The 55,353-nt window shown below is 64.9% G+C and carries 53 protein-coding genes and 1 pseudogene (1 of these 54 only partly in view); 29 read left to right on the plus strand and 25 right to left on the minus strand.

Going from position 1 to position 55,353, the window contains the following annotated elements; genetic code table 11:
* Positions 1-58: 58 nt before the first annotated feature.
* Positions 59-457 (plus strand): hypothetical protein, encoded by a 399-nt coding sequence (locus tag HNS34_RS12670; protein ID WP_172320444.1) that lies wholly within the window; start codon positions 59-61, stop codon positions 455-457.
* Positions 458-542: 85 nt separating this feature from the next.
* Here HNS34_RS12670 and HNS34_RS12675 read toward each other — a convergent pair whose 3' ends face one another.
* Positions 543-1,802 (minus strand): UbiH/UbiF/VisC/COQ6 family ubiquinone biosynthesis hydroxylase, encoded by a 1,260-nt coding sequence (locus tag HNS34_RS12675; protein WP_172320445.1) that lies wholly within the window; start codon positions 1,800-1,802, stop codon positions 543-545.
* Between the two features lie 57 nt (positions 1,803-1,859).
* Here HNS34_RS12675 and HNS34_RS12680 point away from each other — a divergent pair, with 57 nt between their 5' ends.
* From HNS34_RS12680 to HNS34_RS12695, 4 genes are all read left to right on the plus strand, one after another.
* A complete protein-coding gene (locus HNS34_RS12680) occupies positions 1,860-3,188 on the plus strand; it encodes an amidase (RefSeq protein WP_172320446.1) in 1,329 nt (442 codons plus the stop codon).
* 118 nt (positions 3,189-3,306) lie between these two features.
* Positions 3,307-4,485: an aminotransferase class I/II-fold pyridoxal phosphate-dependent enzyme gene (locus tag HNS34_RS12685; RefSeq protein WP_172320447.1), complete on the plus strand. Its 1,179-nt coding sequence runs from the start codon at positions 3,307-3,309 to the stop codon at positions 4,483-4,485.
* 18 nt (positions 4,486-4,503) lie between these two features.
* Positions 4,504-7,371 (plus strand): DNA translocase FtsK, encoded by a 2,868-nt coding sequence (locus tag HNS34_RS12690; protein ID WP_172320448.1) that lies wholly within the window; start codon positions 4,504-4,506, stop codon positions 7,369-7,371.
* A 59-nt stretch (positions 7,372-7,430) separates the two neighbouring features.
* Positions 7,431-8,033: a LolA family protein gene (locus HNS34_RS12695; RefSeq protein WP_172320449.1), complete on the plus strand. Its 603-nt coding sequence runs from the start codon at positions 7,431-7,433 to the stop codon at positions 8,031-8,033.
* A 5-nt stretch (positions 8,034-8,038) separates the two neighbouring features.
* Here the strand turns inward: HNS34_RS12695 and HNS34_RS12700 are convergent, their stop codons facing one another.
* Complete coding sequence (locus HNS34_RS12700; protein WP_172320450.1) at positions 8,039-8,617, minus strand: transglycosylase SLT domain-containing protein; 579 nt, start codon at positions 8,615-8,617, stop codon at positions 8,039-8,041.
* 198 nt (positions 8,618-8,815) lie between these two features.
* Here HNS34_RS12700 and hspQ point away from each other — a divergent pair, with 198 nt between their 5' ends.
* A complete protein-coding gene (hspQ, locus tag HNS34_RS12705; RefSeq protein WP_172320451.1) occupies positions 8,816-9,142 on the plus strand; it encodes a heat shock protein HspQ in 327 nt (108 codons plus the stop codon).
* Positions 9,143-9,169: 27 nt separating this feature from the next.
* Here hspQ and HNS34_RS12710 read toward each other — a convergent pair whose 3' ends face one another.
* The 3 genes from HNS34_RS12710 to HNS34_RS12720 all read right to left on the minus strand — a co-directional run bounded on the left by HNS34_RS12710 (position 9,170) and on the right by HNS34_RS12720 (position 11,814).
* On the minus strand, positions 9,170-10,750 hold the full coding sequence (locus HNS34_RS12710; RefSeq protein ID WP_172320452.1) for a gamma-glutamyltransferase family protein: 1,581 nt from the start codon (positions 10,748-10,750) through the stop codon (positions 9,170-9,172).
* 246 nt (positions 10,751-10,996) lie between these two features.
* On the minus strand, positions 10,997-11,473 hold the full coding sequence (locus HNS34_RS12715; protein WP_172320453.1) for an ATP-binding protein: 477 nt from the start codon (positions 11,471-11,473) through the stop codon (positions 10,997-10,999).
* The gene (locus tag HNS34_RS12720) at positions 11,470-11,814 is read right to left on the minus strand and encodes an STAS domain-containing protein (RefSeq protein WP_407925862.1); all 345 of its coding nucleotides are present in this window, start codon (positions 11,812-11,814) and stop codon (positions 11,470-11,472) included. Before HNS34_RS12720 ends, HNS34_RS12715 begins: the two co-directional genes overlap by 4 nt.
* 96 nt (positions 11,815-11,910) lie before the next feature.
* Here HNS34_RS12720 and HNS34_RS12725 point away from each other — a divergent pair.
* From HNS34_RS12725 to HNS34_RS12735, 3 genes and pseudogenes are all read left to right on the plus strand, one after another.
* Positions 11,911-13,088, plus strand: a pseudogene (locus tag HNS34_RS12725) (thiolase family protein).
* Between the two features lie 109 nt (positions 13,089-13,197).
* Entirely contained in the window at positions 13,198-13,653 is a 456-nt protein-coding gene (locus HNS34_RS12730) for a GAF domain-containing protein (protein WP_172320456.1), read from the plus strand.
* 171 nt (positions 13,654-13,824) lie between these two features.
* Positions 13,825-14,733 carry an aminotransferase class IV gene (locus HNS34_RS12735; RefSeq protein ID WP_172320457.1) on the plus strand — a complete coding sequence of 303 codons (909 nt, stop codon included), beginning with the start codon at positions 13,825-13,827 and terminating at the stop codon, positions 14,731-14,733.
* A gap of 24 nt (positions 14,734-14,757) precedes the next feature.
* Here the strand turns inward: HNS34_RS12735 and HNS34_RS12740 are convergent, their stop codons facing one another.
* Complete coding sequence (locus HNS34_RS12740; RefSeq protein ID WP_172320458.1) at positions 14,758-15,738, minus strand: response regulator; 981 nt, start codon at positions 15,736-15,738, stop codon at positions 14,758-14,760.
* 513 nt (positions 15,739-16,251) lie between these two features.
* On the opposite strand from HNS34_RS12740, the gene HNS34_RS12745 reads away from it, so the two are divergent.
* From HNS34_RS12745 to HNS34_RS12785, 9 genes are all read left to right on the plus strand, one after another.
* Complete coding sequence (locus HNS34_RS12745) at positions 16,252-17,223, plus strand: response regulator (protein ID WP_172320459.1); 972 nt, start codon at positions 16,252-16,254, stop codon at positions 17,221-17,223.
* A gap of 19 nt (positions 17,224-17,242) precedes the next feature.
* Positions 17,243-17,590: an Hpt domain-containing protein gene (locus HNS34_RS12750; protein ID WP_172320460.1), complete on the plus strand. Its 348-nt coding sequence runs from the start codon at positions 17,243-17,245 to the stop codon at positions 17,588-17,590.
* 81 nt (positions 17,591-17,671) lie between these two features.
* Positions 17,672-19,612, plus strand: a complete 1,941-nt coding sequence (locus HNS34_RS12755) for a sensor histidine kinase (protein ID WP_172320461.1) — start codon at positions 17,672-17,674, stop codon at positions 19,610-19,612.
* Positions 19,613-19,769: 157 nt separating this feature from the next.
* Positions 19,770-21,530, plus strand: a complete 1,761-nt coding sequence (locus HNS34_RS12760; protein WP_172320462.1) for a sensor histidine kinase — start codon at positions 19,770-19,772, stop codon at positions 21,528-21,530.
* 15 nt (positions 21,531-21,545) lie between these two features.
* Complete coding sequence (locus HNS34_RS12765) at positions 21,546-21,935, plus strand: response regulator (RefSeq protein ID WP_172320463.1); 390 nt, start codon at positions 21,546-21,548, stop codon at positions 21,933-21,935.
* Positions 21,936-22,015: 80 nt separating this feature from the next.
* Positions 22,016-23,434, plus strand: a complete 1,419-nt coding sequence (locus HNS34_RS12770) for a sensor histidine kinase (RefSeq protein ID WP_172320464.1) — start codon at positions 22,016-22,018, stop codon at positions 23,432-23,434.
* Positions 23,435-23,479: 45 nt separating this feature from the next.
* The gene (locus HNS34_RS12775; RefSeq protein WP_172320465.1) at positions 23,480-24,142 is read left to right on the plus strand and encodes a lysophospholipid acyltransferase family protein; all 663 of its coding nucleotides are present in this window, start codon (positions 23,480-23,482) and stop codon (positions 24,140-24,142) included.
* Positions 24,142-25,083, plus strand: coding sequence for a phosphatidate cytidylyltransferase (locus tag HNS34_RS12780; protein ID WP_172320466.1), 942 nt, complete (start codon positions 24,142-24,144; stop codon positions 25,081-25,083). The genes HNS34_RS12775 and HNS34_RS12780 overlap by 1 nt, the downstream gene beginning before the upstream one ends.
* Before the next feature lie 63 nt (positions 25,084-25,146).
* The gene (locus tag HNS34_RS12785; protein WP_172320467.1) at positions 25,147-25,449 is read left to right on the plus strand and encodes a hypothetical protein; all 303 of its coding nucleotides are present in this window, start codon (positions 25,147-25,149) and stop codon (positions 25,447-25,449) included.
* Positions 25,450-25,484: 35 nt separating this feature from the next.
* Here HNS34_RS12785 and HNS34_RS12790 read toward each other — a convergent pair whose 3' ends face one another.
* From HNS34_RS12790 to HNS34_RS12800, 3 genes are all read right to left on the minus strand, one after another.
* On the minus strand, positions 25,485-26,654 hold the full coding sequence (locus tag HNS34_RS12790; protein WP_172320468.1) for a DNA recombination protein RmuC: 1,170 nt from the start codon (positions 26,652-26,654) through the stop codon (positions 25,485-25,487).
* Positions 26,651-28,489, minus strand: a complete 1,839-nt coding sequence (gene mutL / locus HNS34_RS12795; RefSeq protein ID WP_172320469.1) for a DNA mismatch repair endonuclease MutL — start codon at positions 28,487-28,489, stop codon at positions 26,651-26,653. The genes HNS34_RS12790 and mutL overlap by 4 nt, the downstream gene beginning before the upstream one ends.
* Before the next feature lie 147 nt (positions 28,490-28,636).
* Positions 28,637-29,557 carry a LysR substrate-binding domain-containing protein gene (locus tag HNS34_RS12800; RefSeq protein ID WP_172320470.1) on the minus strand — a complete coding sequence of 307 codons (921 nt, stop codon included), beginning with the start codon at positions 29,555-29,557 and terminating at the stop codon, positions 28,637-28,639.
* A 192-nt stretch (positions 29,558-29,749) separates the two neighbouring features.
* Between HNS34_RS12800 and HNS34_RS12805 the strand changes: the two genes are divergently transcribed.
* Positions 29,750-30,190, plus strand: coding sequence for a cupin domain-containing protein (locus tag HNS34_RS12805; RefSeq protein WP_235952722.1), 441 nt, complete (start codon positions 29,750-29,752; stop codon positions 30,188-30,190).
* A gap of 48 nt (positions 30,191-30,238) precedes the next feature.
* Here the strand turns inward: HNS34_RS12805 and HNS34_RS12810 are convergent, their stop codons facing one another.
* From HNS34_RS12810 to HNS34_RS12840, 7 genes are all read right to left on the minus strand, one after another.
* On the minus strand, positions 30,239-31,549 hold the full coding sequence (locus HNS34_RS12810; protein WP_172320471.1) for a M16 family metallopeptidase: 1,311 nt from the start codon (positions 31,547-31,549) through the stop codon (positions 30,239-30,241).
* Between the two features lie 12 nt (positions 31,550-31,561).
* A complete protein-coding gene (locus tag HNS34_RS12815) occupies positions 31,562-32,890 on the minus strand; it encodes a M16 family metallopeptidase (protein WP_172320472.1) in 1,329 nt (442 codons plus the stop codon).
* An 83-nt stretch (positions 32,891-32,973) separates the two neighbouring features.
* Positions 32,974-33,495, minus strand: a complete 522-nt coding sequence (locus HNS34_RS12820) for a DUF3035 domain-containing protein (RefSeq protein ID WP_172320473.1) — start codon at positions 33,493-33,495, stop codon at positions 32,974-32,976.
* Positions 33,496-33,540: 45 nt separating this feature from the next.
* Positions 33,541-34,014 carry a signal peptidase II gene (lspA, locus tag HNS34_RS12825; protein WP_172320474.1) on the minus strand — a complete coding sequence of 158 codons (474 nt, stop codon included), beginning with the start codon at positions 34,012-34,014 and terminating at the stop codon, positions 33,541-33,543.
* Positions 34,015-34,028: 14 nt separating this feature from the next.
* Positions 34,029-35,648, minus strand: coding sequence for a bifunctional phosphoribosylaminoimidazolecarboxamide formyltransferase/IMP cyclohydrolase (purH, locus tag HNS34_RS12830; RefSeq protein WP_407925863.1), 1,620 nt, complete (start codon positions 35,646-35,648; stop codon positions 34,029-34,031).
* Positions 35,635-37,401: a heparinase II/III family protein gene (locus tag HNS34_RS12835; protein WP_172320475.1), complete on the minus strand. Its 1,767-nt coding sequence runs from the start codon at positions 37,399-37,401 to the stop codon at positions 35,635-35,637. Before HNS34_RS12835 ends, purH begins: the two co-directional genes overlap by 14 nt.
* A gap of 51 nt (positions 37,402-37,452) precedes the next feature.
* A complete protein-coding gene (locus tag HNS34_RS12840; protein WP_172320476.1) occupies positions 37,453-38,700 on the minus strand; it encodes an RsmB/NOP family class I SAM-dependent RNA methyltransferase in 1,248 nt (415 codons plus the stop codon).
* Between the two features lie 71 nt (positions 38,701-38,771).
* Here HNS34_RS12840 and HNS34_RS12845 point away from each other — a divergent pair, with 71 nt between their 5' ends.
* Positions 38,772-38,954 carry a DUF1674 domain-containing protein gene (locus tag HNS34_RS12845; RefSeq protein WP_172320477.1) on the plus strand — a complete coding sequence of 61 codons (183 nt, stop codon included), beginning with the start codon at positions 38,772-38,774 and terminating at the stop codon, positions 38,952-38,954.
* A gap of 282 nt (positions 38,955-39,236) precedes the next feature.
* On the opposite strand, the gene ettA is transcribed toward HNS34_RS12845, so the two are convergent.
* The 4 genes from ettA to nthA form a co-directional block, all read right to left on the minus strand.
* Complete coding sequence (ettA, locus tag HNS34_RS12850) at positions 39,237-40,892, minus strand: energy-dependent translational throttle protein EttA (RefSeq protein ID WP_172320478.1); 1,656 nt, start codon at positions 40,890-40,892, stop codon at positions 39,237-39,239.
* A 138-nt stretch (positions 40,893-41,030) separates the two neighbouring features.
* Complete coding sequence (locus tag HNS34_RS12855; protein ID WP_172320479.1) at positions 41,031-41,378, minus strand: nitrile hydratase accessory protein; 348 nt, start codon at positions 41,376-41,378, stop codon at positions 41,031-41,033.
* A complete protein-coding gene (gene nthB / locus HNS34_RS12860) occupies positions 41,362-42,018 on the minus strand; it encodes a nitrile hydratase subunit beta (protein ID WP_172320480.1) in 657 nt (218 codons plus the stop codon). Before nthB ends, HNS34_RS12855 begins: the two co-directional genes overlap by 17 nt.
* Positions 42,019-42,021: 3 nt before the next feature.
* Positions 42,022-42,660 carry a nitrile hydratase subunit alpha gene (nthA, locus tag HNS34_RS12865; protein WP_172320481.1) on the minus strand — a complete coding sequence of 213 codons (639 nt, stop codon included), beginning with the start codon at positions 42,658-42,660 and terminating at the stop codon, positions 42,022-42,024.
* 100 nt (positions 42,661-42,760) lie between these two features.
* Here nthA and HNS34_RS12870 point away from each other — a divergent pair, with 100 nt between their 5' ends.
* Positions 42,761-43,363, plus strand: a complete 603-nt coding sequence (locus HNS34_RS12870) for a nicotinate-nucleotide adenylyltransferase (protein ID WP_172320626.1) — start codon at positions 42,761-42,763, stop codon at positions 43,361-43,363.
* Here the strand turns inward: HNS34_RS12870 and HNS34_RS12875 are convergent.
* Positions 43,360-44,208 carry a DMT family transporter gene (locus tag HNS34_RS12875; protein ID WP_214647485.1) on the minus strand — a complete coding sequence of 283 codons (849 nt, stop codon included), beginning with the start codon at positions 44,206-44,208 and terminating at the stop codon, positions 43,360-43,362. The genes HNS34_RS12870 and HNS34_RS12875 overlap by 4 nt on opposite strands.
* Before the next feature lie 116 nt (positions 44,209-44,324).
* Between HNS34_RS12875 and dacB the strand changes: the two genes are divergently transcribed.
* Together dacB and HNS34_RS12885 are read left to right on the plus strand one after the other, a co-directional pair.
* Positions 44,325-45,788, plus strand: coding sequence for a D-alanyl-D-alanine carboxypeptidase/D-alanyl-D-alanine endopeptidase (gene dacB, locus HNS34_RS12880; protein ID WP_328700526.1), 1,464 nt, complete (start codon positions 44,325-44,327; stop codon positions 45,786-45,788).
* Between the two features lie 97 nt (positions 45,789-45,885).
* Positions 45,886-46,857 (plus strand): DMT family transporter, encoded by a 972-nt coding sequence (locus HNS34_RS12885; protein WP_172320483.1) that lies wholly within the window; start codon positions 45,886-45,888, stop codon positions 46,855-46,857.
* Here the strand turns inward: HNS34_RS12885 and HNS34_RS12890 are convergent.
* Complete coding sequence (locus HNS34_RS12890; protein WP_328700527.1) at positions 46,845-47,264, minus strand: tellurite resistance TerB family protein; 420 nt, start codon at positions 47,262-47,264, stop codon at positions 46,845-46,847. The genes HNS34_RS12885 and HNS34_RS12890 overlap by 13 nt on opposite strands.
* A 122-nt stretch (positions 47,265-47,386) precedes the next feature.
* Here HNS34_RS12890 and HNS34_RS12895 point away from each other — a divergent pair, with 122 nt between their 5' ends.
* The 3 genes from HNS34_RS12895 (at position 47,387) to HNS34_RS12905 (ending at position 51,917) form a co-directional block, all read left to right on the plus strand.
* On the plus strand, positions 47,387-48,967 hold the full coding sequence (locus HNS34_RS12895) for a lysine--tRNA ligase (protein WP_172320484.1): 1,581 nt from the start codon (positions 47,387-47,389) through the stop codon (positions 48,965-48,967).
* A 64-nt stretch (positions 48,968-49,031) separates the two neighbouring features.
* On the plus strand, positions 49,032-49,445 hold the full coding sequence (locus tag HNS34_RS12900; RefSeq protein WP_172320485.1) for a DUF4864 domain-containing protein: 414 nt from the start codon (positions 49,032-49,034) through the stop codon (positions 49,443-49,445).
* A 174-nt stretch (positions 49,446-49,619) separates the two neighbouring features.
* The gene (locus HNS34_RS12905) at positions 49,620-51,917 is read left to right on the plus strand and encodes a glycosyl hydrolase family 28-related protein (RefSeq protein WP_172320486.1); all 2,298 of its coding nucleotides are present in this window, start codon (positions 49,620-49,622) and stop codon (positions 51,915-51,917) included.
* 45 nt (positions 51,918-51,962) lie between these two features.
* Here HNS34_RS12905 and HNS34_RS12910 read toward each other — a convergent pair whose 3' ends face one another.
* The 3 genes from HNS34_RS12910 to HNS34_RS12920 form a co-directional block, all read right to left on the minus strand.
* Entirely contained in the window at positions 51,963-52,448 is a 486-nt protein-coding gene (locus HNS34_RS12910; protein ID WP_172320487.1) for a hypothetical protein, read from the minus strand.
* A gap of 41 nt (positions 52,449-52,489) precedes the next feature.
* Positions 52,490-52,987 (minus strand): HugZ family pyridoxamine 5'-phosphate oxidase, encoded by a 498-nt coding sequence (locus HNS34_RS12915; protein ID WP_172320488.1) that lies wholly within the window; start codon positions 52,985-52,987, stop codon positions 52,490-52,492.
* A 64-nt stretch (positions 52,988-53,051) separates the two neighbouring features.
* Positions 53,052-53,765 carry a hypothetical protein gene (locus HNS34_RS12920; RefSeq protein ID WP_172320489.1) on the minus strand — a complete coding sequence of 238 codons (714 nt, stop codon included), beginning with the start codon at positions 53,763-53,765 and terminating at the stop codon, positions 53,052-53,054.
* Positions 53,766-53,915: 150 nt separating this feature from the next.
* On the opposite strand from HNS34_RS12920, the gene HNS34_RS12925 reads away from it, so the two are divergent.
* From HNS34_RS12925 to HNS34_RS12935, 3 genes are all read left to right on the plus strand, one after another.
* Complete coding sequence (locus tag HNS34_RS12925; RefSeq protein WP_172320393.1) at positions 53,916-54,368, plus strand: hypothetical protein; 453 nt, start codon at positions 53,916-53,918, stop codon at positions 54,366-54,368.
* A 61-nt stretch (positions 54,369-54,429) separates the two neighbouring features.
* Positions 54,430-54,903 carry a tRNA (cytidine(34)-2'-O)-methyltransferase gene (locus HNS34_RS12930; RefSeq protein ID WP_172320490.1) on the plus strand — a complete coding sequence of 158 codons (474 nt, stop codon included), beginning with the start codon at positions 54,430-54,432 and terminating at the stop codon, positions 54,901-54,903.
* Between the two features lie 125 nt (positions 54,904-55,028).
* Positions 55,029-55,353, plus strand: the 5' portion of a protein-coding gene (locus tag HNS34_RS12935; RefSeq protein WP_172320394.1) for a hypothetical protein. 137 nt of this gene lie beyond the right edge of the window; only the first 325 of its 462 coding nucleotides appear in the window; its start codon is at positions 55,029-55,031; its stop codon lies off the right edge, out of view.

Here is a 55,353-nt window from a genome sequence, read left to right on the forward strand (position 1 = left end):
CGGCGCGGCGATCCGGGCGAGCTATCGGGCAGGATTTCAGAACCAGAGGATTGCCCCGATGCTAGCCCGATTGCCGCTGCTGATCATACCGTTGATCTTGTATAATATCGTGATGTTCACCGGCCTTGGCGGCGCGGCGGGGTTTCAGGGCGCGCTGTTCACCTTGCCGATGATGTCGGGCGGAAGCTGGACCATGACCATCGCCGATCTGCTGGTGCTGGTCGCGCTCTTCATCCTGTTCATCGAGATCCTGAAATCGACGCGGACGGGCTCCAGTTCGGTGGTCGACCACATGCTGTCCACCCTGGTCTTCGTGCTTTTCCTGGTGGAGTTCCTGCTGGTCTCGGGTGCGTCCACGTCTGTGTTCTTCACGTTGATGGTGATTACGCTGATTGACGTGATGGCGGGGTTCTCGGTCTCGATCCGGGCCGCGGGGCGCGACATCACCATGAGTTGAGGCGGGGGCAAAAGGCGTGACGCCTTTTACGCGGTTTCGAAACAGCGTGGACGGCTCATGTCGACGCGGCTTTTGCCCCGATGGATCACAACGTCCGCCCCTGCATCAGGCGGGGCACATCGCCCTCCAGCCCCGCCGCCTCGCGGATGAAGCGACGGCGCAGGGCGGGCATCGCGTTGACCGCGCCCATGCCAAGATCGCGGCCAAGCCGGAGCAGCGGATTGTCGTTGGAAAAGAGCCGGTTGAACAGATCCGTGGCCGCCGACAGGCTGGCCGTGTCAAAGCGGCGCCAGCCCTGGTAGCGTTCCAGCACGTCGAAGGCGGCGAAATCCTCGCCCCGCCGCCTGGCATCCACCAGCACCTCCGCCAGCGCCGCGACATCCCGCAGCCCCAGGTTCAGGCCCTGCCCCGCGATGGGGTGCACCCCATGCGCCGCGTCGCCGATGAGGGCGAGGCGCGTATCCACGAACTTCTCGGCGATGGTCAGGTTCAGAGGATAGGAGAACCGCTTTCCGGCCAGCGAAATCTGCCCAAGGAAATCGCCGAAGCGGGGGCGCAGCACGTCCAGATACGCGGCGTCGTCCAGTGCTTCGATCTCGGTGGCGCGGGCGGTGGTTTCACTCCAGACGATGGAAGAGCGGTTGCCGGGCAGGGGCAGGATCGCCAGCGGCCCCGCGGGCATGAAGAACTGATGCGCGATGCCGTGATGCGGTTTCTCATGCGCCAATGAACAGACCAGCGCGGTCTGCCCGTAATCCCACCCCTGCCGCTTGATCCCGGCGCGCTCCGCCACGCCCGAACGTCGGCCATCGGCGCCGACCAGCAGCCGCCCGGTCAGCACTTCGCCGGTCTCCAGCGTCACCGTGGCGGGGCCCTCGGTGCTCTGATGGACAACCCGCGCGCCGGGCATGTGGGTGATCAGCGGCTCGGCCTCCATCCGGGCCAGCAGCGCCTGACGCAGGAACCGGTCCTCAAGCATGTGGCCCATCGGGCCTTCCTCGATCTCGGCATGGTCGAAATGCAGGAAGAAGGGGGCAGGCCCCTCGCCCGCGCGCCCGTCGCTGGCCTTGATCTCCAGCATCGGCTGCGCGTTATCCGACAGCCCCTCCCACAGCCCCAGGGCACGCAGCATCCGAACCGAGGCCAGCGCCAGCGCGTAGGACCGCCCGTCGAACGTATCGGCGTCACGGGCCTCAGAGGGCAGCGCGTCGATCACCACGCTGCTTATCCCTGCGCTGGCCAGGGCGATGGCCAGGCATGGCCCGTTCAGCCCGCCGCCGACAATCAGGATATCCGTCTTTACCGTCATGCCCTGCAATATGGCCGCTTGGCCGGGATTGTCCATTGCAAGAGGGGCGAGTAGCGTGCCCCGCGACAAGATGGCGGATGAGGGCACAGGGACATGCGGGACGATTGGCAGAGCCTCGGGGCGGCAGAGCTTGGCCGGGCGATTGGCGCGGGCGAGGTGGACCCGGTGGAGGTGACGGAAGGCTATCTTGCGGCCATCAAGGGCCATGAGTTCCGCGACCGGATCTACTCCGCCGTGACCGCCGACCGCGCCCGCGTCGAGGCCGAGGCCGCGTCGAAACGCGCCAAACAGGGCGCAAGGCTTGGCCTGCTGGACGGGGTGCCGATCAGCTGGAAGGATCTTTTCGACAGCGCTGGCGTGGCAACGGAATCGGGCACGAAACTGCTGGAGGGTCGGGTGCCGGACGCCGATGCCGAGGTGCTGGCGCGCGCGACGCGGGCGGGGCTGATCTGCCTCGGCAAGACGCATATGAGCGAATTCGCCTTCTCGGGTCTCGGCCTCAACCCCTGCACGCAGACCCCGCCCAATATCCACAACCCCAAACTGGTGCCGGGCGGCTCGTCCTCGGGGGCTGCGGCCTCCATCGCCTGGGGGCTGGCGGCGGCGGCGATCGGCTCGGATACCGGCGGATCGGTGCGCATCCCGGCGGCGTTCAACGATCTGGTGGGGCTCAAGACCACGTCCGGGCGGCTCAGCCTCAAGGGGGTGGTGCCGCTCTGCGACCGCTTCGACACGGTCGGCCCGCTGGCCCGCACGGTCGAGGATTGCGCCGAATTGCTGGCGGTGCTGGAAGACGGCAAAGCCACCGATCTTCGCGGCGCGACCCTGCAAGGCGCGCGGTTCCTTGTGCTCACCACCTATGCCGACGACGCGCGTGAGGAACCGGCGGCGGGCTTCGCCCATGCGCTGGACCGGCTGGCGCAGACGGGCGCGAAGATCACCCGCGGCACTGTCGAGGGTATCGAAGAGGCGATGGACATGTCGCCGATCCTCTTCACCTCCGAGGCCTACGGCATCTGGAAAGACGTGATCGAGGCCGCGCCGGAAAAGATGTTCGGCCGCATCCTGGACCGGTTCCGGCAGGGCGCGCAGTTCTCGGCCCCCGACTATATCGCGGCCTGGCGGCGGCTGGAGGTTCTGCGCGCAAGCTGGCAGGCCCAGGTGGCGGAATATGACGCGGTGCTGCTGCCGACCGCCCCCATCCTGCCGCCCGAGATCGACCGGCTGATGACCGATGACGATTATTACGTCACCGAAAACCTGCTGACCCTGCGCAACACGCGGGTGGGTAACCTGATGGGTCTGGCGGGCCTGTCGCTTCCGACCGGCATCCCGGGCACCGGCATCATGGCGCTTGGCCGTCCGATGGGCGAGGATCACCTGCTGCGTGTCGGCGCGGCGATGGAGGCGGCCTTGGCCTGAAGGACACAGGCCACTGACCGAATTGCCAAATCCGCGCGCGTTTTTCTGGACCCGACAGGACTTGCACGGTAGCTTGCGGTCATAACAGGGCGATAAACGATCCTGACCTGAGGCAGACATGACCTTCCCAGAGCGGTTTTCGGACCTGCCAGAATACGCGTTTCCGCGATTGCGGAGCTTGCTCGATTCCCACACACCGGGGGCCGAGCCGATTGTCATGACCATCGGCGAGCCGCAGCACGCGATCCCCGATTGGGTGCCCGACGTGATCGCGGAAAACACCGCGCTTTTCGGGAAATACCCCCCGAACGAGGGCACACCGGCCTTGCGTGAGGCCGTCGCCGGATGGGTGCAGCGCCGCTATGGCGTCACGATCGACCCCGCCCGGCAGATACTGCCCCTGAACGGCACGCGCGAAGGGCTGTTCAACGCCTGCATCGCGCTGTGTCCCGAAACGAAGAACGGCAAGCAGCCCGTGGTGCTGACCCCGAACCCGTTCTACCAGGTCTATGCCGTGGCGGCGTTGGCAGTGGGGGCCGAGCCGGTCTTTGTCCCCGCGACCGACGCCACCGGCAACCTGCCCGATTACGCCAGCCTGCCCGAGGATGTCTTGAACCGCGTGGCCGTGGCCTATATCTGCTCGCCCGCCAATCCGCAGGGCGCGGTGGCCAGCCCCGATTACTGGGCCGAGCTGATCGGGTTGGCCGAAAAGTATGATTTCCAGATCTTCTCGGACGAATGCTATTCCGAGATCTACCGCGACACGGCCCCGACCGGGGCGCTGGAGATGGCCGCGCGTCTGGGGGCGGACCCCGAACGGGTGGTGCTGTTCAACTCGCTGTCCAAGCGGTCGAACCTGGCGGGCTTGCGGTCGGGCATTGCCGTGGGCGGGCCGAAATCGGTGGCCCGATTGCAGCAGTTGCGCAACTATGCGGGCGCGCCGCTGCCGGGGCCGTTGCAGGCCGTGGCCGCGCGGGCCTGGGGCGATGAGGATCATGTGATCGCCAACCGGGCGCTCTACCAGGAAAAGTATCGCGTGGCCGATGACATCCTAGGATCGGTGCAAGGCTACAGATCGCCCGAGGCGGGGTTCTTCCTGTGGCTGCCGGTCGATGACGCGGAAGCGGCGACACTGAAACTCTGGCGCGAGGTGGGGGTGCGGGTGCTGCCCGGCCACTACCTGGCGCGCGAAGTTAACGGAACCACCCCCGGCGCGGACCGTATCCGCGTCGCGATGGTGGCGGAAAAAAACGAGATGGCGGCGGGGCTGATCAAGCTGCGCGATGCCCTCTATTGATGGTGAGGTGACGGGACAATGGCGTATCAGACCAGACAGAGGGATCCTCTGCTCGACAGCAACATGCGCGCGGCGCTGGAAAAGCGCGGGCGCGAGGGGGCGGGGATCGTCCTGATCCTGTTCGGGCTGGCGCTGTTCCTGATGCTGGTCTCATACGTGCCGGATGACCCGAACTGGTGGGCCGCGACCGATGCGGTGCCGGAAAACCTGCTTGGCCGCTTCGGCGCCTCGATGTCGGCGATCATGATGCTGATCGTCGGGTGGGGGGCCTATTTCCTCGCCTTCGGATTGATTGTCTGGGGCGTGCGTCTGGCGGCCCATATCGGCGTAGACCGATCGGTGTCGCGCATCATTTTCCTGCCCATCCCCGTGGCGATTGCCGCAATCTACGCCGCGACGCATCAGCCGCCGGCGACCTGGGGCCAGAGCTATGGGTTGGGGGGGCTCTTCGGCGACACGATCCTTGGCGCGCTTCTGAACGTGATGCCGCTGGCGGCGGCGGCGGGGCTGAAACTCCTGGCCGCGCTCAGCTTTTTCGGATTGCTGTTCCTGGGTCTCTTCGTGCTCGGCTTCAACAAGGCCGAGGTGAAGAAGGGCCTGCGCTTCATGCTTCTGGGACTGGTCGCCACCATCGGCTGGATCGGGACGCTCTTCGGTCAGGCGGGCCGCGGGGCGGGGCACGCCGCGATGGAGATGCGCGCGCGCCGCCAGATGCGCAGCCGTGCCCGTGCCGAGGCGGAGGCCATGATCGAGGAGGATTTCGCGGTCGAGGAGATCGACGTGGCGCAGGCCGAGGGGCGCCCGCGGGGCAGCCTCCTGGACCGGATGCCGATCCTGCGCCGCGACCGCGCGCCCGAACCCGAGCCGGAACTGGTCGAGCCCGCCCCCGTCGCGCCGCGCCACATTGAAGCCCCGTCCGATGACCGCATCCGCGAGAAGATCGCCGATGTGATCAAGTCCCGCGTACGCCGCCCTGCCGATGCCGAGCCCCCGCAGGAAAAGCCGCGCTCGGCCGTTTCCGCCGCCGTCGAGGCGCGTCGGGCAAATCACCTGTCGGCGCGGGTGGAGACACCCCACACCGCCGGTTTGCGGATGGAGCCGCCCCTGACCGCCGCGCATCAGCGCAAGGTCGAGGAACAGGCCGAACGGGTCATGTCGCATTACGAGGATGTCACCCTTGCGCTGGAACCCGAGGCGCCGGTTGAATCGATCCCCCTGCCGCATTCCGAGCGCACCGCCGCGCATGCGGCCCCCTCGATCCCGGTGGCCGAGCCCAAGCGCGTCGTGCAGCACATCCAGCGCCGCAGCCTGCCGCAATCGCGCAGCGCGCGCGCCGAGGCGCAGCCGACCCTGCCGCTGGAAGACAAACCGCAGCTGGAGTATGAATTCCCGCCGCTGTCGCTGCTCAGCAACCCGGCCGAGATCACCCGCCATCACCTCAGCGACGAGGCGCTGGAGGAAAACGCCCGGATGCTTGAAAACGTGCTGGACGATTACGGCGTCAAGGGCGAGATCGTCAGCGTCCGCCCCGGCCCCGTCGTCACCATGTATGAACTGGAACCGGCCCCCGGCCTCAAGGCCAGCCGGGTGATCGGCCTGGCTGACGATATCGCGCGGTCGATGTCGGCGCTATCGGCGCGTGTTTCGACCGTGCCGGGGCGCTCGGTCATTGGTATCGAACTGCCCAATGCGCAGCGCGAAAAGGTGGTCCTGCGCGAGATCCTGGCAGGCCGCGATTTCGGCGACGGCACGCATAAGCTGCCGCTGGCGCTTGGCAAGGATATCGGCGGCGATCCCATCGTGGCGAATCTGGCCAAGATGCCCCATCTTCTGATCGCTGGCACCACCGGCTCGGGCAAGTCCGTGGCGATCAACACCATGATCCTGAGCCTTCTCTACAAGCTCAGCCCCGAAGATTGCCGGATGATCATGATCGACCCCAAGATGCTGGAACTTTCCGTCTATGACGGCATTCCGCACCTCCTGTCCCCCGTCGTGACCGACCCGAAAAAGGCGGTTGTTGCCCTGAAATGGGTCGTGGGCGAGATGGAGGAGCGCTATCGCAAGATGTCCAAGATGGGCGTGCGTAATATCGACGGCTACAATTCGCGCGTTGCCGATGCCGTGCGCAAGGGCGAGATGTTCAGCCGCACGGTGCAGACCGGTTTCGACGACGAAACCGGCGAACCGGTCTTCGAGACCGAGGAGTTCGCGCCCGAGAAAATGCCCTTCATCGTCGTCATCGTCGATGAGATGGCCGACCTGATGATGGTCGCGGGCAAAGAGATCGAGGCCTGCATCCAGCGCCTGGCGCAGATGGCACGCGCGAGCGGTATCCACCTTGTCATGGCCACGCAGCGCCCCTCGGTCGATGTGATCACCGGCACGATCAAGGCCAACTTCCCGACCCGGATCAGCTTCCACGTCACGTCCAAGATCGACAGCCGGACCATCCTGGGCGAACAGGGGGCCGAGCAGCTTCTGGGCATGGGCGACATGCTGTTCATGGCCGGCGGTTCCAGGATCACCCGCGTCCACGGGCCGTTTGTCAGCGACGAGGAGGTTGAGGAGATCGTCAGCCACCTCAAGAGCTTCGGACCCCCCGATTACGCGGCAAGCGTGCTGGACGGCCCCGATGACGAGCGCGAGGGCGATATCGACGCGGTTCTTGGCCTTGGCGGCAACACCAATTCCGAGGATGCGCTCTATGATCAGGCCGTCGCCATCGTGATCAAGGATCGCAAATGCTCCACCTCCTATATCCAGCGCAAGCTGGCCATCGGCTATAACAAGGCCGCGCGGCTGGTCGAGCAGATGGAGGACCAGGGGCTGATCTCAAGCGCCAACCATGTCGGCAAGCGCGAGGTTCTGGTGCCTGAGCAATAATGCGCCGGATGGCGCTTGCGTGAGGTGCAAACCGGGATTTCCGTGCTTAGATACAGGTCATGAAACAGATCATCCTTGCCGCGGCCCTGTCTGCCGCCACCGCCCTTCCCGCCCTCGCCGAACGCATCCCGCTGTCGGACCTGTCGAGCTATATCAACGGGATCCGCCGTGCCCAAGCCGAGTTCACCCAGATCAGCGACGATGGTGCGATCGCCACCGGAACGCTCTACATGCACCGGCCTGGCCGGATGCGGTTCGAATATGCGGGGGATGAGCAGTTGCTGGTGATCGCAGGCGGCGGGCAGGTGGCAATCTTCGATGGCCGCGCCAACACCGCGCCCGAGCAATACCCGCTGCGCCGGACGCCGCTGAACCTGATCCTGGCGCGGAATGTGGACCTCAGCCGGTCGGGCATGATCATCGCGCATGAAGATGACGGCACCTCGACCCGCGTTGTGGCGCAAGACCCCGACGACCCCGAAATCGGCCAGATCGAGATGGTCTTCACCGATGACCCGATCGAGCTGCGCCAGTGGATCATCACCGACGCCAACGGCTATGAGACAACGGTGATCCTGGGCGACATGCAGGAGGGGATCTCGACCCCCTCGCGTTATTTCAACATCCCCGCCGAGATGCGGGCGCGGGGCCTGAGCGAGTAGGACGCCTACCGCGTGCAGGTTGCCAGTTGCAGCCGGTAGGTCTCGGCCCGATCCTCGACACGGTCGGCAACGCGCAGAAGCCACGGCTTGGCGTTATAGCTGCCGCGCCGGAACCCGGCATGCCCTTCATGATAGGCCAGGTACTGGTTCCGCGCGTCGGTCAGCGGGACGCCGTTCCGCTCTACCGTGAGGTTCATGTACCAGCCGATGAAATCGCTGGCGTCGCGAATATTGGTGCGCCGGGCGCGGCGGTTGCCGGTGTCTTCGCGGTATTCGTCCCAGGTGCCATCCAGCGCCTGGGAATAGCCAAGCGCCGAGCTGAGCCGTCCCATCGGGATCACCCCGATAGCATAGCGGTGCGGCGGGCGGGCGTCGCTTGCAAAGCGGCTCTCCTGTTGCATTGTCGCCATCTGAACGTGGACCGGCACGTCCCATCGCCGTTCCGTGCGCTGCATGGCGCGGTACAGATCGGGGCGTTCGCGGATCAACGCACAGGCGTTGTCCTGGTTGATGGGGGCGGGGGGCGTGCTACCGCCGCAGGCCGAAAGGCCCAGCGCAAGCACGAGGAATATCGCGCGATTCATGGATGTGGTTGCCTGCTCAAGGTTTTTTATTTGGGGCAGGTTAGCCGATTTTTCCGCGCGAGGGAACGGGTCAGGGGGCCGCAAGCGGCAAAACCGGCCTCAACCTGATCACAATCTGTTTCCCATCAAATTATTGCACATACATGGACAATCCGCCCCGGTAGGGGTTAGGACGAGGATCGGAAGGATGAAGGGCCGATGCTGAAGACACGCGCGAAATTCACGCTTGGCCAGGTCGTCAAGCACCGTAAACACCCGTTCCGCGGGGTTATTTTCGATATCGACCCGGAATTTGCCAATTCCGAGGAATGGTATGACGCGATTCCCGAAGGCTCCCGGCCCTCCAAGGCGCAACCCTTCTACCACCTCCTGGCCGAGAACGATCAGAGCTACTATGTGGCCTATGTGTCCGAGCAGAACCTTGAGCTTGACCAGACCGGGGAACCTGTCGATCACCCCGAACTGGCCGAACTGTTCGGCGATTTCGAGAACGGGCGCTATCCGTTGGAGTTTCGGCTGAATTAGGGCGTTTCAGTTCAAACCTGAAACGATCTAATAGCCGAGCGCGCAGCCGTCCTTGCGCGGATCGGACGCCCCCATCAACACACCCGTTTTTGCGTCGATCCTGATCGCCTGCGCGCCGCCGATGGCTGTGGGGGGCGTGACCGGCTTATGGCCCAGATCGGCGAGGGCCTGCACGACCTCGGGCTCGTAGCCACGCTCGATCCGCAGGTCGCCCGCCTCCCAGAAACAGCGCGGGCCGTCGATGGCGGCCTGCGGCTCCATCCCGAAATCGACCATGTTCGAGATGAAGCGCACATGGCCCGTCGATTGATATTGCCCGCCCATCACGCCGAAGGGCATTTCCGATCCATCCGCCTCGCGCAGGAAGGCCGGGATGATCGTGTGCATCGGGCGCTTGCGCGGCCCGGCCTCGTTCGGGTGATCTTTCTCCAGCGAGAAGCCGGTGCCGCGGTTCTGCATCAAGATGCCGAACTGATCGGTGGCCAGGCCCGAGCCGAAGGAGTTGAAGATCGAATAGATCAGAGACACGGCCATCCGGTCGCGATCGACCACGGTGAGATAGACGGTGTCCCTGTGCACCCCTTCCGAGGTGATATGCGGGTTCGCGATCACCTGTTGCGGGTCGATCAGCGCGGCCAATCCCCGCGCCGTCGCCGGGTCCAGCAGATGCGCAAGCCGCGTGACGTGGTCGAAATCGGCGACAAAGCGGTTGCGCGCGTCATAGGCCAGCTTGGTCGCCTCGACCTCGATATGCGCGCGCTCCGCGCCGAAAGGCTCCATCCCCGCAATGTCGAAATGGCTGAGGATATTCGCAATCAGGATCGCCGTCGCGCCTTGCCCGTTGGGGGGCAATTCGGTCAGCTCGACAGCCTTGTAGGTTCCGCTGATCGGCGTGACGTAATCGCAGGCGGTCGCGGCCAGATCGTCCAGCGTATGCGTGCCGCCAAGCGCGGTCATCGAGGCGACGATATCCTCGGCCACCTCGCCCTCGTAGAACCCGGCGCGGCCCTCCCGTGTGATGCGCCGCAGGACATCGGCTTGCGCGGGGGCGCGGAACGCCTGGCCCATCTTTAGCGCGGCACCGTTATTCAGGTAGAAGTCGCGCGCGCGCCCGTGCAGCAGCGCCGGACCCGATTGCCAGTCCGAGGCCACGCGCGGGGCGACCGGCACACCGGCCTCGGCATAATGGATCGCGGGGGCCAGCACCTCGGCCATTTCCATCCGGCCCATGTCGCCATGCAACCGGCAGAAAGCATCGACCGCGCCGGGAATGGTGACGGCGGCGGGGTCGTGGACGGGCATCTTGCTGTGCCCTGCGTCGCGCAGCGCGTCGGCGGACAAGCCGCGAGGGGCCCGGCCCGAGCCGTTCAGCCCGATCAGATCATCGGCGCCCGGCCGTTTCACCAGGGCAAAGCAATCGCCGCCGATCCCGGTCATGTGAGGCTCGCAGATCCCAAGCAGAACGGCCGCCCCGATGGCCGCGTCGATGGCATTTCCACCGCCCTCAAGCAGGGATATTGCGACCTTGGCGGCAAGGGGGTGGGACGTTGCGCAAACCCCGTTCTCGGCATAGACCGCCGACCGCCCGCTGGTATGAAAATCCCGCATCATCCTGTTCCTGTCACATCGCGTTTCGCGGCAGGTTAGGGAATTTGTCGGCAGGGGCAAGGGAGGGGGCGGTCCTCGGCACCGCGCCACTGGGTGGGGGCTTGCAGACACGGTGCCGAGGGAAGCTTTTGCAGCTACAGGGGCGATGGATAGGCCCGCTTCCCGGCGATTGTTTGAACTGAATGGGGCGAAAATGCGGTTCCCGCCATCCGTTGAGAAACGGACAGGGATGGTGTTGACGATTGTTCAGGAATCGAGATCAATCCGGAATCGCACATGGTTCTCTTCCGCGACACGGCGATAGCTCAAACCTTGCGTCAGGTCGTGGATCAGGCCCCATCCGAACCCCCCTTCGGGCAGATCGTCCATGCGCATCGCATCCAGATCGTAGCGCCTGGGACAGGGCAGTTTGCCCCCCGGCATCGCCCGGCCCTTGTCGCGCAAATGGCACCAGATGGCGCGCCCATGCACCGACGCCTCCAACGTCATGTCGCCGCTATCGGCCCCTGCATAGGCATGCTCGACGATATTGTTCATGATCTCGGCCAGGACCAGTTCCAGCCGGATCAAGGCGTCCTCCGGCAGGCCGAGCCGGATCAGGTTGCCGCGCAGGCCCGTCAGGGCGCGGCTGACCTCCGCCGACGTAGCGCCGATGATGGCGCTTTGCGACCAGCCCAGGATCGGCGGCGACAGATCGCCCTGCGTCACAGGCTCAGGCGTCATGCAGCGGGGGCCACACCATGTGCGGTGAGGGCATCGGCCACCGTGTCGTGGATCGGAAAGACCGTGTTCATCCGGGTCAGTTGCATGACCTTTTCCACCGCGGGCGACAGCGCGGCCAGTTCCAGCGCCCGGTCCGGGCCAAGCAGCTTGCGCGCGGCGACGACTGCGCCCAACCCGCTGCTGTCCAGGAAGGTCACCCGCCCCAGATCCAGCACCACCGGCCCGGCCACATCCGCGGTAATGTCGCGGAAGCGGTCCTTGAACTGGATGGCGATGGCGGCGTCGATCCGGTCATTGCCGACACGCAGGACCGAGACCGCCCCTTGCGGTTGTAAACTCATCTCCAACGTCACACTCCTTTCATCTCTTGCGGAAAACCCTAGACGCCAATCCTTTCCAAACGGTATCGAGTGGGCAGACCGAAAACGGAGGGTTTTATGGAAAACGTGGTGATCTGCGGCGCGGCCCGCACGCCGATGGGCGGCTTTCAGGGCTGTTTTTCCGATCAGACCGCCGCCGATCTGGGCGGTGTGGCGATTTCCGCCGCCCTGAAACAGGTGGGTGCCGATGCGGCACAGGTGAACGAGCTTCTGATGGGATGCGTATTGCCGGCGGGTCAGGGCCAGGCCCCGGCGCGGCAGGCGGGGTTCAAGGCCGGTCTTGGCCAGGAGGTGCCCGCCACGACGCTGAACAAGATGTGCGGCTCCGGCATGAAGGCGGCGATGATCGCCTATGACCAGCTGGCGCTCGGCGGGTCCGACATGATCGTCGCGGGCGGTATGGAGAGCATGACGAACGCCCCCTACCTGATGCCGCAAATGCGTGGCGGCGCGCGGATCGGACATGGCCAGGTCATCGACCACATGTTCCTCGACGGGCTCGAGGACGCCTATGACAAAGGCCGCCTGATGGGCAGTTTCGCCGAGGATTGCGCCGAGAAATTCCAGCTCAGCCGCGCGGCGCAGGACGACTACGCGCTGGCCTCGCTGGACCGGGCGCAAACCGCGCAGAAAAGCGGCGCCTTCGCCGATGAAATCGCCGCCGTGACCCTGACCATCCGCAAGGGCGAGGCGGTCGTCGGCGAGGATGAACAACCCGGCAAGGCACGGCCCGAGAAAATCCCACACCTCAAGCCCGCCTTCCGCAAGGATGGCACGGTGACGGCGGCCAATTCTTCCTCGATCTCGGACGGGGCGGCGGCGCTTCTCATGGCGCGCGAGGATGCGGCGACGGCACAGGGCCTGCCGATCCGCGCCCGCATCCTGGGCCATGCCAGCCACGGACAGGAGCCCGGCTGGTTCACCACTGCGCCTGTCCCCGCCGCCGAGAAATTGCTGAAACGGCTCGGCTGGCGTGTCGAGGATGTCGACCTTTGGGAGGTTAACGAGGCCTTCGCGGTCGTGCCGATGGCGTTCATGCAGCATCTTGGAATCGCCCACGACAAGGTCAACGTCAATGGCGGCGCCTGTGCACTTGGCCACCCGATCGGGGCCTCCGGCGCACGGATCATGGTCACGCTCCTCAACGCGCTCGAAAAACGCGACCTCAAACGCGGCATCGCGGCGATCTGCATCGGGGGGGCGAAGGAACGGCCATTGCGATCGAACGGGTCTGACCTCCATCATCTTGGTAGAAATACTTCAGGGGGGTGCGGGGGGACAGGGTCCCCCCGCGGATCGGATTGCGCAGCAATTCGATAACATCTCAACCAGGCGACTACCCAAATGACCATTCACTACCCCACCCTCGCGCGCAGCATCGCCAGCCTTACCGAAGGCGAGACCGATGAGGTCGCCCTCATGGCCACGCTGGCCTGCGAGATCCACCATGCCGACGACCGCTTCGACTGGACCGGGTTCTACCGCGTCACCGGGCCAGGGATGCTCAAGATCGGCCCCTATCAGGGCGGGCATGGCTGCCTCAGCATCCCGTTTTCACGCGGCGTCTGTGGTGCTGCGGCGCGGACGGGGCAGGTGCAATTGATCCCGGATGTCGATGCCTTCCCCGGCCACATCGCCTGCGCCTCCTCGACCCGGTCGGAACTGGTCTTGCCGGTCTGGAACAGGGCGGGTGAGCTGATCGCGGTACTGGATATCGACAGCGATCAACCGGACGCCTTTCGCCAGGAGGATGCCGATCAGCTTGCGGTCATTCTGCACCGGGCCTTTGCCTCGTCTTGACCCGACGCCCGCCATTGCCCGTCGGCTTGGCTTGGCGGGCAATGGCCCAACCTGCGCACAATGCCCGAAAGAAGCATAAGACAAGGCAGCGTCTTTCGATGCAAACCAAACGCAAAGTGCTATAGAAGGGCAGAACGTCGACCGGGGACAGACCAGAAAGGGGCAGACCAGATGGCCGGAAGTCAGGATTTCATCGCCGATCCGCGCAACGACAAGGTGGAGCTTTACCTCAACGGCGACTTCGTGCCGCGCGACAAGGCGATGGTCTCGGTCTTCGACGCGGGCTGGATCCTGGGCGATGGTATCTGGGAGGGCCTGCGCAACCATGGCGGGCGCCTGGCCTTCATGGAGCGACACCTCGACCGCCTTTTCATGGGGGCCACCGCCATCGACCTCGATATCGGCTTGACCCGCGACGAGGTGCGCAAGGCGCTTGAGGATACGCTGGAGCATAACGGCATGACCGGCGAGGATGGCGTGCATGTCCGGCTGATGATCACCCGCGGCCTCAAGAAGACGCCGAACCAGGACCCGCGCCACACCATCGGCGGCCCGACCGTGGTGATCGTGCCCGAATACAAGCCCGCCAGCCCCGAGATCCTCAAGACCGGCCTGACCCTCTTCACCTCGGCCATCCGCTGCTGCCGCGCAGACATGTTCGACATGCGGCTGAACACGCATTCGCGGCTGAACCTGATCATGGCGCTGACCCAGGCGATCAAGGCGGGGGCGGATGAGGCGTTGATGCTGGACGACCGGGGCTTCGTGGCCAGTTGCAATGCCACCAATTTCTTCATCGTGCGCCACGGCAAGGTCATGACCTCGACCGGGGCCAACTGTTTCAACGGCATCACGCGCGCCAACATGATCGAGCTGTGCGAGCAGCTTGGCATTCCGTGCGCGGAACGCGACTTCTCGCTCGCCCAAGTCTATGACGCGGATGAGGTCTTCGTCACCGGATCGTTCGGCGGGCTGACCCCGGTGGCGATGGTCGACGGGCGCAAGATCCGGCAGATCATGGGCCCGGTTTCGACCAGGCTGCGCGAGGCCTATATCGACTATGCGAAAACGGCGGAGTGAGGCGCGAAGAGCCTGAAATCCGCCTCAGGTCGACATCTCGTAGCTGCCGGCCTGCACGTCGGAGCTTTCGCTCATGATCGCGTTCACGACCGTTTCGAATTGCGCCGAGGAGTTGCGATAGGCCCGGATCGCGTCGGCGGCCTGTGACGATGTCCAGAACCGGCGATCCGACAGGGATGCCACCTCAAGTGTCGCGCCATGGGTCGCCATGGAATTCCAGCGCGGCGTCTGCAGGATCGAGGCGATCTCGCCGATCACATTCTGCGTGGACCAGAACCGGCGCCCCTGAACCAGGCTGATGAAACGGCCCTCGCCGAGATAGGAGAACGAGAAGTCGTAATTTCCCAGGGATTTCGAGATCACCTGTGCCGCATCGCCCAGAACATCCCGCATCTCGCGCGATGTCAGCGTGTCGGCCAGCGGGCCGAAGCCCGGAATGCTGAAGCCCAGCACATGCAGGATGTAGTATCCGGCCCGGTTGCGCAGCATGTGATTTTCGATGATGTGCGAATCGGTCAGCCCCCGCACGTTCTCCAGCGCCGTTATCGGAGCGGCATCTTCGGCCTGGATCTCCTCCAGGTTCATGACGCTCAGCTCGCTCGCGATCGGTCGTTTCTTCGACTTCAGGCTGTCGTTGAGCAATTGCGCCGTGCGAATGCGCGCACCCAGTTCCAGCCCGTCCAGCGGCTTGTTCAGGAAATCTGTGGCGCCTGCGTCGAAGCATTTCTGCACCATGGATTTCTGGTGCAGGGCCGTGACCATGATGATGGGCGTGGTGCGGTACGCCTTCATATCGCGCAGCCTGCGGCACAGATCGACACCGTCGATATCGGGCATCTGCACGTCCAGAAGGAAACAGTCGATCTTGCCTTCCGCGTGATAGGCTTCGGTCAGGGCGTCGGGGGCAGAGCTGACACAGGTGACATCGTCATAGCCCGCTTCGCCCAGGACCGCCTCCAGCAGGTCAAGGAAGTGCTGATCGTCATCGACTGCAAGAATCCTCATGGCTCACTCCTCGTTCAGTATTCATTCGCGGTCCGCCTGCCGGAGAGTCGCCCAAACTGCGGCCTTGTCTCGTCGTGGATCGCCCATTTTGCTGGAGTTGAGCTTGCTGCCGGTTTCGAACTTTTTCGGGCTGAGAATGCGTTAACTTCTGGATAAGAATACGTTGAAAATGAGAAGCATTTCTCCGAAAGACCCAAATGGTTAACAAAAGGTTAACAAATCCCGATCCCGACGCTGTTCCATTCACGCATCATCCCGTTTCGGTATTCCAGAATCTTCGCATATCTATCTGTTTCTAAACAATTTGTATGTTATCCCTCCATCATCACCCGTGTTGACGTAACCGCTATTCCGCCCGCAATTGGATTGAACGACCAGCGGCCAATTGTCCCAATTCCGCGTTCTCGGGGACAAAAGCCGCGCTGTTGGGGAATTCGACAAAGTTTCGCCATTTTCCCATTGTTAGTTGACGTTACAGAAACACTCGCTGACAGGCATGACGGAAGAACGGCTATGGAAAATCAACGGGATATGCGAATCCTCTCGGTCGATGACGAGGCCATCTTTCATGATATCCTCGATACCATCTTTACCGTGCAGGGCTACCGGCGCAATCTGCGGGCCCGGTCCGGCGCCGAGGCGCTGACGCTTCTGCGTGACCCCGACCGGCAATTCGATTGCATCTTGCTGGATATCCAGATGCCCGGCATGGACGGGATCGAGCTGTGCGGCCATATCCGCGCCATGCCGAAATACGCGACGACGCCGATCCTGATGCTGACTTCGATGTCCGAACAGGGCTATATCGACCAGGCCTTCGCGGCGGGCGCGTCGGATTACCTGACCAAGCCGATCAACGAGGTGGAACTGAATGCGCGTCTGCGCGCCGCGTTCCACTCGATCAACGAGAACCAGCGCATCGAGGCGCTGACCTGGCAGGTCGAGACGACCTCGGTCGACAAGGTCGGGATGCGGTTCGCCGACCCGATCAACCTGCCCGAGGTCAAGGACATGATGGCCTATCTGGCAATGCAGAATTTCCTGCTGACACTTGGCAACCTGCGCGCGCATTCCTGGTCTGCCATCGGGTTCCAGATCGTCGGCGGGGCGCAATTCTTTGCCGCGACGCAGCCGCGCGATTTCCTGGAGATGCTGCAGGATGTGGCGATCTCGATCCGCGACGGCCTCAAGACCCACAGCTACCGGCTGGCCTATGCCGGCAATGGTGAATTTGTCGCCCTGATCGACAAATCGACACCGGTGGACCCCGATGAGTTGCAGGATCGCCTGATGGACCTGCTGGAACCGTTCGAGGAATTTCACCTGGCCGCGTCAGGGCAGACGGTTCAGATCTGCGTCGGCGAGCCGTGCAGCAACTCCCTGCTGACCCTCGCGGCCGCCACTGCGCCGCTGGACCGTGCCCTGCAATCGGTGCGCCAGAAGGCGGCGCTTGCCGGGTCGGCCCCGATAGCGGCGACCGGATAGGATGGAGGCGCGACGCGCGATGACAGGACAAACCGACACCATGTCCAAGGCCCTGCAGGCGGTGCGCGACCGGTTCCTGTTCGATCTGGATCAGCGGATCTGCGAGTTCGAGGATCTCAAGGCGCAGATCCTCGCAGGGTCGGACCCTGCTACGGCGATTCGCGCAGCCGCGATGTCGGCGCACAAGATCAGGGGCGTCGCGGCCACGCTTGGGCTGTCGCAACTTGGCGATCTTGCCGGCGCGGTCGAGGATCAGTTTACCACCGCCACAGGCACGGCCGCGGAATTCTGGCAACAGGCCGGGCCGACCTATGAACGTTTCCTAGATGAGATGGAGCGGGTCCAACCGGATTATTCCACGTTCTGAGAAGGCGCGGAGACCGACACAGGTGACATGAACAATCGGGGGCGGGGCAGTCCAATGTTCTTACAGAAGAAAATAAGAAAAATGATCCGGGCCTGCGGCTCCGAGGTCGGGCAGTATGTTCTGGTGGCGGCGCTGATCGGCGGCGTGGCAACCATCGCGTCCTTGGTGCTGCTTCAAAGCGATCTGCGAAACGGCCTGGCCGAGCAGCGCCTTGAGGCGGTGGAGCAGGCCGAGGCGATCTCGACCCATGTCGAGGCCACGCTTGAGGCCTACGGCGTGCTGGTGGAAAGTTTCGCGACCATCATCGCCAACGATCCCGACCTGACGCAGGAGGATTTCTCGGAGATCGCCGAGACTATCGGCGGCGGCTATCCCGAGATCATCAACATCGCGGCAGCGCCGGAGCTGGTCGTGCAATATGTGCATCCGCTTGAACCCAACCGCGACGTCATCGGCCTGGACTACATGGAAAACGTCGTTGTCTGGGCCGCGATTCATCGCGCCGTGCAACAGCGTGCTCCGATGTATGAAGGTCCAAGTTCCCTGGTCCAGGGCGGTGACGGTATCATCGTGCGCGCGCCTGTCTTCGTCGATCTTGCGGCCACGGGCAGCACCCGGCTCTGGGGTGTCGTCGGCATCGTGGCGGAACTGGAGGCCTTCCTTGCCGCCAGCGGACTGACGGACGCCGCGGATGCCTGGCAATTGGCGATCCGGCGGGTCGTGTCCTCGGACGATCTGGGCGAGGTGTTCCAAGGCGATCCGCAGATGTTCCGGAACGGTGCGATCATCACCCCCATAAGTCAGAATGGGATGGAGTGGGAACTGGCGCTGGCCCCGGTCAACGGCTGGATGACCACCGCGCCGAACAAGACGCTGATCGTGACGCTGGTGATGTCGCTGACGGCCTTCCTCCTGGCGCTTGCGATGCTGTTCATCCGCATGTTCTTTGACCGCGAGAGGGCGCGCACGCAACTTCTGGTCGCCATAGAATCGATCGACGACGCCTTCATTCTCTATGATGAAGAGGGTAATCTGGTCCTGTCGAACGCCCGCCACGGGAACATGTACACAGACTGCAAGTGTGACGATTCCGAACACGACCACCCGGCCTATGGCGAGTTCGAGCACAAGCTGCCCTGCGGCACCTGGCTCAAAATCTCGCGGCAGCCCACGCCCGAGGGCGGCACCGTCGAGTTGAGCACCGACATCACCGAGCTGAAGACCGCGCAACTGGCCGCTGAAATGGCCAACGAGGCCAAGACCGACTTCCTGCATGTCGTCAGTCACGAGCTCAGGACGCCGCTGACGATCATCCTGGGATACCTGTCCTTCCTGGCCGCGCCCGACAAGATCCCGGCCAATGTCGCCCTCCGCAAGGACCTGATCGAGCGACGGGGCGGTTCCGACGCCGCCGTCGACATGATCGACCGCAGCCTTGCCAACATCGCGCAGATCGCGTCCCGGGCCGAGGCGTCGGGCCAGCACCTGCTGAGCCTGATCAACCAGATCCTGGACCTGTCCAAGATCGAAAGCGGCAAGGTCACGCTGGAACGCAAGGATATCGCGGTTGCCGAGATCCTGCATGAAATCGACGAACAGTTCACCGGACTTGCGGCCAGGAAGGGTCTGGCGCTGGAGGTGGCGGATAGCGACCTGACGGTTCATGCCGACCCGCTCAGGCTGCGCCAGATGCTGATCAATCTTGTCGGCAACGCGGTCAAGTTCACCAAGGACGGGTCGATCCGGGCCTGGGCCGATGTCGAAGGCGGCAATATCTGGTTCCACGTCAAGGATAGCGGGGCCGGCATCGCCGCCGCGCACAAGGATATCATTTTCAACCGGTTCGAACAGCTCGACACCTCATCGACCCGGTCCGAGGGTGGCGTCGGCCTTGGCCTGGCGATCTGCAAGCAGTTGGTCGACCTGCATGGCGGCGCGATCGAGGTCGAGAGCGAGCTTGGCACTGGGACCCATTTCAAATTCTCGATCCCGCTGCGCCAGGAATTGAAGTCGGCCGCCTGACCCAGACTCGCGCAGCCTGGTCTGGGATGAAAAGCCTTAGAAAGTCCTTAATCAAGGCGAATTGAGATCGGATTTCTGGATCAACATTCATCGTAGATGGGGATCATTGGATCCATCCACGTGACGGGTAGAAGAGATGAAATTCAGTAAAGTCAATATGATCGGTGCGAGTGCCCTTTTCCTCAACTCCACTTTCCCGACCTCGGCGGGTGCCGAGGAGGCGGGGCCGGATGTTCTGGTCAATATGTCGGCGCTGGCACCCAGCCTCTGGCTGGCCGTGCCGGCGTTCGGCCTGTGCATGTTCGGCAGTTGGGCCACCGCGCGCCGCCTCCAGAACCGCAAATACCGCCAATCGACCAGGTTGCTGCAAAGGCGGTTCGACAAGGAAATCCGCCTGCTCGATTCCGCGATCGACCAGCATTCCATCGTCAGCATCGCGGATCGGGATGGAAATTTCATAAAGGTCAACAAGAACTTCGAGGATGCGTTCGGCTATTCCAACGACGATCTGGCGGGGCAGAGCATTTCGGTTCTCTACGATATGGCCGAGGATGGCACCGACATGGCGGATGTCACCGGCAATGCCGATCCCCAATGCAGCTTCTCCGAGGTTCATCACGCCGTCAGCAGCGGCAAGGTCTGGTCCGGCGAACAGACCCTGCGCCGCGCCAACGGAGAGCTGATCTATGTGATGAGCACCGTCCTGCCGCATTTCGACGATGACGGGAACCATGTCCAGACCGTCAGCCTGCGTTCCGACATCACGCAGAAACGGACCAGCGAAATTCAGCGCCAGCTGACCCGGATGCTGGATGAACTTCAGGACGAGGTGTTCCTCTACGAGGTCGACACGCTGAATATCTCCTACCTGAACAAGAGCGCCCTGGCCCGCTGTGACTGGACCGTCGAGGACGTTGTCGGCAAGACCATCGCCGACACGTCGAGGGGCTTCTCCATTCCCGCTTTCCGCCAGCATGTCGCCCCCCTGATGGATGGCAGCCGCGATGTCGTGTCGATCGAAACCCGACACGAGAAAGGCCCGGTCGAGGTCAAGACGCGCATCTTCACCGATCCGAGCGGCAAGAAGGTATTCCTGTCGGTGCTGCGCGACACGTCCGAACGCAAGGAATTGCAGGTCGTGAAGATGGATACGATGGCGCGTGTCAGCCATGAACTGCGCACGCCGCTGACCTCGATCAAGGGGGCGCTGCGGCTGATCCAATCCGGTGTCGCCGGCAAACTGACGCCCGAGCTTCAGGGCATGATCGACATCGCGGCGCGCAACAGCGACCGGTTGCTTCTGATGGTCGATGACATTCTCATTCTTGAAAAGATGAACGCCAACAAGGCGAAATTCGAGATGCAGAAAACCAATCTCAAGGCCTTCCTCCAGGATGCCGTGTCGATCAACCAGGGTTTCGGCGACGAGCTTGGGGTGCGCTTCGTCATGGATGACGTGCCCGGGCAGCCGATGATCTCGGGCAATAGCGACCGCCTGATGCAGGTGATGACAAATCTCATGTCCAACGCCGCGAAATATTCCCCCAAAGGGACCGACGTGCGTGTCGGGATCGAGGACAAGGACGATAATTGGCGCGTCTATGTCACCGATTTCGGCCCCGGTGTTCCCGAAAGCGCGCGGGCGACGATCTTCGACAGTTTCACCCAGTTCGCCGCCGCCGATGGCACCACGCGCTCGGGCACCGGGCTGGGACTTCAGATCTGCCGCAAGATCGTGGATCTGCATGACGGCCGGATTTCCTTCCGCAGCGAGCCCGGCAAGCAGACGACATTCTATTTCGACCTGCCCAAACTGAGCACACCACCGGATCTGGTCGTGGTCAGCACCGCCAATCAAGCACGTTCGGCGCAGACCGGACGATCAACCGAAAAATCCGACCTGGTTCGGAAGGCTTAAGGGGAAGACATTATTATGGCTTTGAAAAAGATACTCCACGTCGATGACGATCAGGACATCCGGACAATCACCCAGATGTCGCTGGAAATGGTGGGCGGGTTCGAGCTGCAGCAATGCGCATCCGGCAAGGAGGCGCTGATCGTGGCGCCGCAGTTCCAGCCCGATCTGCTGTTGCTCGACGTGATGATGCCGGAAATGAGCGGCGAGGAGCTTTGGCACAAGCTGATGGAAATGCCCGAGTTCGCCGCCACGCCCGCCATCTTCATGACCGCCAAGGTCGAAAAGAGCTTTCTGACCCATCTGCTGGTCGACGGCGCCCTGGCGATCGTCGAAAAGCCCTTCGATCCGATGGAGTTGAGCCAGCAGATCACCGAGGCCTGGACGGCCCATCGCAACGCGGCCTAGCCGCGTCCACCCCCTTGGGCCGTGCCGTCACGGCACTTGACGGTCTCGCCCCCCGATCACCACGCAAGGCGTCCCGAAAAATGGTAGATTTCAGCTATCATGACATTGCACCCAGATTGGGATCGGTCTTCGCGCCGGCCAGACGGGATGTGCGACCGAACGGCCACCTGCCGACGCCGGTGAACCCGCGCCTGGAAAAGCGGCTGAAGGACTTTGCCCATGGCGGATTGTGCCTGCTGTGGAAACGGCAGAGCATGTATGTCTTCGTGTCGCTGCTGGCGGCGATCTATGTCAGCCCCGCCCTGGCCCTGGTCAGCCTTCTGGTCTGCCAAACCGCGGAGGTGTTCGATTTCTTCGTCTCCCGCGCGGTCGTGAACTGGAGGAACGGAACGCAACAGGAGGCGCTGCGCTTTCGGCACCTGCTGTTGCTGGCCTCGACCCTCAATGCCTCTGCCGTGTCGGCCTTCGCCATCGGTTTCGCGCTGCTGGAAGGGCCGGTGCCGCACCAGATGCCGCTCTTCATCCTGTTTGCCTCGGGGCTGTTCGCCGCCGTCAACAACCACCAGGTGCCGCGTATCCTGCTGGCGCGGCTGATCGTCTATGGCGCGGCGTTCCTGTTCATCCCGATCTTCGACCTGTGGCTGGTCCGCCCGCCGCTGACCTCGCCGCTCTGGCTGCAATTCGCCACCGCGATCTTCGTGCTCTATTTCGTCGTCGAATGCGCGCAGATCTTCCTGCGCCTCTACCGCGAGAACCTGGATCAACTCGACACCCTTCGTCAGGAACGCGACCGGGCGCAGGCCGCCTATGACGTGAAATCCAAGTTCGTCTCGACCGTCAGCCATGAGCTTCGGACGCCGCTGACCTCGATCAGTGGCTCGCTTGAGTTGCTCGGAAACGGCGTCTTCAAGACGCAGCCGGACAAGGCCGAGCAGATGCTGGACATCGCGCGCCGCAATTGCCGCCGTCTGGGGGCGCTGATCAACGATCTGCTGGACCTGCAAAAGCTGGAATCAGACAAGGCCGATTTCCGGATCGCGCGCACCGACATGAACGAGGTCGCGGAACAGGCCGTGCAGGCGATCGAATCGCTGGCCCTGAAAAAGGACATCACGATCACCTGTGATCTGAGCCGGACCGCCCTCTTCGCCGAGGTGGATGAGGCCCGGATGGGTCAGGTGCTGACGAACCTGCTGTCCAACGCGCTGAAGTTCTCGCACTCGCCATCCGAGATCATCGTCACCTCCGCGGTGGTCGACGAATTCGTCTGCATATCGGTTCAGGATCACGGCGTTGGGATACCGGACGGCTCGGAGGAGATCGTGTTCGGCCGCTTCACCCAGGTCGATAGCGGCGATGGCCGCAGCCAGGAGGGGACCGGTTTGGGCCTGAGCATCGCCAAGACCATCGTTGAACAGCATGGCGGGTTCATCAGCTACAAGAGCACGCCGGGCGCAGGCACGACATTCACCATGGGCGTCCCGCTTGCGGATAGCTGACCGCCCGTGCTTCCTTTTGCGTGCGGCCTCTGCCACAATTTTCCAATGACCGCCCGTTCCCTTCCCCGCCGCATGGCGGCCCGCTTTGTCGGCCACGCCCTGGCGCTGACCGCGCGGTTCATCACCGCCGTGCGCGCCGATTGGCGCGGGATCGAGCCGGTGGCCAAGCAGCGCGTCTATTTCGCCAACCATGTCAGCAATGCCGACATGCCGATGATCTGGACCGTCCTGCCTGTCCACATGCGCCGCCAGACCCGGCCCGTCGCGGCGGCGGATTACTGGCTCAAGACCAAGCTGCGCGCGTTTATCGGGCCGGAGGTCTTCAACTGCGTCCTGATCGACCGCCGCCCCGAGGCACGCAGCGAGGATCCGATGGAAAAGATATTGCAGGCGCTCGACGAAGGTTCCTCGCTGATCATCTTCCCCGAGGGCAACCGCAACATGACCGACGATCCCCTGCTGCCGTTCCGCGCCGGTCTCTACAACATGGGGCGCGCCCGGCCGCATGTCGATCTGGTGCCCACCTGGGTCGCCAACCTGAACGAGATCATGCCCAAGGGCGAGGTCATTCCCCTGCCGCTGATCTGCACCGTCACCTTCGGCGAACCGATCCACGTGGCAGAGGGCGAGGACAAGGACGCCTTCCTGAAACGTGCGGCGGAGGCGCTGGTGGCGCTGGCCCCGCAAGAGTCGGGCGGGCGCGCGTGATGGACCGCACGACGCTGGATATCCTGCTGCTCAGCCTCGGTGTCTTTGTCCTGTTGATCGCGCTGACCATGTTGGGCGAGGGGCTGCGCGCACGGGTGCCGCAGGGCCGGACCAACCCGGTCGTCGAGGCTTTCATGATGCGGGTCAACAGCTGGTGGGCGTTGGTCATCACGCTGGCCCTGGCGGTCCTGATCGGGCCCGTCGGTGTCATCCTGCTCTTCGCCTTCGCCAGCTTCGCCGCCTTGCGCGAGTTCCTGACCTATGCCCGCAAGGCGCGTGCCGATCACCTGTCGCTGGCGCTGGCCTGTTTCGTGATCCTGCCGCTGCAATACCTGTTCGTGGCGCTGGACTGGACCGGCCTTCTGACCGTGTTCATCCCGGTCTATGCCTTCCTGCTCCTGCCCATCGTCAGCGCGCTGCGCGGCGATGCCAGCGATTTCCTGGGCCGCGTGGCGCAGACGCAATGGGGGCTGATGATCTGCATCTACTGCCTCAGCCTTGTGCCCGCGCTGCTGACCTTCGACATGCCGGACGGATCTGACCGGTCGATCCTGCTGATCGTGTTCTTCATCATGGTGGTGCAGTTCGGCGACCTGTTCGAATATTACGCAGGCCGTCAGTTCGGCCGCCGCCGCATCGCGCCGGACCTGTCGCCGAAAACCATCGAGGGCGTGATCGCGGGCGTGCTGGCCGCAGCCGTGATCGGCGGGTTCCTGGGATGGATCACCCCCTTCGGCATGATTGGGGCGGCGGCGATGGCGGCGCTGGCCTCGTTCACCGGGCTTCTTGGCAGCCTCGTCTTCGCCGCGATCAAGCGCGACCGGGGCGTCAAGGACTGGTCGCACCTCATCCCCGGCCATGGCGGGTTTCTCGACCAGCTCGACAGCGTCATCTTCGCGGCGCCCGTATTTTACCACGTCACGCTCTTTGTCTGGGGATAGGGTTGAAGCCGAGGCCGCTCTCATGCTTGATGGGTGTCAGCCACAAAACGGGAATCTACAAAAATGAAAGCTTCTGGTTATGCCCTGGCCGCGCTGCTGCCGTTGATCGCTGCCTGCGCGACCCTGCCAAGCGATGAGACCGAGGGGACCGACCCCGGCATCGTCACCGAAGTGCCGGAGGAGGTCCGCGCCCTTGCCGCCCCGAACCAGAGCCTCGCGGTCGTGCGGATCATGCCCGAAGACGGCTGCTACTGGTATCAGCATAGCGGCCCGGTGGAGAATACGTTCCTGCCGCTGCGCACGCGCGAGAACCGGATGATCTGCACCCGTCCCAACGATCCCGTGCTGGCCGCGACAGGGGGCTGAGGCCGTCTGCCGACGCCCTGTCCACGTCCAAGACCCTATGTTCGCGGCAGCGGCACCACTGTTGTGTTTGCCGCATCCGGGGCCAGTTCCTCGAAGTCGAAATTGTCCAGCCGTTCGGCGCGTTTGCCCGCCCGCGCGCTGGCGGTCAGAATGCCGTCCACGTCGTCACCTGCCTGCCGCAGATGCGTTTCAAGCTTGCCTGCGCGTTCGCCGATGATCTCCACGTCGCGGTGGAGCTGCTTCAGCGCCTTGCGGATCTCACCGGCCTGTTCGCGCATCCGCGCATCCTTCAATACCGCGCGCATCGTGTTCAGCGTCGCCATGCAGGTGGTCGGCGAGACGATCCAGACGCGGGCGTCGAAGCCCGCCCGCACGACCTCGGGGAGGCGCGCGTGCAACTCGGCATAGACCGCCTCGGAGGGCAGGAACATCACCGCGCCATCGGCGGTTTCGCCTTCGATGATGTAGCGTTCTGAGATCGCCTTGATATGCACCCGCACGGCGGTGCCAAGATCGCGCAGCGCACGTTTCACCGCCTCGGGCCCCTCGGCCTCGGTCAGGGTTTCATAGGCCTCCAGCGGGAACTTGGCGTCGATCACCAGCGGCCCCGGCGGGTTCGGCAGGTGAATGAGGCAATCGGCGCGTTTGCCGTTCGAAAGTGTGGTTTGGAAACTGTAGGCGTCCGATGGCAGGGCCTTGGAGACGATATCGTTGAGCTGAATCTCTCCGAACATACCCCGGCGTTGCTTGTTCGACAGGATGTCCTGCAATCCCAGAACATCACCAGACAGCTTCTCGATATTGGCCTGCGCCTTGTCGATCTGTTCCAGCTTCTGTTGCAATTCGCCTAAGGAACGCGCGGTGCGGGTCGAGGTGCCGTGCAGCGTGTCGCCCATGCTTTTCTGGACTTCCTCCAGCCGCCGCTCCATCGCCTCCATCATCTGGGACTGGCTGCGCGCCTGCAATTCCGAGACATGAGTGAGCCCACCGGCCAACCGCTCCTGCCCGTTTGACAGCGCCTGCACAGTACCGCCGAGCGCGCCCATCTGATGCGCCAGGGGCTCCACCGCCCGCGCGGCACGGGTCGCGGCGGCCCCGGACCGCAGGACGAGCCAGAAGAGCAGGAGGAGCGCGGTGAGGGCGCCCGCGACAACCCATGTGACGGGGTCGGAGGTGTCGATCTGATAGCCGCCGATCTGGATCATGTGCGCCCAAAAAGCCTCTCGATATCGGCCAGCCTCAGCTCAACATAGGTGGGCCGGCCGTGGTTGCATTGGCCCGAATGCGGCGTCGCCTCCATCTCGCGCAGGAGGGCGTTCATCTCCTCGGCGCGCATCTGGCGGCCCGAGCGGATCGAGCCGTGGCAGGCGACCCGGCTCAGGATCGCCTCGATCCGGGCCTGGAGTGTCCCGCTTTCGCCGATGTCATCCAACTCGTCCAGGATATCGCGCAGCATCGCCTCGGCGTTGACGGGGCCGAGGATCGCGGGCGTGGCGCGCACGGCGATGGCACCGGGGCCGAAGGGCTCGATACTGAGGCCGAGGCGGCCCAGTTCGGTGGCCAGTTCCACGAGGCGCTGGCCGTCCTCCTCGCTGACCGGGACGATCTCGGGGATCAGCAGGGCCTGGGACGCGACGCCGGTTTCGGCCATCTGGCGCTTCAGCTTCTCATAGACCAGCCGTTCATGCGCGGCGTGCTGGTCGACGATGACCATTCCGGTCTCGGTCTGCGCGATGATGTAGTTCTCATGCACTTGCGCGCGGGCGGCGCCAAGCGGGCGGGTCGTCTCCTCGGTCGCATCCGCGACCTCCTCGACACGGGCCGAGGCGGGGGCGAAATCGGCTGGGGCCTCGTCCAGACCGGGGGCCTGCCAGCGGGCGGCATTGCCAAGGCTGCCCTGCGAGGGGCGGTCCATCTGATAGACGCGCGCGGGGCCGGGCTCATGGCGGCGGAACGCGCCGAGCGTGGCATCCGCGACGGTCGAGGAGGAGCGGTGCCCGGCCTCGGCCAGCGCGTGACGCAGCGCCGAGACGATCAGCCCGCGCGCGATCCCCGGCTCGCGGAACCGGACCTCGGCCTTGGCGGGATGCACGTTCACGTCCACCCGTTCCGGCGGGCAGTCGATGAAGAGGGCGACGGCGGGGTGCCGGTCACGGCTGAGGAAATCCGAGTAGGCCCCGCGCAGCGCGCCGATCAGCAGTTTGTCGCGCACCGGGCGGCCATTGACGAAGAGGAACTGCGCAATGGAGGAGCCGCGCGAATAGGTCGGCAGGGCGGCGTAGCCGATGAGGCGCAACCCCTCGCGTTCGGCGTCGATGGGCAGGGCGTTGTCGATGAACTCCCGCCCCATGACCCGGCCAAGCCGCGCGCCGAGCGCATCGAAGAGGTCGCCGGTCTCGGCATCGGTGCGAAAGAGGATGCGTTCATGCCCCTCGGAGATGTCGCGCAGGGTGAAGCCCACGGCAGGCTCGGCCATGGCGAGGCGCTTGACCACATCGGTGATCGCCTGCAACTCGGCCCGGTCCGAGCGCAGGAACTTGAGCCTTGCGGGCGTGGCGAAGAAGAGGTCGCGCAGCTCCACCACCGTGCCGGAGTTGAGCGCTGCGGGGCGCAGCACGGATTGCCGCCCGCCGGAGATCGCGATGGTATGCGCCCCGGTCCCCGCGGCGCGGCTGGTGATGACGAGGCGGCCGACGGCGCCGAGGGAGGGGAGGGCTTCGCCTCGGAAGCCGAAGGACTGGATGTTGAGCAGGTCTTTGCCGTCGATCTTGGAGGTCGCGTGGCGGGCAAGCGCGAGGGGCAGAGCGTCGGGGCCCATGCCGCAGCCGTCATCCGTCACCCGGATCAAGGCCTTGCCACCATTGGATATTTCCACGGTGATGCGGGTCGCGCCGGCGTCTATGGAATTCTCTACCAGTTCCTTGACGGCGGAGGCCGGACGCTCCACGACCTCGCCCGCCGCGATGCGGTTGATCGCGGCGTCGTCCAATTGGCGGATTACGGGCTGATCGCCGCCTATCTTGGGGTGAGGAATGGCCATGCCACAAGGGATAGCATGGGGCAGAACGATTCGGAAACATCAGATGGGGCAAACCGGCCCCGGATCGCGGCTGTGCACCCCCCGTACACCCCCCGATGCACCCCACGTGCATACCGCGTGTCACGAATTGGCAGGTTGGAGCCGGAATTATCTGGGCAGGCTATCGGCATGTCGTGAGGGCGCGGCGTCGCCTTCCTGCGCGACCTCGTCATGCACCCATTGCGAAAACTCCCGGATCATCGGGTCGGCGGATCGCGTTTGCGGGTAGGCCACCGAATAGATCACGAAGGGCATCACCACAGTGTCGAAGAGCCGGACCAGCCGCCCCTCGGCCAATGTCCCACGCACCACCGCGTCATAGGCGAGCGATACGCCCTGCCGGCGTTCCGCCGCAGTGGTCGCCAGTTCGCAATTTGGAAATTCCGGTCCGCGCGGAAAAACGGGCGGCATGATGCCCGCCAAGCGGAACCATTCGCCCCAGGCGTCCATGGTCTCATCATGAATCAGCGTGACGCGGCAGAGGTCTTCGGGGGCCTCGACGGCCTCGGCGGCCTTCAGCGCCGGACTGATCACCGGAAAGCGGCCCGATTGCATCAGGGGCTCGGTCACGACACCTGCAACTGGTGCATCGGCCCATTGGATCACCAGATCGGAATCGTTCGAGGAAAAATCCAGCGAGGGCGCGCCTGAGGAGACCCGAAGCCGGACCCGATTGCCGAACCGCAGCCGGTCGAGCCGGGGCACCAACCATCTTGCGGCGAAACCGGGTGTGCAGAGCACCCGGAACGGGCGATGTCCGGCCTCGCGGATCGCGCGGGTGGATTCGTCGAACGCATCCAGAAGCGTGGTCATCTTCCCGGCATAGGCCCGTCCAGTCAGGGTCAGGGACAGCCGATTGCCGCGCCGTTCAAACAGGGCCGTATCGAAATACTCTTCCAGCGCGCGCAACTGGTGGCTGACGGCAGACGGGGTGAGGCACAACTCTTCCGCCGCCGCCTTGACGCTGAGGGATCGCGCGACAGCCTCGAAGGCGCGCACGGCCGCGAAGGGGGGCAGTTTGCGGGCCAAACCAACGGGTGCCTTTCGTTGTTCCTGGGAAGATACGCATATCACGGGGCGGCGCGCGGGGCAAAACCGCCGGGTGGCGCGGTGGCGTGAATGCAATTCAACATGGGCTGAAAAACGCGCATTCGGCGGGGGCGGGAACCGCTGCTAGGCTTTCGGTCGTCAGCAATTTGTCAGTCAACCAGGAGTTCACCAATGTTTACGAAATTGCACAATCGCCCCGCGACCACCTTTGTCTTCGGCCTTGCAACCGGTCTTGCGGCCATGGCCGCCGGGCCCGTTCTGGCGACGATGACCGGCCCCTCCGAACATGTCGGGCTTGCTGTCGAGACGCTGGCCGAGCTTTCTGCCGAGACCATGGAAGCGACCATTGGCCTGGAAGGGTACACGATGCGGATGCGCGCCATCGAAATCGCGCCGGGCGGTCAGATCGCCGAACACAGTCACCAGGACCGGCCCGGTATCGTGACCGTGATCGACGGTGCCTGGGTCGAAGGCCAGCCCAATGGGGAACAGACCTTTGAGGCCGCAACCCTCGGCACCTTCCCCGAGCATGAAGACACCGTGCATTGGGTCTATAACCGCAGCGATGCCCCGGCGACGGCGCTGGTCTGCGATATAGCGCAGGAGAATTGAGGCGGGACAACGAGGCGGGGGCTGCCGCCGGGATACTTGCGGCCCCCCCTACTCCGCCCCGTCCAGCCCCTGCGGCTGGCCCACCACCACGACATGCAGCGCGTCGGGGTCCATCAGGCGGGCGGCCATGTCGCGGACATCGTCGAGGGTGACGGCGTTGACGCGGTCGTTGCGGGTGTTGATGTAGTCGATGGGCATGCCATCGGCCTGCATCCCCGCAAGGATGCTGGCGATGTTGGAATTGCCGTCGAAGCGCAGCGGGTAGGAACCGGTCATGTAAAGCTGCGCGGCCTCAAGCTCCTCCTCGGTCACGCCGTTCTCGGCCACCTCGGCCCATTCCGCGCGCAGCACGTCGATGGCCTCGGCCACCAACTCGTTCGACGAGGAAAACTGCCCCATCATCAGGGGGCCGTGATCGAAGAGGACGAGGAAGGTGCTGATGCCATAGGTGAGGCCACGATCCACCCGGACCTCCTGCATCAGGCGCGAGCGGAAATTGCCGCCGCCCATGATCTGGTTGAGCACGAAGGCCGGGAAAAACTCCGGGTCGTCGAAGGCGATGCCGCGATGGCCAAAGAGGGCGGTGGATTGCGGTGTCGGGTAGTCGATGACGGTGATGCCGCCCTCCAACTCGTAAGGCGCGTCTTCGGGCATGGGCGCGCCGGTCTCGGGCAGGTCGCCAAGCAACTCGTCGAGCAGCACGCCAAGCTCCTCGGGCGAGATGTCGCCCGCGGCACCGACATACATCCGGTCGCGGGCGAAGACGGCGCGATGCGCGTCGATCAGGTCCTGGCGGGTCAGCGCGGTGACGCTCTCAGACGTGCCCTCCTGCGGGCTGCCATAGGGGTGATCGCCGAAGGCCTGCGCGTAGAATTCGGTGCCCGCGATCTCGCTGGGGTCGTTGGCGTTGCGGTCGATGATGGCCAGCACCTGGCCGCGCACGCGGTCGAGGTCGTCCTGCTCGAAACTGGGTTCCTGGAGGGCAAGGCGCAGAAGCTCGGCGGCCTCGTCGCGATTCTGGGTCAGCATCTGGGCGGTGATCGAGACGGAATCGACGCTTGCGTCAAACCCGAACCGCGCCGCGAGGGTTTCGACGCGGGTGGCAAATTCACGCGAATCGAGGTCGCCCGCGCCTTCCTCGAGCAGACCGGTCATCAGGTAGGTCGCGCCGCGCTTTCCGGGCGCGTCCAGCGAGGTGCCCCCCTGGAACCGGATATCCAGCGCCACGAAGGGGATGGTGTCGTCCTGCACGAGCCAGGCGGTGATGCCGCCGGGCGAGGTGACTTGCCTGATATCGACCTGCGCCTGGGCGGGGGCGGCGAGGAGAACCAGGAAGGTGAGAAATGCGCGGATCATCATGGGGGCGTGTCCTTACTGGTCTTCTGGGGCGGTCAGATAGCCGGTGACGGAATGGGTCTCCTCGAAGATGAGGCGGGCGGCGTCCATCACCTCCTCTTCCGTGATCGAGGCGATGATGTCGGGCCAGGCCTGCACATCGGCCACGGTGAGGCCGGAGGTCAGCGCGGCCCCGTAGCTGCGCGCCAGTTGCCCGACATCGTCCTGCATGAAGATCTGGTCGGCGGCCCATTGGAACTTGATGCGCTCGAACTGTTCGGGGTCGATGCCCTCTTCCAGGAACTGCGCGATGACGCGGTCCATGTCGGCCTCGGCCTCCTCCAGTGTCACGCCGGGCACGGGGACGTTGAAGATCGAGAACACGGTGTCATCCAGGTTGGTGCCGCCATAGGAGGCGGAGGTGTAGAGCGCGCGTTCCTCCTCGACCTGGAGGATGCGCGGCATCAGCGAGGTCTGGCCGGAGCCGCCGAGGATGTTGGACAGCAGGGTGAGCGCCGCCGCCATGCGCTGATCGCCGGGGTCGCGTTCGGGGGCGAGGTAGCTGCGGATGACGTAGGGATCGGACACGCGCGGGTCTTCGTAATAGACGCGGCGGTCGGCGATGATGGGCGGGTCCATGGGCCGTTCGCGGGCTTCGATGCCCGAGGGCTCCAGCGGGCCGTAATATTGCTCGGCCAGGGCGCGGACCTCATCCGGCGTGACGTCGCCCGCGACGATGAGGATCGCGTTATCGGGCGCGTAATGGTCCTGGTAGAACTCGAAGACATCCTCGCGGCCAAGGGTCTCGACCTCATGGCGCCAGCCGATGATCGGGATGCGGTAGGGATGGGCCAGGTAGAGCGACGCGCGCATCTGTTCGGTGAAGAGCGCGCCCGCGCTGCTGTCGGTGCGCTGGGCGCGTTCTTCCAGGATCACGCTGCGCTCGGTCTCGATATCCTCATCCGTGAGCAGGAGGTTCCGCATCCGGTCGGCCTCCATCTGCATCATCAGCCCGAGCCGGTCGGCGGCGATGCGTTGGATATAGCCGGTGTAATCCCACGAGGTGAAGGCGTTGTCCGAGCCGCCATTGGCCTCGACCGTGCGCGAGAACTCGCCGTTTTCCAGCGTCTCGGTGGCCTTGAACATCAGGTGTTCGAGGAAATGCGCGATGCCGGAACTGCCGATGGGTTCATCCGCCGCGCCGGCACGATACCACAGCATGTGGACGACGACGGGGGTGCGGTGATCCTCGATCACGACCACCTGCAGGCCGTTTTCCAGGGTGAACTCGGTGACCTCGGCGGCCCGGGCGGGTCCGGTCAGGGCCATCGCGGCCAGTCCGGCGGCCAGCGCAAATCGCAGCATTCTCAACCTCTCAGATAGGATTGTCGCCCTTAGACATACGGGGTTTCGGTCCCGCATCAAGCGCACTGACGTCGATGTGAAGCTCAGTTGACGTTGCCGATGGATTGCGGCGGGGCGGCCGGCGTGCGGATCCCGGCGGCGCGCATCCTCTCAAGCTCGCGGTAGCGGTCCAGCGCCATCTGGCGATATGCGCGGTGATAGACATTGACGTTGAAGATGCGTTCCAGCAGGCGGCCATCGTTCTGGCGGCGGAACTCCAGGTCTTCGCGGGCCAGTGCGTCGCGGATGCCCGCCGCGACGCCGAAGCGGGTGGCGTGGGTCATCAGGCTGTTGCTGCCAGCCGCGGCGCGGTTCACGTCGCCGCCAAGGGCGGCCGCGACATCGGCCTCGGGGTCGGGATCGACGCGGTTCTGGCCGCCGAGCGTGGGGGCGGGCAGGGCGTTGAGGTCGGCGGGCATTTCCAGGGGACGGGTCGGCAGCACGCCGAACTCATCCGGGCCCTCGCCGGTGGCGCGCAGGTTCAGCAGGGTGGGATCCCCCTGTTCGCAGGCCGCCAGTGCCAAAAGCACCAGACCTATTCCCAAGCTCTTGCGAAACCTGCTCATTCAGCCACTCCTTTGCGCATGGTTTAACGCATGTTTTTCCTGCCGTCACGGGGTGATCTTCTTCGCATCCGCGAAGATCAGCAACCCGGCGGCCCCCGCAAAGATGGCGATATCGGCAATGTTGAATGTGTAGGGGTTCTGAAAGCCGCAACAGGTGGTGTTGAGGAAGTCCACCACCGCGCCGTAGATCACCCGGTCCAGCGCATTGGCCAGAGCCCCGCCGACGATGAGCCCCGCCGAGATCAGCGCCATGGTCCGCGTCAGCCCGGTGCGAGCCCACCACAGGATCCAGGCCGAGATGATCAGCGCGATGGCGATGAGGATCCAGCGCGTGGTCTCGGCGCTGTTGGCGAAGAGGCCGAAATTCACGCCGGTGTTCCAGCCGAGGCGGAAGGTGAGGATGCCGGGGATGACCTCGACCGGGCCGCGCGTGGCAAGCCCCAGCCCGTAGAGGATCCAGGTCTTGCTGGCCTGGTCGGCCAGAAAGGCAAGGACGGCGGCGATGAAGGTCAGGCGCATCGGGGTCTCCTTTCTCAGTGCCGGAAATGGCGCATGCCGGTGAAGACCATGGCAAGCCCCGCCTCGTCGGCGGCGGCAATCACCTCGTCGTCGCGCATCGAGCCGCCGGGCTGGATCACGCAGGACGCCCCCGCGGCGGCGGCCTCCAGCAGACCGTCGGCGAAGGGAAAGAACGCGTCCGAGGCGACGGCGGAGCCTTGCGTCAGCGGCGCGGGAAGGTCCATCGCCTCGGCCATGCGGCGGGCCTTTTTCGCGGCAATGAGCGCCGAATCCAGCCGGCTCATCTGGCCTGCGCCCACACCTACGGTGGCGCCGTCCTTGACATAGACGATGGCGTTGGACTTGACGTGTTTCGCGACCTTCCAGGCAAAAAGCAGATCGCGCATCTGGTCCTCGGTGGGCGCCAGCCTGGTCACGACCTTCAGGTCGTCCGGGCCGACAAAGCCCACATCCTTGTCCTGCACCAGCATGCCGCCCGCGACCTGCCGGTAGGTCAACCCGCCCGCCCGGGGGTCGGGCAGGCCATCGGTGGTAAGCAACCTCAGGTTCATCTTCTTGGCAAAAATACTCATGGCCCCATCGCTGGCCCCGGGCGCGATCACCACTTCGGTGAAGATACCGGCAATCTCCTGCGCGGTTTCCTCATCCAGCGGCTTGTTCAGGGCGACGATGCCGCCGAAGGCCGAGGTCCGGTCGCAGTCGAAGGCAGATCTATACGCCTCCAACAGGGTCTTGCCGGTGGCGACGCCGCAGGGGTTTGCGTGTTTGATGATGGCGCAGGCGGGGCCGTTGGCGGGGTCGAACTCGGCCACCAGCTCGAACGCCGCGTCGGTGTCGTTGATGTTGTTATAGGACAGCGCCTTGCCCTGGTGCTGGCGCGCTGTGGCGACGCCGGGGCGGTGCGTGCCATCGGTGTAGAAGCTGGCCGCCTGATGCGGGTTCTCGCCGTAGCGCAGGGTCTGCGCGAGCGTTCCGGCAAAGGCGCGACGGCGCGGGGCGGGATCATCCATGATCCCGGCCATCCAGGTCGAGACCGCCGCGTCATAGGCTGCCGTGCGCGCATAGGCCCGTTGCGCCAGCTTGCGCCGGAACCCGGGGCAGGTCGCGCCATCATGCTGGTCGAGATCGCCGAGCAGCTTGTCGTAATCCTGCACATCCACCACGACGGTGACAAAGGCGTGGTTCTTGGCCGCCGCGCGGATCATCGCAGGCCCGCCGATGTCGATGTTTTCGATGCAGGTGTCGACATCCGCGCCGCCTGCCACGGTGTCCTCGAACGGGTAGAGGTTGACGACAAGCAGGTCGATCTCCTCGATCCCGTGCGCCTGCATCGCCGCCCTGTGATCGGCATTGTCGCGCAGGGCCAAGAGCCCGCCATGCACCTTGGGGTGCAGCGTCTTCACGCGGCCATCCATCATCTCGGGAAAACCCGTCAGGTCGGCCACGTCGCGCACCTCAAGCCCCGCCTCGCGCATCGCGCGGGCCGAGCCGCCGGTCGAGAGCAATTCGACGCCCCGCGCGGCCAATCCTCGCGCAAACTCGATCAGCCCGGTCTTGTCGGACACGGAAATCAGCGCGCGGCGCAGGGGGATGTGGGTCATGGTCTCGTCCTCGATCTGATCAGAGCCAGTCATCGTCACGTTCATAGTCACGATGGCCGCGCGGGGTATCCGTGGGCTTGGCCAGGCTCCAGCTTACGGCGGACCCATAATCGGTCAGGCGGGAAGATAGAACGATCTGTTTTGTCGCGCGTGGCTTGAGGCGACCGGATTCGAGGTAGACGCTTTTCTCCAGGCTCAGGCTGGCCTCCTGCCCGTGGCGGAAGACCCAGGTTTCGCCGCCGCGCAAGGTCAGCGAGACGGCGCTGCCGTTCATGTCCAGCTTGGCCTCGATATCGGGGTGCAGGTGGAAGCGGACCGAATAGGGGATGCCGTCCATCGGCAGGCGGGCGATGACCCGGTCCAGCGTGTCGCGGTCCTGGGCGTCGAGGGCGGCCAGCCCGTCTTCGCCGCGCAGGAGGCGCCCGTCGTTTTCCAAGGACAGGCTGCGCAGATGCACAAGGCCATGGGTGCGGCGGTATCCGTCATGCGAAAAGGCGATGGCGCGGGCGGCGCCGGTCTCGGCCTCCTGCACCTCGACGGTTTGCGGCCCGTCGATCAGCGCCTGCCGCACCACACCTTGATGCGCCGCGCGGCGGCCAAGGCGAGACGATGAATAGCCCTCGATCGAGAGGGTGGAATGCGACGGCGTGGCCCGGCCCGCGCGCCGCCAGTCGGCCCCGAAACTGGCCCCGGAACCGCAATTCACGATCACGGGGCGGCGGCCGCTGGTCATCTCGAAGGCGAGCGTCGAGGCGTGCGAGTTGAGCGCGTCCGGCCCCATCATCGGGGGGCTTGCATCGACCACGATGGAGGTGCGCCCGGCAGAGAGGCGCGCGTATCCCATCGCCAGCCCCTTGAGGATCGAGGGCCGCACGCCCGATTGCGACAGCGCCTGATCCAGCCGCCCCGGCGCGCCGCGCCCGCCGCCCTGGAACCGGGCCAGCGCGCCATCGGCGTGGCGCAGGCTGCGCAGGGTGGGGGCGATGCGCATGATCGCGGTGTTGACGGCGGGGTCGGGTTTCTTGCCCGATTCCTGCAACACGGCGGCGGCCCAGGTCAGCAGGGTGAAGACGTTGAGCAATTCCTCGGGGTTGCGGGTGACGATGCCGCCCGAGGCGTCGATCTCATGCGCGCATTCCGAGGCCAGCGCGCGCAGGGCGGCGGGCAGGTGATGCTCCATCCCCGTCAGGGCGCAGGCGGAATAGATCAGGCCGGTCAGCGCCTCGAACCGGGGCAGCCCGTGCGAGGTGGCCCTCCAGCGCCGCGCGAGAAAGGCGGTCTGGCGGCCCAGGGCGGCGAAGAAGGCGCGGGTTTCCGCCGTGCTCTGCCCGCTCATCAGGAAGAGCGCGTGGCTGATCCAGCGGATCTGCCGTCGGCCCACCAGATCGGGCGTCCAGCCGGGGCCTTTGCCGGAACCATAGCGTTTCAGCCAATCGGCCAGCCAGTCCTGCGCCATGGGACGCCCCGAGCCGTCGGCGATCGCGGCCAGGTGGTCGAGCCATTCGAAGCCGTGCAGCTCATCCTCGAACGCGTCCGATGGGGGGTCGATCGCCCAGGGCAGATCCTCGGGCAGTTGCATGAGGACACCGGCGAAAAGCAGGTTGCCCGACATGAGCTGCCGCCCGCGCGTGTCCGAGCCGATGGAGCGGGGATCGGGCTGCGAGGTGAAGCCGCGCGCGCGGGGCGAGAACCCGGCCCGCCACGCCGCCCACCGGTTGACGGATCGCAGGATCCGTCCGGGTCGTTCCCGCAGGGAAATCGGGGCCGGGGACAGGGTTTCAGGCATCAGGGCGCGCTGGCTGCTCTCGTTTATGTTTTGAGAGCGAGGATACAGGCATCAGGGCTTTTGCAAAAGAGCCATGTAAAACCCGTCCATCCCGCCCCGTTCGGCCCAGTAATCAGGGCGCAGGCGCAGGCCGCCTTCGGGGCTGGCCCAGGTCACGTCGCCGCCAAGCGCGGTCGGATCGGTCGGGATCACCCGCAAACCGTCATGGCGTTTGAGCGCCGCCTTGACCTGATTCTCGCCCTCGTTCGGCAGGAGCGAGCAGGTGCAGAACACCATCCGCCCGCCGGGTTCGAGATGGGTCAACGCCTTGTCGAGCATCTGCATCTGGAGCTTGGTGAGCGCCTCCACCTCGTCCGCCGTCTTGACGAAGGGCAGGTCGGGATGGCGGCGGATGGTGCCGCTGGCCGAGCAGGGCGCATCGAGCAAGATGGCGTCATACTGCCCGCCCTCCCAGGTCAGCAGGTCGGCTGTAATGAGCGTGGCGGTCAGCTGCGTGCGGGCGAGGTTCTCGGCCACGCGGTTGAGGCGGTGTTCGGAGATATCCAGCGCGGTGACATCCGCGCCGCCTGCGGCCAGTTGCATGGTCTTGCCGCCGGGGGCGGCGCAAAGGTCGAGCACGGATTGACCCGTGACATCGCCCAGAAGGCGCGCAGGCATCGCGGCGGCGGCGTCCTGCACCCACCAGTCGCCCTGCGCGTAGCCGGGCAGGGCCGAGACCTGCGCGCCGGACAGCCGCAGCGAGCCGGTCGGCAGGGTCTCCGCGCCCTCCAGCGTGACGCCCGGTTTCGGGGTCAGGTCCAGCGGCGCGGGGCGTTCATGGGCGGCCTCGATGGCCTGCAATATGTCGGTCCCGTAGGCTTTGTGCAGCGGCTTGCGCAGCCAGACGGGCAGTTTCTGCGGCGGGGTCGCCTGCCACACCTCCCGCGCCTCGGTATCCACCTTGCGCAGCACCGCATTGACCAGCCCCGCCCCGCGCCGGGTGCGGGCGTTGCGTTTGGCGACCTCGACCAGCGAGCTGACGACGCCATGCGCCTCGGACCCGTCGACCAGCAGTTCCGCCGCGCCAAGGCGCAGGATGTTCTGCACCGCCATGTTGGGGCGACGTTCCAGGTAGGGGCGCAGCACGGCATCCAACCGGCCCAGGTGACGCAGCACGGTGAGGGTAAGACGCCCGGCGCGGGCGGCGTCCTCGGGCGGCAGATCGGGCGCGGAATGATGCGTCAGCAGACGCTTTTCCCAGAGCACGCCGTAAAGGTGATCCAGCGCCGCGCGGCGGGCGGAAAGGCCGGTCTCTGGCATCGGGCGCTCCTCTTGTCCTGACCCCCGGGGGGCGTATATCAAAGCCAAAGCCTTCACAAGGAGCCCCGCCGATGAGCGACCCGACAGACCGCCCCGACCTGCCCCCCGAAGCGCAACGCGCGCTGGCCGAGGCCGAGGCACGCCGCAAGGCGAAAGGCGAGGTCGCGCTGCCCACCGAACTGGGCGGCCGCGACGGACCGGAACCGGTGCGCTACGGCGATTGGGAGAAGAAGGGCATCGCGGTCGATTTCTGAGGGGGGTGAGTTTGCGGGCTCATTCGTCTTGTGCTGATGGCGATACGGTCAGTCGCCAGCGTAAGGGCACCACCTGATGCGCACCCGCGTTACCGCTGATGCGCATCCTGGACCTGCTTGTTCGTCTTGAAGGAACCTACCGTACAAATTTCTTGGTGCTTCAGCCGCTTGGGCTTTCACTCTCATTAAACACTCAACCGGGTGACGCTCTCATCGCTTTTCGTTGAAAAGCGACTGCCGCGTACGCCTTGACCCCAAAGCGTGAAGCCCAAGAAACCCGTCCTAGCGGACGAATTTCTTGTGCTTCAGCCGCTTGGGCTCCAGCGCATCCGCGCCCAGGCGGCGCTTCTTGTCTTCCTCGTAATCCTCGAAATTGCCTTCGAACCATTCCACATGCGCCTCGCCCTCGAAGGCCAGGATATGCGTGCAGATGCGGTCGAGGAAGAAGCGGTCGTGGCTGATCACCACGGCGCAGCCGGCGAAGTCCACCAACGCATCCTCAAGCGCGCGCAGGGTTTCGACGTCGAGGTCGTTGGTCGGCTCGTCGAGGAGCAGGACGTTGCCGCCTTCTTTCAGGAGCTTGGCCATGTGGACGCGGTTACGCTCGCCGCCTGAGAGCTGCCCGACCTTCTTCTGCTGGTCGCCGCCCTTGAAATTGAACGAAGAGCAATAGGCGCGGGAATTGACGCTGGCGTCACCCAGTTCGATCAGTTCGGCCCCGCCCGAGATCTCCTCCCACACAGTCGCATTCGGGTTCAGCGCATCGCGGGACTGGTCGACATAAGAGAGGTCAACCGTGTCGCCATATTCGATGGAGCCGCCATCGGGCTGTTCCTGGCCCGTCAGCATCCGGAAGAGCGTGGATTTGCCCGCGCCGTTGGGGCCGATCACGCCGACGATGCCGCCCGGCGGCAGGGCGAAGCTCAGATCTTCGACCAGAAGCTTGTCGCCATAGGCCTTTTGCAGGTTCTCCACCTCGATCACCTTGCCGCCGAGGCGGGGGCCGTTGGGGATGACGATGGTGGCGCGGGACAGTTTCTCGCGCTCGGAGGTTTCGGCCAGCTCGTTATAGGCGGCGATCCGGGCCTTGGACTTGGCTTGCCGCGCCTTCTGGCCCTGCCGCATCCATTCCAGCTCGCGTTCCAGCGTCTTCTGCTTGGATTTGTCCTCACGCGCCTCCTGCGCCAGACGCTTGGCCTTCTGCTCCAGCCAGGCGGAGTAGTTGCCCTCGTAGGGGATGCCGCGGCCGCGGTCGAGCTCCAGGATCCAGCCGGTGATGTCATCGAGGAAATAGCGGTCATGGGTGACGATCAGGATCGTGCCCTTGTAGTCAATGAGGTGCTGTTGCAGCCAGGCGATGGTTTCCGCGTCCAGGTGGTTGGTGGGTTCGTCCAGCAGCAGCATGTCGGGCGCTTCAAGCAGCAGCTTGCACAGCGCCACCCGGCGGGCTTCCCCGCCCGAGAGGTTTTCGGGCATCGCGTCATCGGGGGGGCAGCGCAGGGCTTCGAGCGCCACGTCGATCTGGGCGTCGAGATCCCAGAGGTTTTCGCTGTCGATCTCGTCTTGCAGCTGCGCCATTTCCTCGGCGGTCTCGTCACTGTAGTTCATTGCCAGCTCGTTGAAGCGGTCGAGCTTGGCTTTCTTTTCGGCGACGCCTTCCATGACGTTGTCGCGGACGGTCTTGGCCTCATCCAGTTGCGGCTCCTGCGGGAGGTAGCCGACACGCGCGCCCTTGGCGGCCCAGGCCTCGCCGGTGAAATCCTTGTCGATCCCGGCCATGATCTTCATCAGGGTGGATTTACCCGCGCCGTTGGGGCCGACGACGCCGATCTTGACACCGGGCAGGAAGCTCAGGCGGATGTTCTCGAAGCATTTCTTGCCGCCGGGATAGGTCTTGGAGACGCCATCCATGTGGTAGACATATTGGTAAGCAGCCATTGCGCATCCTCTGGGGAAAGTCCGAATTTCGCGCCTTGATATAGGGGATGAGAGGCAGGGGCAATCAGGCTGGCGGGAGGGCGGAGGCGGCGCCCGGATATGAGATTGTTGCCCCTGCCGTGGGGCTGAAACCGCGCCTCAGCGGTCCTGCCCGCGAGTGAGCAGGACCGGGTCGCCATGCGGCGTGTGCAGATAGGCGCGCGCCCATTCCTCCTTGCGGGAGGTGAGGTCGGAGGGGGTGAGGTCGGTGGCCTTAGTGGTCAGTTTTTCAAGGGCCGCGAGGGCGGCGAGGTAATAGGTTTCGGTCGTGTCCGGCTGCCCCCCCGCCTGCGCCGCGCGCAATTCGGCCCCGAGGGTGTCGGCCCAGTCGGTGGCGGAAAACCGGCCCGCCTGCACCAGTGTGTCGGCGATCGCCAGCACCTGCGCCTGCCACGCCTCGTCGAAGACCGGATCGCGGGGTTTCAGGGGATCATCGGGGCGGAACAAGGTAGCTTTCCCACAGTTCCAGCGTGACCGTGTCGGCGGGGTGGGCATCCGGCCCCCAAAGCTCGCGCGCGGTGAAGCTGATGGTGTAGAGGTGGTCGCCCACGTGGCGGCCCTTCGCGCCTTCATCGGGCAGCAGATGCGCGCCATGATGCGCGATGATGGTGCCGTGCCTGCCGCGCGCATAGCCGGGCAGGCGGGTGTGCGGCGCGGTGCCGTGATCCAGCGTCAACACCTTGTCTCCAATAGAGAATTTCGCCGGGGCATCGGGCGGGAGAGAGAAATCCGTGCACCCCGTGCGGACCTGTTCGACGACTTCCTGGGTGGTCTTTGCCGCCGCGCGCGGGGCAGGGTCGGCGACGTGGCCGGCCTCGATCTCCTGCAACGAGGCAATGCCGTCATCGGCGAAGATCATCAGGTAATTCGTGGCCCATTTCTCGAAATAGGACTGGGTCAGGTAGTCGGCGGGCACCATCATCTCCAGCCCGTGGCGGAACCAGTCGATGGTCATGGAAGGGACCAGCCCTTCGCGGGCCAGACCCCACATGCGGCGTTCCCAATCATGCGAAAAGGGCGCGTCGCCGGTGTCCACCGGAACGGGCCCGTGGCCCTGTTTGCCGCCGAGATCGTGGATGCCGTCCATGGCTCAGCCCTCCGCTTTCAGGTCGCGCTCGGTGCCGATCATGGAATTGCGGGTGACGATCCCGGCGAGGCGATCCGCGTCCCATCCGTCGGTGCCGTCGGGGCGTTGCGGCACCACGATATAGCGCAGCTCGGCGGTGCTGTCCCAGACGCGCAGGGCGACATCGTCGGGCAGGAACACGCCGAACTCGGCCAGCACGGCGCGCGGTTCGCGCACGGCGCGGGAGCGGTAGGCGGCGGATTTGTACCACGCGGGCGACATGCCCAGGATCGAGAACGGGTAGCAGGAGCAGAGCGTGCAGACGACCATGTTGTGTTGCGCATCGGTGTTTTCGACCGCGTGCAGGTGGCCGGTGGCGTTGCCTTCAAAGCCAAAATCCTTGATGGCCTCGGTCGCGTTCTCCATCAGGCGGGACTTGAAATCGGGGTCGGTCCAGGCGCGCGCGATGACCTGCGCGCCGCGCATCGGGCCGATATGTTCGGAATAGGCCTCGACCCAGGCGTCGATGGTCTCGGGCGCGACGAGGCCGCGTTCAATGGCGAGGCTTTCCAGCGCCTTGACGCGCAGCGCGGGGTCGGAAGGCAGGTGGCTGTGCAGGTGGCGGTGAAGCTCTGCGGCCTTGTCGCTGTCGAAACTGGTCATGGGATTTCCCTTTCGCGGGCAGGCTGACCGCTGCACAAGGGGCAAGTCAAGCCCAAGCCACTGGACTTGGCGGCAAAGCCCCGCGACAAAGGCCGTCATGATGCGTGCCGGATTGCCATATGCCTGCCCCGGTCAGACCGTGGGCCTGTTCGGGGGGTCGTTCGACCCGCCCCATGCGGGCCATGTCCATGTCAGCCGCGAGGCGCTGAAGCGGTTCGGGCTGGACCGCGTCTGGTGGCTGGTCAGCCCCGGCAATCCGTTGAAGCGCGAGGGGCCTGCGCCGCTGGAACGGCGGATGCGGGCGGCGCGGGCGCTGGTCACGCATCCGCGCATCGAGGTCACGGATATAGAGGCACGGATCGGCACGCGCTATACGGCGCAGACGCTGGCCCGCCTCTTCGCGCTCTATCCCGGTGTGCGCTTCGTCTGGCTGATGGGGGCCGACAGCCTTGCCGATCTGCATCGCTGGCAGGATTGGCAATGGATCGTCGAGAATGTCCCGATGGGGGTGCTGGCGCGGCCCGGTCAGAGGATCTCGGCCCGGTCGGGCAAGGCGGCGCGGGTCTACCGGGATTGGAAAGTGCGGGCATCGGCGGCGGGCGGGCTGGCCCATATGGTCGCGCCCGCCTGGTGTTTCCTGAATGTGCCGATGGTGGATGTGTCGTCGAGCGAGATCCGGGCGCGGGGCGAGTGGAGCCGTTAGGGCCGCTCGCGCAATGTCAGGCTGGCGAGGCCGGTGACGATGAGGAGCGCCAGGCCGAGCGTGGCGAGAAGGTCGGGCAGGTCGCCGAAGACGATCCAGCCAAGGGCCGTGGCCGCGACCAGTTGCATGTAGACGAAGGGGGCCACGCGCGAGGCGGGTGCGAGGCGCAGGGCCAGGATCAGGAGCAGGTTTCCAAGCATGGAGCCAAGCGCCGAGGCACTGGACAGCGCCACCACCGGCAGGGTGAGCGGCGGCATGGTCATCAGGCCGAAGGGGGCCAACACCAGCGCCCCGATGACAAGCTGCGTCAGCATCAGCGCGCGGGGCCGTCCGACCTGCGCCAGCCAGCGCGAGGCGGTGAGGAAGCCGCCATAGAAGGTGCCCGCCAGCACCGCGAAGCCAAGCCCCGGCGTCATGCCGAAGCCGGGTTTGACAACCAGCAGAACCCCCATGAATCCCAGCAGAAGCAGCAGCGTGCGGATGGGCGTGATCGGCTCTCGCAACAGGAGGGCGGAGAGGAAATAGCTGAGGATCGGGCCGACGAAAAACGCGCCGAAGACATTGGCCATGGGTTCCGTGCGCAGGGCGGTCAGGATCGAGGTGACACCGCCGACGACCAGAAGTGCCCGCAGCCACACCCGCCAGTCAAGGAAAAGCCGCATTGGCATCGCGGTGGTGACAAAGGGGGCCAGCAGGATCGCACCGATGGCAAAGCGGCTCCAGGCGATGAAGACCGGATGCACGCCCTGGGCCTCGCCCAGGATCTTGCCCGCCGTATCCCCCGCCGGGATCAGGCACATGGCAAGGAGGACGAGCGGCAGCGCCTGGCGGATCGGATGGGTCATGGCCCCGCGCATATGAGGTTTTTGTGACCGGCGAAAGGGTTGAGATAACGCCGCCTTTTGGGTTTAGTCGGGGGGACAGAAGGGTTTTTGACAAAATGGTTTCAAGACGCCTGTTTTTGAGCGGAGCATTGGCGGGGCTGGCCCAGGCGGGCTTTGCGATGCCGCCGGAATTGTCCCCCTATCCTGTTCGCAGGCCCGGTGGGGTCCAGCAGCGCACGGTGCAAGAGGCTGCCGAGCTGATCGCGGAGGCCGCCCTTGGCGGGACGGTGTCCTTTGCCGTGGCCGATGCCAATTCGGGCGTGATGCTGGAGGCGGTCAACCCGCTGCGCGCGATGCCGCCCGCCTCGGTCACCAAGGCGCTGACGGCGGCCTACGCGCTCAACCGGCTCGGTCCCGGCTACCGGTTCCGCACAAGGGTGCTGGCCGATGGGGTGGTGACGGATGGCCGGCTGGAGGGCGATCTGTGGCTGGTCGGCGGGGCCGATCCGCTGCTGGATACCGACCGGCTGAACGACCTGACCCGGAGCCTGGCCGAGGCGGGGCTGCGCGAGGTGACGGGTCGGTTCATCGTGGCGGCGGGGATGCTGCCGATGATCCACGAGATCGACCCGGACCAGCCCGCGCATGTCGGGTATAATCCGGCGATCTCGGCGCTGACGCTGAATTTCAACCGGGTGCATTTCGAATGGGAGCGGGGGCAGGACGGCTATGAGGTGCGGATGGACGCCCGGTCGGAGAGCGTGCGGCCCCCGGTCTCGATGACGCGGATGCAGGTGGTGGACCGGACCGCGCCCGTCTATGGCTATTCCACGACCGAGACCCATGAAAACTGGACCGTGGCCGAGAGTGCGCTGGGCCGTGGCGGGGCGCGCTGGCTGCCGGTGCGCAGGCCGCATCTTTATGCAGCCGAGGTGTTCAAGGTGCTGGCGCGATCGCGCGGCATCGTGCTGGACGAGGTGCAGGTGGAAACGGGGGCGCCGCCCGAGGATGCGCTGGTGATGGCGGCGCATGTATCCGAGCCGCTGGAGGAGATCCTGCGCGGCATGATGCGCTGGTCGACCAACCTGACCGCCGAGATCGTGGGGCTGCTGTCGACCCAGGCCGGGGGCGGGAACCCGCAGACGCTGCCGGAGTCGGCGGAGGCGATGGGCGACTGGATGCAGGAGCGCTGGGGCGTGCGGCGGCAGCATTTCGTGGACCATTCGGGGCTGGGCGACGAAAGCCGGATGAACACGCGCGAGATGGTGCGGGCCTTGGTCGGCTCCGGGGCGAACGGGGGCCTCAGGCGGCTGATGAAGGACATCCCGATGCGGGATCAGGACGGCAACGTCTTGCCCGATCACCCCGTCGATGTGGTGGCCAAGACCGGCACGCTCTATTTCGTCTCGACCCTTGCGGGGTTCGCGCGCGCACCGTCAGGCCGCGACCTGGCCTTCGCGATCTTCTGCGGCGACCTGGAACGGCGCGGAACCTTCGACACCTCGCAGGAGACACGCCCGCCGGGGGCAAGGGGCTATAACGGCCGCGCGAAACAGTTGCAGCAGGCGCTGATCGAGCGGTGGGCGGCGGTGCATGGGTGAGGCTTTGGTGCGCCGCAACGGGGTCGCAAACAGGCGCGACAGGCGACGGAATTGACCCTTACCTGCCGGACACGACCCGTCCGCAAGGCCCCCCGACATGAGCGTCACCCTTCAAACCCCGCCGATCTTTGTATCGCGCAGCCTTCAGGGCATTCTCTGTGTCATCATCGGCATGGCGCTGTTCGTCGCCCAGGATGTGGCGATGAAGGTGTTGATCACGCAATATCCGCTCTGGATGCTGATGACCGCGCGCGGAGTGGTCGGGTTGGCGGTGCTGGTACCGCTGATCGTGCTCCTGGGTGGTCCGCATCGGTTGCTGACCCCTCTCTGGCCGCTGCATCTGACGCGCGCGCTATTGATCACGCTGGCGTTCTCGGTGTTCTACGCGGTGTTCCCCTTCATGGGGCTGGCCGAAGTCTCGACCATCTTCTTTGCCGCGCCCCTGATTATCGCGGTGATGGCATGGGGCATTCTGGGTGAACAGATTGGCCCGCACCGGAGCATCGCCCTGTTGATCGGGTTCGCGGGCGTACTGGTGGCGCTGAACCCCGGCGGCGCGGCCTTTCAGCCCCTGTCACTGCTGCCGCTGCTTTGTGCCGCGGGCTATGCTGGGTCGCAGATCCTGGCGCGGGTGATCGGGGATCGCGATTCGCCGCTGACGGTCGGGGTCTACACGGTAGGGGCGATGGTGGTTACGGTGCCGCTGGTCGGGGCGCTGGTCAGTGCCGTCTTGCCCGAGACCGCCGCCATTCATCACTTGCGATGGGAGTGGTACGTGCCGCGCGGTCAGGCCGCACTGCATCTGGGCGGGCTTGGGGTGATCGGGCTGGTCGGCCTGATCTTCCTGTCACGCGCCTACCAGATTGCCAGTGCGGGCGTCGTGGCCCCCTTCGACTATGCCTATCTGCCGATGGCGACGGCAATTGCCTATCTGCTATGGGGAGAGGTTCCGGGGCCGACGACTCAGCTCGGCATGGCGATGATTGTCGCAAGCGGGGTCTATCTGGGCTACCGGGAATATCGCGCCTCGGGTACGGTCGCGGCGCAGGTCTCGCCTCACAACACCTGATGCCTGGCCCGCGCGCCGCGCTCGATGGCGGCGGCGTGCAGGCGGTCGATGTTGAACTGATAGCGGATCTCCATCAGCATCTCCAGTTCCTCCTGCCGGAGCAGACCGTCCGCCGCCGCCACGTCGCAGGCCAGCGCGTAGCCGGTCTCGTAGAGGCGCTCGGGCAGGGCGTCGGTGATCAGGCCGAAGAGGGCGTCCAGCCCGTCCTCGTCCTCGAACAGGTCGAAGACGATGCGGCTGACGGTGCTCATGCGGTCGTCGTCGTAATCGCCGAAGACCGGCAGGTGATTGACGATGCGTTCGATGGTGACAAGCTCGGCGGTGCGGATGTTTTCGTCCGAGACCGAGACGGCCATCATCAGGGCAACCAGCGCGTCCTGCGGCGAGAGGGAGGGTTGTTCGGTCACGGGAGCCTTGCCTTTCGATGGGGTATGCCCGGTATTTATTGACCCCGCCGCCTTGGCGCAATAGGGGCTGGCGCAGGCGCGGCACCGGGCCGCGTGACCCTTCTTATCTGATGGAAAGAGACATGACCGATCTGCGTGACGCTGCGATGAGCTCCAAGGCCTGGCCCTTTGAAGAAGCGCGCCGGTTGCTCAAACGCTACGAGAAAGCGCCGCCCGAGAAGGGGTATGTCCTGTTCGAGACCGGATACGGGCCGTCGGGCCTGCCGCATATCGGCACCTTCGGCGAGGTCTTGCGCACGACGATGATCCGGCGCGCCTTCGAGGTGATCTCGGATATTCCGACGCGGCTCATTTGTTTCTCCGACGATGTCGACGGGATGCGCAAGGTGCCGGGCAATGTGCCCAACCGCGAGGCGCTGGCCGAGCATCTGCAAAAGCCGCTGACGAGCGTGCCGGACCCGTTCGGCACGCATGAGAGCTTTGGCCACCACAACAACGCCATGCTGCGCCGGTTCCTGGATACGTTCGGGTTCGAGTACGAGTTCTATTCCGCCACCGAGTTCTACAAGTCGGGTCGCTTTGACGAGGTTCTGAAACGCGCGGTCGAGCGCTATGACGACGTAATGAAGGTGATGTTGAAATCCTTGCGCGAGGAACGTCAGCAGACCTATTCCATCTTCCTGCCGATCCACCCCGAGACGGGGCGCGTGATGTATGTGCCGATGAAGGAGGTGAACGCCAGGGATCACACGATCACCTTCGACGACGAGGACGGGCGCGAATGGGTACTGCCGGTGACGGGCGGCAACGTCAAGTTGCAATGGAAGCCCGATTTCGGCGCGCGGTGGGCGGCGCTGGACGTGGATTTCGAGATGTATGGCAAGGATCATTCCACCAACACGCCGATCTATGACCGGATCTGCGAGATCCTGGGCGGGCGGAAGCCCGAGCATTTCACCTATGAGCTGTTCCTCGATGAAAACGGGCAGAAGATCAGCAAATCGACCGGCAACGGGATTTCCATTGATGAATGGCTGACCTATGCCAGCACGGAGTCGCTGTCCTATTTCATGTATCTCAAGCCGAAGACGGCGAAGCGGATGCATTTCGACGTAATCCCGAAGGCGGTGGACGAGTATCACCAGCAATTGCGCGCCTATGCGGGGCAGGATGCCGCCGCGCGCGTGAACAACCCGGTGTTCCACATTCATGGGGCGGATGTGCCGGAATCGAACATGGTGGTGAGCTTTGCGATGCTGCTGAACCTGGCCTCCGTTGCCCATGCCGAGGACAAGGAGGCGCTGTGGGGCTTCATCCGCCGCTATGCGCCCGAGGCCAGCCCCGAGACGCATCCCGACCTGGACGATGCGGCGGGATTCGCGATCCGCTATTACAACGATTTCGTGAAGCCGCATCGGCAGTTCCGGCGGGCCGATGAGAAAGAGGCCGCGGCGATGGCCGACCTGGCGGCGCGGCTGCGCGCCTATGACGGCGAGGTCGAGGATGAGGCGTTGCAGACCATGGTGTTTGCGGTCGGCAAGGAGCACGGGTTCGAGCCGCTGCGCGACTGGTTCAAGGCGCTTTACGAGGTCTGTCTTGGGGCCTCGCAGGGCCCGCGTTTCGGGGGCTTCATCGCGCTTTATGGCGTCACGGAGACCGCCGATCTGATCGACGCCGCGCTGAAGGGCCAACTGGCATCGTGATTTGACCTCCTCCGCTGTCGCGCTAGTTTTTCCGTCAGGGGACATGCAAGCGGAGGAGATTTCCATGCGCAGAGCGATCCTTGCCCTGAGCCTGATCCTGGCCCCCCTCTGGGCCAGCGCACAGGAGGCGGAGACGCCGGACCTGGCGATACAGGGCGTCATATCCGACCAGTTTTCGGCCTTTTCCACCGGCAATGTGTTTACCGCCTGGACCTATGCCAGCCCGACGATCCAGAGCATCTTTCAGAACCCGCAATATTTCGGGGCCATGGTGGAGCGCGGGTTTCCGATGGTCTGGGATCCCGGCGAGGTGACGTTCCAGGGGCTTGAGATCCGCGATGGCCGCCCCGTGCAGCGGGTGCAGGTGATCGACCAGGCAGGCAACGCGCATCTTCTGGATTACGAGATGGTGATGGTGGAGGGCGACTGGCGCATCAGCGCGGTCGAGATCGTCGAGGCCCCCGGCGTGGGTGTCTGAGCTTAACCGCTTCTTAAGACCTCTTCGCTAAATCTGTCACATAACCGGGCCTTTTCGGCACCGGCATCCTTCTGGACACGACTGAAAACCGAGAACCCCACGTGCAGGTCAGGCACGCGGGGTCGAAACGCGTGTCCGGGTCAAGGGCGCGCGGCACGCAAAAAGGGGTCTGATATGAACCAAGTGATTACCGACGGGCTGAACCTGATGCCGCCCGCCTTTGGCGAGGGCCTGGGCGTCTGGAGCCAGGAGGACGGCACGCCCGGCACCGATACCTATGCAAGTGCCGCCAACGCGGCGCTGGTCGCGGCCGACCAGGATTTCGGCACCTGCCTGGAGATCCTGAAGACCGCTGGCACAACGCGGCTGCGCTATATGGGTGAGACGCCGGTTCTGCCGGGGCTCTACCTGCGGGTCTCGGCCCGGATCAAGGCGCTGTCGGGCAGCCTGCCCGATGTCCGTATCGCGGCCTGGGCGGGGCGGTCGAATGACACCAACGTGCCGGGCGTCACCGAGGTCGGTCCGCAGACCGCGCTGACCGCCTATGGCGAGGTGGTCACGGTCTCCGCCATCATCGGGGTCGGCGCGCGCGGCGGTGTCGACATGGCCTGGGGCGAGGAAGCGGCCTATGGCCATATGGGCCTGGACCTGACCGGGGCCAATGGCGGCACCGTGCGGATCGAGAGCATCAAGGTCGAGGACATCACCCATGTCTTCTACCGCAAGCTGATGGATTGGGTCGACGTCAAGGATTTCGGCGCTGTCGGCAATGGCTCCACCGACGACACCGGCGCGTTCAACGCGGCCGATGCGGCGGCGAACGGGCGCGAGGTTCTGATCTCGGAAGGGACCTATCGCATCAATGGCAACCTGACGATGCAGAGCCCGGTGCGGTTCCAGGGGCAATTGTCGATGCCCGATTACGCGCGGCTGGTGCTGTCGAAGAATTTCGACCTGCCGAGCTATGCCGATGCCTTTGGCGGCGACGAGGTGCAGGGGTTCAAGAAGGGCTTTCAGGCCATGCTGAACCACGGCGATCACGAGTCATTCGACATGGGCGGGCGGCGGGTGCTGCTGGACGCGCCGATCGACATGCAGGCGGTGGTCGGCAACAAGAACACCTATGCCAATCAGCGCAGCATCCAGAACGGGCAGTTCTCCTGCATCGACAGCCCGAATTGGAATGACACCGTGACGACACGCAACGCCACATGGTCGGCATCCCAGGCCGACCGGCTGGACAATGTCACCAATGCCGGGGCCATCCCCATCGGGTCGCTGGTCACGGCGGGCCAGGGTGTCGGGCGCGAGGTCTATGTGCGGGCGATCAACGTGGCGGCGGGTCGCGTCTTCCTGTCCAGCCCGCTCGGCACGGCGCCGAGCCAGCAGACCTACACCTTCCGCCGGTTCAAATACATCCTCGACTTCTCGGGCTTCGAGCAGTTGCAGCGGTTCTCGATCTCGGGGGTGGAGTTCCTCTGTGCCGGGCGGGCCAGCGCCGTGATGCTGCCCAAGGACGGGCTGATCTTCCACGTCAAGGATTGCTTCTTCACCGGCCCTAAGGATCGCGGCATCACCTCGATCGAAGGCGGCTGCGCGGGGATGCTGCTGGACCGCAACCAGTTCCTGTCGAACGAACAGACATTGCGCGTTCAGGACCGCACGACCATCGCCTTCAACACCAATTCCAACGATGTGAAGGTGCGCGACAACCGGTCGGTCAAGTTCAAGCATTTCGGCGTCTTCGGCGGCAATGGCAACCTGATCACCGGCAATCACTGGTTCCAGGGCGACAGCGAGCCGAACGGGTTGATCACGGCGGGCATCGTGCTGACCAACACCAACGTCAAGACCACGATCCACGGCAACTATATCGACAACAGTTTCATCGAATGGGGCAATGAGCACGACCCGGAGCCGGAGATGTCGGGCGAGTTCTCGTTCGGCGGGCTGACGATCAACGCCAATATCTTCACCGCGAACGGGATCGCGGGCTGGTCGAAATTCATCCAGATCAAGCCCTATGGACCCGATCACTACATCAACGGCCTGTCCATTTGCGACAATGTGTTCAAACATCTGAACGGCAATGCGCTCGGCTCGGCGGAAGGGGTCGATGACAGCATCGCGCCGCTCGACCACACCCGTGCGCGCAATTTCCTGATGTCGGGCAATGTCTATCACGGCGTCAACCGCAATTCGCAGAACCCGGTGACGGTGCGGGTCAATGAAAGCGGCGACAGCAATACCTGGGAGGTCGATCTGCGCGATTACCTGCCGTTCGGGTCCGAGGCGCGGGTGGCGGTGTCGGTCCTGCCCGAGGGCGCGATCCGGTCGCCCGGAAATGTCGCGGTCTATACCATGCCCTATTGCACTACGCGTCACGGTGTCGGGCGCGGGTCGATCCGGATCAACTGGTCGCAGCCGGTGCATGGCACGGTGCAACTGACGGCGCGTTGCGACACGGTGTGATCCTGCCGTGAAGGGCGGCCCGCCGGGTGCGCGGGCCGCCCTGTCCTAGGCGCGCTTAAATTCTATAAGAACTTTCCAGCTTTGCGGGTCCATCAGGGTCCAGCTCTCCCGCCCCACGGTATAGCCGTAGCGCGCGGGCGGGCCGTCAGCGAGGGTGAAGGTCACCTCGGCGCCGTTGGTCTCGATCCGGCCCAGATGTTCGCGCGTCCAGAGCGTGGCACCTTCATCCTGCGCCGACCAGATGCCATGCGCCTCCTCGCCATCCGTCCAGTGCAGCGTATAGCTGCCATCGGGGCGGAAATACCATTCGTCCAGCGTGGCGCGGTTGCGCCAGACGCCCTCGACGCTTGCCTCGGTTCCCAACACGCGGTCGAACTCCTCCCCGTCCCAGGTCATGGCCTGGCCGCCGCGATGAATGGAAATCGGGGCGGCGGGTTCGGCGATGTGATAGCCGCCATCGGGCGCGACCTCGTAGGTGGCGAGTTCACCGGGGATGATCCAGATGCCTGGCAGGTCGGGGTCGATGGTCATGCGGGCATGGTGACGCGCGGGGGCCGGTTTGGCAATGCGCGTCAGATGTCGGCCGTCGCGCCGGACAGGTCCAGGTCTTCCGCGCTGATCTGGTAGGCGCGTCCGAAGCCGCCGTTCAGGTGGCCGGCCTGCACCTCGAGCCGCATCATGATGAAATCGCTGAAATCGTAGTAAAGCGTCGCCTTGGGGTGCTGCGCCAGAAAAAGCGACTTGAGGGCGTCCTTGTCGGTGGGGCGCGCCACGCACTGCAGGGTCAGGCGCGGATGGGTCAGCGGATCGCCGCGCGCGCCCGCGTCCCCCACCAGGAGCGAGCAGGCCGGGTTCTGCTTGAGCGCCCCGGTATGCATGGATATTTCCGAGATCAGCGTCACCGGCATCCCGTCCGGCGCGGTCCCGACCGAGACGCGGGTGACATGCGGGGCCAGCGTTCCGGGGCAGATCACGCCAAGCGCCCCGTGCCGCGCCGAGCGCAGCAGATGCTGTGCCAGCGAGCGCGACGCCTCGCCGGTTTCCAGCAGATGGGACTTTGCGTCCGACATGGCCGCACCTCCTTGGCAAGAAGGCGTAGCATGGCAGGCGCTTTGAATGAACCTGACCATATGGTCAGAATTGGTGCCAGAGGCCCAGTTCCAGGCCGAACCTTGGGTTTTCCTCGAAACTGGTGCGCGCGCCCAGTTCCAGCGATGTGCCGTCGCGGATGCGGAACACGACCGAGGGGTTGATGCCGTAGCTGATGTCATTGCCCGGCCAATCCTCGGCCATCAGTTGCAGCATCACGGACAGCCGGTCGGATCGGCGCAGGCCAAGCGTGGCCTCGACCTTCCAGCGCTGCGTGTCTCGCGTCAGGTCGCGGATCGCCACCGCCTCCAGCCCGATCCAGCCGCCCGCCATCCCGCCCGGTATCCAGTCCAGCGCTTCGGCCCCGAAGCCGCGCCCGACCGAGAGGCCCGCGCGGGCAAGGCGGCTGTCGTCCAGACCCGCGACGCGGCGCTGCCCAAGCCCGAAATCCAGCGCCACCTGCCAGGTCGCGTCAGGCCGGGTCAGGGTGCGGCGCAGGAAGATCAGCGCCTCATCCGTGTAGGTGCCGCGCCCCAGATCCAGCCCCAGGGTCAGGCGGCGACCAAGCCCGACCTCGCCATAGAGCGAGCTGAACGCCTCCATCCGCATATCGCCCGCGGCGAGCGCGTCGGCGGTGGTGGCGAGGTTGTGCGAATAGGACAGGAACACCTCACCCGGTGCGCGCGCCCAAGGGCCGGCCTGGACGGAGGGCGCGAGGAGGCCCGCGAGAGCCAGGAGGGCAGCGAAGAGCCGGTGCATGCCCCGAGGCTCCTCCGATACCGGTTAACACAATGCTAACGCCTGCGGCGAAAGGCCGTTTTCAATTCAAACTGATGTCAAATTGTAACCGTCTTTGCGGTGCAGACTGACGCCGGAACCCTACCCCCCGTGCCCATCGGAGCCTTGCCCATGTTTACCCAGTGCCTTCTTTCGTTCATCCGCCGCGACAGCGGGGCCGTGACCGTCGACATGACCATCTTGATGGCCGCCATTGTCGGGCTTGGCCTGGCCACGACGGCGGTGGTCAATTCCGGCACGGCCGACCTGAGCCAATACGTGGATGACCAGTTGACCGACATGGTCGACGACCCGACAAGCTTGCAGATGCTGAGGGCCAATCACGACGCCAGTTGGCGGGCCGAGTTGCAGGAGCGGGTGGCGGGCTTCAACGACAACCGGCTGACGCGCGGCTACAACAACCTCTATGCCCGCGCCCAGACCGGCAATGCGAACCAGCGCGCCAACCGCATCGACCGGCTTGGCGTGTTCGAGGCCGAGATGATCGCGCGCGGCCTGCCGATCCCGGATGGCAACACCCGCCATGCCGATCTGCACGCCGCGTGGCTGGCCACCTATTCCTGACGGTTTCGCGGGCGGCGAAATGGTGTAGGGCAGGGGCGATGCAATCCTCTGGAACCCCCCGATGCCTGACACGCGCATGAAACTGGTCCTGGTCACCCCCGAGATCCCCGGCAATACCGGCACCATCGGGCGCACCTGCGTGGCGCTGGACCTGGAGCTGATCCTGATCCGACCTTACGGGTTCTCGATCGACGACAAGGCGGTGCGGCGCGCGGGGCTGGATTACTGGAAACATGTCCGCTTGAGCGAATATGACAGCTGGCAGGCTTTCCTTGAGGATCGCCAGCCGCCGCGCGAGAGCCTGTTCCTGTTCGAGGATGACGGTGCGGGCAGCGTCTATGACCCCCTCTACCCCGACGACGCCTATCTGGTCTTCGGACGCGAGACCAAGGGTTTGCAGGCGGAAATACTGGAGGGAATGGAGGACCGCATCTTTCACCTGCCGATGCTCAGCCCGCATATCCGCTCGCTCAACCTGGCCAACGCGGCGACGGCGGTGGTCTACCAGGCGATGCGGGCGCGGTTCACCGGCTGAGGTCGCAAATCGGCCCGAATTGATCCTTGAAATGTCCCGACCCGCGCAAAGGCCCGCCGCGATTGCCCTCTACGTCAGGGCGGGACACAGCATTGAGGACAGAAAAAATGTATCTATCGAGCAGATTGAAGACTTTCGCAGCCGGAGAGTCCGGGGCCGTCACCGTCGATTGGGTGATCCTGACCGCTGGACTCGTCGGGTTGGGGCTGGCCACCATGACCGTGGTCAGCGCGGGCGTGGAGGATGTGAGCGGCGATACCGGAGATGCCCTGACCGATTTCGAGATCGCCAGCAGCTTTGCCGAGCTGGTCGATTATTCGGGCCATTCGCTGGTCGGGCCCTCGCATAACGAGGCCTGGCGCACCGGTGAGACCGCGCGGTTCGGGGCCATGTCGGATGCCGACCTGATGGCGGCCTACAATGCCTCCTACGGGATCGCGACGGGCGGCG

Source organism: Alterinioella nitratireducens (assembly GCF_013155465.1).
GTDB lineage: Bacteria > Pseudomonadota > Alphaproteobacteria > Rhodobacterales > Rhodobacteraceae > Alterinioella > Alterinioella nitratireducens.

What these genes read in the sequence shown, in the direction of transcription:
- HNS34_RS12925 (WP_172320393.1), top strand. Translation starts at nt 53,916, where the DNA reads ATGTTTACCCAGTGCCTTCTTTCGTTCATCCGCCGCGACAGCGGGGCC.
- HNS34_RS12785 (WP_172320467.1), top strand. Translation starts at nt 25,147, where the DNA reads ATGAAAGCTTCTGGTTATGCCCTGGCCGCGCTGCTGCCGTTGATCGCT.
- mutL (WP_172320469.1), bottom strand. Translation starts at nt 28,489, where the DNA reads ATGGCCATTCCTCACCCCAAGATAGGCGGCGATCAGCCCGTAATCCGC.
- HNS34_RS12765 (WP_172320463.1), top strand. Translation starts at nt 21,546, where the DNA reads ATGGCTTTGAAAAAGATACTCCACGTCGATGACGATCAGGACATCCGG.
- HNS34_RS12675 (WP_172320445.1), bottom strand. Translation starts at nt 1,802, where the DNA reads ATGGACAATCCCGGCCAAGCGGCCATATTGCAGGGCATGACGGTAAAG.
- HNS34_RS12680 (WP_172320446.1), top strand. Translation starts at nt 1,860, where the DNA reads ATGCGGGACGATTGGCAGAGCCTCGGGGCGGCAGAGCTTGGCCGGGCG.
- HNS34_RS12845 (WP_172320477.1), top strand. Translation starts at nt 38,772, where the DNA reads ATGAGCGACCCGACAGACCGCCCCGACCTGCCCCCCGAAGCGCAACGC.
- ettA (WP_172320478.1), bottom strand. Translation starts at nt 40,892, where the DNA reads ATGGCTGCTTACCAATATGTCTACCACATGGATGGCGTCTCCAAGACC.
- HNS34_RS12775 (WP_172320465.1), top strand. Translation starts at nt 23,480, where the DNA reads ATGACCGCCCGTTCCCTTCCCCGCCGCATGGCGGCCCGCTTTGTCGGC.
- HNS34_RS12905 (WP_172320486.1), top strand. Translation starts at nt 49,620, where the DNA reads ATGAACCAAGTGATTACCGACGGGCTGAACCTGATGCCGCCCGCCTTT.
- HNS34_RS12870 (WP_172320626.1), top strand. Translation starts at nt 42,761, where the DNA reads ATGCGTGCCGGATTGCCATATGCCTGCCCCGGTCAGACCGTGGGCCTG.
- HNS34_RS12715 (WP_172320453.1), bottom strand. Translation starts at nt 11,473, where the DNA reads ATGACGCCTGAGCCTGTGACGCAGGGCGATCTGTCGCCGCCGATCCTG.
- HNS34_RS12815 (WP_172320472.1), bottom strand. Translation starts at nt 32,890, where the DNA reads ATGCTGCGATTTGCGCTGGCCGCCGGACTGGCCGCGATGGCCCTGACC.
- HNS34_RS12720 (WP_407925862.1), bottom strand. Translation starts at nt 11,814, where the DNA reads ATGAGTTTACAACCGCAAGGGGCGGTCTCGGTCCTGCGTGTCGGCAAT.
- lspA (WP_172320474.1), bottom strand. Translation starts at nt 34,014, where the DNA reads ATGCGCCTGACCTTCATCGCCGCCGTCCTTGCCTTTCTGGCCGACCAG.
- HNS34_RS12740 (WP_172320458.1), bottom strand. Translation starts at nt 15,738, where the DNA reads ATGAGGATTCTTGCAGTCGATGACGATCAGCACTTCCTTGACCTGCTG.
- HNS34_RS12790 (WP_172320468.1), bottom strand. Translation starts at nt 26,654, where the DNA reads ATGATCCAGATCGGCGGCTATCAGATCGACACCTCCGACCCCGTCACA.
- HNS34_RS12730 (WP_172320456.1), top strand. Translation starts at nt 13,198, where the DNA reads ATGACCATTCACTACCCCACCCTCGCGCGCAGCATCGCCAGCCTTACC.
- HNS34_RS12770 (WP_172320464.1), top strand. Translation starts at nt 22,016, where the DNA reads ATGGTAGATTTCAGCTATCATGACATTGCACCCAGATTGGGATCGGTC.
- nthB (WP_172320480.1), bottom strand. Translation starts at nt 42,018, where the DNA reads ATGGACGGCATCCACGATCTCGGCGGCAAACAGGGCCACGGGCCCGTT.
- HNS34_RS12895 (WP_172320484.1), top strand. Translation starts at nt 47,387, where the DNA reads ATGACCGATCTGCGTGACGCTGCGATGAGCTCCAAGGCCTGGCCCTTT.
- HNS34_RS12735 (WP_172320457.1), top strand. Translation starts at nt 13,825, where the DNA reads ATGGCCGGAAGTCAGGATTTCATCGCCGATCCGCGCAACGACAAGGTG.
- HNS34_RS12920 (WP_172320489.1), bottom strand. Translation starts at nt 53,765, where the DNA reads ATGCACCGGCTCTTCGCTGCCCTCCTGGCTCTCGCGGGCCTCCTCGCG.
- HNS34_RS12930 (WP_172320490.1), top strand. Translation starts at nt 54,430, where the DNA reads ATGCCTGACACGCGCATGAAACTGGTCCTGGTCACCCCCGAGATCCCC.
- nthA (WP_172320481.1), bottom strand. Translation starts at nt 42,660, where the DNA reads ATGACCAGTTTCGACAGCGACAAGGCCGCAGAGCTTCACCGCCACCTG.
- HNS34_RS12810 (WP_172320471.1), bottom strand. Translation starts at nt 31,549, where the DNA reads ATGATGATCCGCGCATTTCTCACCTTCCTGGTTCTCCTCGCCGCCCCC.
- HNS34_RS12875 (WP_214647485.1), bottom strand. Translation starts at nt 44,208, where the DNA reads ATGACCCATCCGATCCGCCAGGCGCTGCCGCTCGTCCTCCTTGCCATG.
- HNS34_RS12710 (WP_172320452.1), bottom strand. Translation starts at nt 10,750, where the DNA reads ATGCGGGATTTTCATACCAGCGGGCGGTCGGCGGTCTATGCCGAGAAC.
- HNS34_RS12915 (WP_172320488.1), bottom strand. Translation starts at nt 52,987, where the DNA reads ATGTCGGACGCAAAGTCCCATCTGCTGGAAACCGGCGAGGCGTCGCGC.
- HNS34_RS12820 (WP_172320473.1), bottom strand. Translation starts at nt 33,495, where the DNA reads ATGAGCAGGTTTCGCAAGAGCTTGGGAATAGGTCTGGTGCTTTTGGCA.
- hspQ (WP_172320451.1), top strand. Translation starts at nt 8,816, where the DNA reads ATGCTGAAGACACGCGCGAAATTCACGCTTGGCCAGGTCGTCAAGCAC.
- purH (WP_407925863.1), bottom strand. Translation starts at nt 35,648, where the DNA reads ATGACTGGCTCTGATCAGATCGAGGACGAGACCATGACCCACATCCCC.
- HNS34_RS12670 (WP_172320444.1), top strand. Translation starts at nt 59, where the DNA reads ATGCTAGCCCGATTGCCGCTGCTGATCATACCGTTGATCTTGTATAAT.
- HNS34_RS12685 (WP_172320447.1), top strand. Translation starts at nt 3,307, where the DNA reads ATGACCTTCCCAGAGCGGTTTTCGGACCTGCCAGAATACGCGTTTCCG.
- HNS34_RS12910 (WP_172320487.1), bottom strand. Translation starts at nt 52,448, where the DNA reads ATGACCATCGACCCCGACCTGCCAGGCATCTGGATCATCCCCGGTGAA.
- HNS34_RS12750 (WP_172320460.1), top strand. Translation starts at nt 17,243, where the DNA reads ATGACAGGACAAACCGACACCATGTCCAAGGCCCTGCAGGCGGTGCGC.
- HNS34_RS12690 (WP_172320448.1), top strand. Translation starts at nt 4,504, where the DNA reads ATGGCGTATCAGACCAGACAGAGGGATCCTCTGCTCGACAGCAACATG.
- HNS34_RS12805 (WP_235952722.1), top strand. Translation starts at nt 29,750, where the DNA reads ATGTTTACGAAATTGCACAATCGCCCCGCGACCACCTTTGTCTTCGGC.
- HNS34_RS12780 (WP_172320466.1), top strand. Translation starts at nt 24,142, where the DNA reads ATGGACCGCACGACGCTGGATATCCTGCTGCTCAGCCTCGGTGTCTTT.
- HNS34_RS12755 (WP_172320461.1), top strand. Translation starts at nt 17,672, where the DNA reads ATGATCCGGGCCTGCGGCTCCGAGGTCGGGCAGTATGTTCTGGTGGCG.
- HNS34_RS12760 (WP_172320462.1), top strand. Translation starts at nt 19,770, where the DNA reads ATGATCGGTGCGAGTGCCCTTTTCCTCAACTCCACTTTCCCGACCTCG.
- HNS34_RS12885 (WP_172320483.1), top strand. Translation starts at nt 45,886, where the DNA reads ATGAGCGTCACCCTTCAAACCCCGCCGATCTTTGTATCGCGCAGCCTT.
- HNS34_RS12745 (WP_172320459.1), top strand. Translation starts at nt 16,252, where the DNA reads ATGGAAAATCAACGGGATATGCGAATCCTCTCGGTCGATGACGAGGCC.
- HNS34_RS12695 (WP_172320449.1), top strand. Translation starts at nt 7,431, where the DNA reads ATGAAACAGATCATCCTTGCCGCGGCCCTGTCTGCCGCCACCGCCCTT.
- HNS34_RS12700 (WP_172320450.1), bottom strand. Translation starts at nt 8,617, where the DNA reads ATGAATCGCGCGATATTCCTCGTGCTTGCGCTGGGCCTTTCGGCCTGC.
- HNS34_RS12840 (WP_172320476.1), bottom strand. Translation starts at nt 38,700, where the DNA reads ATGCCAGAGACCGGCCTTTCCGCCCGCCGCGCGGCGCTGGATCACCTT.
- HNS34_RS12835 (WP_172320475.1), bottom strand. Translation starts at nt 37,401, where the DNA reads ATGCCTGAAACCCTGTCCCCGGCCCCGATTTCCCTGCGGGAACGACCC.
- HNS34_RS12900 (WP_172320485.1), top strand. Translation starts at nt 49,032, where the DNA reads ATGCGCAGAGCGATCCTTGCCCTGAGCCTGATCCTGGCCCCCCTCTGG.